The sequence below is a fragment of the Bartonella sp. AU55XJBT genome, from assembly GCF_028618525.1.
Map to the genome: position 1 here is coordinate 1 of NZ_JAQITC010000011.1, position 55212 is coordinate 55212.

General features: G+C 40.0%; 64 protein-coding genes and 1 tRNA gene. 26 read left to right on the forward strand and 39 right to left on the reverse strand.

What is annotated here, in order from left to right:
• From PVV70_RS06595 to PVV70_RS06685, 19 genes are all read right to left on the reverse strand, one after another.
• Positions 1–229: EexN family lipoprotein (locus PVV70_RS06595; protein ID WP_273758482.1), on the reverse strand; the 229-nt coding region annotated here is incomplete at its 3' end.
• 282 nt (positions 230–511) lie between these two features.
• Positions 512–892 (reverse strand): EexN family lipoprotein, encoded by a 381-nt coding sequence (locus PVV70_RS06600; protein ID WP_273758579.1) that lies wholly within the window; start codon positions 890–892, stop codon positions 512–514.
• A gap of 127 nt (positions 893–1019) precedes the next feature.
• The gene (virB11, locus tag PVV70_RS06605) at positions 1020–2072 is read right to left on the reverse strand and encodes a P-type DNA transfer ATPase VirB11 (RefSeq protein WP_273758483.1); all 1053 of its coding nucleotides are present in this window, start codon (positions 2070–2072) and stop codon (positions 1020–1022) included.
• Positions 2073–2089: 17 nt separating this feature from the next.
• Positions 2090–3262 (reverse strand): type IV secretion system protein VirB10, encoded by a 1173-nt coding sequence (gene virB10 / locus PVV70_RS06610; RefSeq protein WP_273758484.1) that lies wholly within the window; start codon positions 3260–3262, stop codon positions 2090–2092.
• Between the two features lie 44 nt (positions 3263–3306).
• Positions 3307–4158, reverse strand: coding sequence for a P-type conjugative transfer protein VirB9 (gene virB9, locus PVV70_RS06615; RefSeq protein WP_273717681.1), 852 nt, complete (start codon positions 4156–4158; stop codon positions 3307–3309).
• A gap of 2 nt (positions 4159–4160) precedes the next feature.
• Positions 4161–4832: a virB8 family protein gene (locus tag PVV70_RS06620; protein WP_273758485.1), complete on the reverse strand. Its 672-nt coding sequence runs from the start codon at positions 4830–4832 to the stop codon at positions 4161–4163.
• Positions 4829–5116: a type IV secretion protein VblB7 gene (locus PVV70_RS06625; protein WP_273758486.1), complete on the reverse strand. Its 288-nt coding sequence runs from the start codon at positions 5114–5116 to the stop codon at positions 4829–4831. Before PVV70_RS06625 ends, PVV70_RS06620 begins: the two co-directional genes overlap by 4 nt.
• Positions 5117–5123: 7 nt before the next feature.
• The gene (locus tag PVV70_RS06630) at positions 5124–6062 is read right to left on the reverse strand and encodes a type IV secretion system protein (protein WP_273758487.1); all 939 of its coding nucleotides are present in this window, start codon (positions 6060–6062) and stop codon (positions 5124–5126) included.
• A 46-nt stretch (positions 6063–6108) separates the two neighbouring features.
• A complete protein-coding gene (locus PVV70_RS06635) occupies positions 6109–6489 on the reverse strand; it encodes an EexN family lipoprotein (protein WP_273758488.1) in 381 nt (126 codons plus the stop codon).
• A 54-nt stretch (positions 6490–6543) separates the two neighbouring features.
• Positions 6544–6756 (reverse strand): hypothetical protein, encoded by a 213-nt coding sequence (locus PVV70_RS06640; protein WP_273758489.1) that lies wholly within the window; start codon positions 6754–6756, stop codon positions 6544–6546.
• A 36-nt stretch (positions 6757–6792) separates the two neighbouring features.
• The gene (locus PVV70_RS06645) at positions 6793–7209 is read right to left on the reverse strand and encodes an EexN family lipoprotein (RefSeq protein WP_273758490.1); all 417 of its coding nucleotides are present in this window, start codon (positions 7207–7209) and stop codon (positions 6793–6795) included.
• A gap of 49 nt (positions 7210–7258) precedes the next feature.
• Positions 7259–7465 carry a hypothetical protein gene (locus PVV70_RS06650; protein ID WP_273758491.1) on the reverse strand — a complete coding sequence of 69 codons (207 nt, stop codon included), beginning with the start codon at positions 7463–7465 and terminating at the stop codon, positions 7259–7261.
• A 26-nt stretch (positions 7466–7491) separates the two neighbouring features.
• Entirely contained in the window at positions 7492–7884 is a 393-nt protein-coding gene (locus PVV70_RS06655) for an EexN family lipoprotein (protein WP_273758492.1), read from the reverse strand.
• 2 nt (positions 7885–7886) lie between these two features.
• Complete coding sequence (locus PVV70_RS06660; RefSeq protein ID WP_273758493.1) at positions 7887–8192, reverse strand: EexN family lipoprotein; 306 nt, start codon at positions 8190–8192, stop codon at positions 7887–7889.
• Positions 8193–8194: 2 nt separating this feature from the next.
• Positions 8195–8461: an EexN family lipoprotein gene (locus PVV70_RS06665; protein ID WP_273758494.1), complete on the reverse strand. Its 267-nt coding sequence runs from the start codon at positions 8459–8461 to the stop codon at positions 8195–8197.
• A gap of 26 nt (positions 8462–8487) precedes the next feature.
• On the reverse strand, positions 8488–9258 hold the full coding sequence (locus tag PVV70_RS06670) for a type IV secretion system protein (protein WP_273758495.1): 771 nt from the start codon (positions 9256–9258) through the stop codon (positions 8488–8490).
• Entirely contained in the window at positions 9255–11615 is a 2361-nt protein-coding gene (locus PVV70_RS06675; protein WP_273758496.1) for a VirB4 family type IV secretion/conjugal transfer ATPase, read from the reverse strand. Before PVV70_RS06675 ends, PVV70_RS06670 begins: the two co-directional genes overlap by 4 nt.
• Positions 11612–11938, reverse strand: coding sequence for a type IV secretion system protein VirB3 (locus PVV70_RS06680; protein ID WP_254492441.1), 327 nt, complete (start codon positions 11936–11938; stop codon positions 11612–11614). The genes PVV70_RS06675 and PVV70_RS06680 overlap by 4 nt, the downstream gene beginning before the upstream one ends.
• 20 nt (positions 11939–11958) lie before the next feature.
• On the reverse strand, positions 11959–12306 hold the full coding sequence (locus PVV70_RS06685; RefSeq protein ID WP_273758497.1) for a TrbC/VirB2 family protein: 348 nt from the start codon (positions 12304–12306) through the stop codon (positions 11959–11961).
• Between the two features lie 146 nt (positions 12307–12452).
• On the opposite strand from PVV70_RS06685, the gene PVV70_RS06690 reads away from it, so the two are divergent.
• Complete coding sequence (locus PVV70_RS06690; RefSeq protein ID WP_273758498.1) at positions 12453–13184, forward strand: nuclease; 732 nt, start codon at positions 12453–12455, stop codon at positions 13182–13184.
• 414 nt (positions 13185–13598) lie between these two features.
• Here the strand turns inward: PVV70_RS06690 and PVV70_RS06695 are convergent, their stop codons facing one another.
• Positions 13599–14042, reverse strand: a complete 444-nt coding sequence (locus tag PVV70_RS06695; protein WP_273758499.1) for a hypothetical protein — start codon at positions 14040–14042, stop codon at positions 13599–13601.
• A gap of 3 nt (positions 14043–14045) precedes the next feature.
• Positions 14046–14384 carry a YqjD family protein gene (locus PVV70_RS06700; RefSeq protein ID WP_273758500.1) on the reverse strand — a complete coding sequence of 113 codons (339 nt, stop codon included), beginning with the start codon at positions 14382–14384 and terminating at the stop codon, positions 14046–14048.
• A gap of 702 nt (positions 14385–15086) precedes the next feature.
• Between PVV70_RS06700 and PVV70_RS06705 the strand changes: the two genes are divergently transcribed.
• Together PVV70_RS06705 and PVV70_RS06710 are read left to right on the forward strand one after the other, a co-directional pair.
• Positions 15087–15962: a MotA/TolQ/ExbB proton channel family protein gene (locus tag PVV70_RS06705; protein WP_273758501.1), complete on the forward strand. Its 876-nt coding sequence runs from the start codon at positions 15087–15089 to the stop codon at positions 15960–15962.
• On the forward strand, positions 15959–16558 hold the full coding sequence (locus PVV70_RS06710) for a biopolymer transporter ExbD (RefSeq protein WP_273758502.1): 600 nt from the start codon (positions 15959–15961) through the stop codon (positions 16556–16558). Before PVV70_RS06705 ends, PVV70_RS06710 begins: the two co-directional genes overlap by 4 nt.
• A gap of 817 nt (positions 16559–17375) precedes the next feature.
• On the opposite strand, the gene dut is transcribed toward PVV70_RS06710, so the two are convergent.
• Together dut and PVV70_RS06720 are read right to left on the reverse strand one after the other, a co-directional pair.
• Positions 17376–17915 carry a dUTP diphosphatase gene (dut, locus tag PVV70_RS06715; protein ID WP_273758503.1) on the reverse strand — a complete coding sequence of 180 codons (540 nt, stop codon included), beginning with the start codon at positions 17913–17915 and terminating at the stop codon, positions 17376–17378.
• 273 nt (positions 17916–18188) lie between these two features.
• Positions 18189–18998 (reverse strand): VIT1/CCC1 transporter family protein, encoded by an 810-nt coding sequence (locus PVV70_RS06720; RefSeq protein WP_273758504.1) that lies wholly within the window; start codon positions 18996–18998, stop codon positions 18189–18191.
• A gap of 1104 nt (positions 18999–20102) precedes the next feature.
• Here PVV70_RS06720 and PVV70_RS06725 point away from each other — a divergent pair.
• Complete coding sequence (locus PVV70_RS06725) at positions 20103–20768, forward strand: hypothetical protein (protein WP_273758505.1); 666 nt, start codon at positions 20103–20105, stop codon at positions 20766–20768.
• Positions 20769–21034: 266 nt separating this feature from the next.
• Entirely contained in the window at positions 21035–21250 is a 216-nt protein-coding gene (locus tag PVV70_RS06730) for a hypothetical protein (protein ID WP_273758506.1), read from the forward strand.
• Positions 21251–21938: 688 nt separating this feature from the next.
• Here the strand turns inward: PVV70_RS06730 and PVV70_RS06735 are convergent.
• The 3 genes from PVV70_RS06735 to PVV70_RS06745 all read right to left on the reverse strand — a co-directional run bounded on the left by PVV70_RS06735 (position 21939) and on the right by PVV70_RS06745 (position 24065).
• Positions 21939–22466 carry a type II toxin-antitoxin system PemK/MazF family toxin gene (locus tag PVV70_RS06735; RefSeq protein WP_273758507.1) on the reverse strand — a complete coding sequence of 176 codons (528 nt, stop codon included), beginning with the start codon at positions 22464–22466 and terminating at the stop codon, positions 21939–21941.
• A gap of 411 nt (positions 22467–22877) precedes the next feature.
• A complete protein-coding gene (locus tag PVV70_RS06740; protein WP_273758508.1) occupies positions 22878–23447 on the reverse strand; it encodes a disulfide bond formation protein B in 570 nt (189 codons plus the stop codon).
• A gap of 12 nt (positions 23448–23459) precedes the next feature.
• Complete coding sequence (locus PVV70_RS06745; protein ID WP_273758509.1) at positions 23460–24065, reverse strand: YqaA family protein; 606 nt, start codon at positions 24063–24065, stop codon at positions 23460–23462.
• Between the two features lie 221 nt (positions 24066–24286).
• Between PVV70_RS06745 and PVV70_RS06750 the strand changes: the two genes are divergently transcribed.
• A tRNA-Leu gene (locus tag PVV70_RS06750) sits at positions 24287–24371 on the forward strand.
• A gap of 816 nt (positions 24372–25187) precedes the next feature.
• On the opposite strand, the gene PVV70_RS06755 is transcribed toward PVV70_RS06750, so the two are convergent.
• Both PVV70_RS06755 and fumC read right to left on the reverse strand, forming a co-directional pair.
• Positions 25188–26078, reverse strand: coding sequence for an outer membrane protein (locus PVV70_RS06755; RefSeq protein ID WP_273758510.1), 891 nt, complete (start codon positions 26076–26078; stop codon positions 25188–25190).
• Positions 26079–27466: 1388 nt separating this feature from the next.
• Complete coding sequence (gene fumC / locus PVV70_RS06760) at positions 27467–28855, reverse strand: class II fumarate hydratase (RefSeq protein WP_273758511.1); 1389 nt, start codon at positions 28853–28855, stop codon at positions 27467–27469.
• Positions 28856–29083: 228 nt separating this feature from the next.
• Here fumC and groES point away from each other — a divergent pair, with 228 nt between their 5' ends.
• A complete protein-coding gene (groES, locus tag PVV70_RS06765) occupies positions 29084–29380 on the forward strand; it encodes a co-chaperone GroES (RefSeq protein WP_005774667.1) in 297 nt (98 codons plus the stop codon).
• A gap of 58 nt (positions 29381–29438) precedes the next feature.
• Positions 29439–31082 (forward strand): chaperonin GroEL, encoded by a 1644-nt coding sequence (groL, locus tag PVV70_RS06770; protein WP_273758512.1) that lies wholly within the window; start codon positions 29439–29441, stop codon positions 31080–31082.
• Between the two features lie 1198 nt (positions 31083–32280).
• Here the strand turns inward: groL and PVV70_RS06775 are convergent.
• The 6 genes from PVV70_RS06775 to PVV70_RS06805 form a co-directional block, all read right to left on the reverse strand.
• Positions 32281–32409, reverse strand: a complete 129-nt coding sequence (locus PVV70_RS06775; protein WP_273758513.1) for a hypothetical protein — start codon at positions 32407–32409, stop codon at positions 32281–32283.
• A 22-nt stretch (positions 32410–32431) separates the two neighbouring features.
• Positions 32432–32644, reverse strand: a complete 213-nt coding sequence (locus PVV70_RS06780; RefSeq protein ID WP_005774669.1) for a hypothetical protein — start codon at positions 32642–32644, stop codon at positions 32432–32434.
• A gap of 122 nt (positions 32645–32766) precedes the next feature.
• Complete coding sequence (locus PVV70_RS06790) at positions 32767–33003, reverse strand: hypothetical protein (RefSeq protein WP_273758580.1); 237 nt, start codon at positions 33001–33003, stop codon at positions 32767–32769.
• A complete protein-coding gene (locus tag PVV70_RS06795) occupies positions 33000–33662 on the reverse strand; it encodes a lysozyme (RefSeq protein ID WP_273758516.1) in 663 nt (220 codons plus the stop codon). Before PVV70_RS06795 ends, PVV70_RS06790 begins: the two co-directional genes overlap by 4 nt.
• 68 nt (positions 33663–33730) lie before the next feature.
• Positions 33731–33961 (reverse strand): hypothetical protein, encoded by a 231-nt coding sequence (locus tag PVV70_RS06800; protein WP_273758517.1) that lies wholly within the window; start codon positions 33959–33961, stop codon positions 33731–33733.
• Between the two features lie 332 nt (positions 33962–34293).
• On the reverse strand, positions 34294–35244 hold the full coding sequence (locus PVV70_RS06805) for a YopJ/AvrA family T3SS effector serine/threonine acetyltransferase (RefSeq protein WP_273758518.1): 951 nt from the start codon (positions 35242–35244) through the stop codon (positions 34294–34296).
• 697 nt (positions 35245–35941) lie between these two features.
• Here PVV70_RS06805 and PVV70_RS06810 point away from each other — a divergent pair.
• Complete coding sequence (locus tag PVV70_RS06810; RefSeq protein WP_273758519.1) at positions 35942–36160, forward strand: hypothetical protein; 219 nt, start codon at positions 35942–35944, stop codon at positions 36158–36160.
• A gap of 610 nt (positions 36161–36770) precedes the next feature.
• Here PVV70_RS06810 and PVV70_RS06815 read toward each other — a convergent pair.
• Entirely contained in the window at positions 36771–37352 is a 582-nt protein-coding gene (locus PVV70_RS06815; protein WP_273758520.1) for a hypothetical protein, read from the reverse strand.
• Between the two features lie 15 nt (positions 37353–37367).
• Here PVV70_RS06815 and PVV70_RS06820 point away from each other — a divergent pair, with 15 nt between their 5' ends.
• The 12 genes from PVV70_RS06820 (at position 37368) to PVV70_RS06875 (ending at position 44678) form a co-directional block, all read left to right on the forward strand.
• Positions 37368–37526, forward strand: coding sequence for a hypothetical protein (locus PVV70_RS06820; RefSeq protein ID WP_273758521.1), 159 nt, complete (start codon positions 37368–37370; stop codon positions 37524–37526).
• Positions 37527–38568: 1042 nt separating this feature from the next.
• The gene (locus tag PVV70_RS06825; RefSeq protein ID WP_273758522.1) at positions 38569–39060 is read left to right on the forward strand and encodes a hypothetical protein; all 492 of its coding nucleotides are present in this window, start codon (positions 38569–38571) and stop codon (positions 39058–39060) included.
• A gap of 9 nt (positions 39061–39069) precedes the next feature.
• Positions 39070–39615 carry a hypothetical protein gene (locus PVV70_RS06830; protein ID WP_273758523.1) on the forward strand — a complete coding sequence of 182 codons (546 nt, stop codon included), beginning with the start codon at positions 39070–39072 and terminating at the stop codon, positions 39613–39615.
• Between the two features lie 74 nt (positions 39616–39689).
• A complete protein-coding gene (locus tag PVV70_RS06835) occupies positions 39690–40256 on the forward strand; it encodes a hypothetical protein (RefSeq protein WP_273758524.1) in 567 nt (188 codons plus the stop codon).
• Positions 40253–40450: a hypothetical protein gene (locus tag PVV70_RS06840; protein ID WP_273758525.1), complete on the forward strand. Its 198-nt coding sequence runs from the start codon at positions 40253–40255 to the stop codon at positions 40448–40450. Before PVV70_RS06835 ends, PVV70_RS06840 begins: the two co-directional genes overlap by 4 nt.
• A gap of 12 nt (positions 40451–40462) precedes the next feature.
• Positions 40463–40807, forward strand: a complete 345-nt coding sequence (locus PVV70_RS06845) for a hypothetical protein (protein WP_273758526.1) — start codon at positions 40463–40465, stop codon at positions 40805–40807.
• 587 nt (positions 40808–41394) lie between these two features.
• Complete coding sequence (locus tag PVV70_RS06850; RefSeq protein WP_273758527.1) at positions 41395–41745, forward strand: hypothetical protein; 351 nt, start codon at positions 41395–41397, stop codon at positions 41743–41745.
• Between the two features lie 173 nt (positions 41746–41918).
• A complete protein-coding gene (locus PVV70_RS06855) occupies positions 41919–42299 on the forward strand; it encodes a hypothetical protein (RefSeq protein WP_273758529.1) in 381 nt (126 codons plus the stop codon).
• On the forward strand, positions 42296–43444 hold the full coding sequence (locus PVV70_RS06860; protein WP_273758530.1) for a DUF6990 domain-containing protein: 1149 nt from the start codon (positions 42296–42298) through the stop codon (positions 43442–43444). The genes PVV70_RS06855 and PVV70_RS06860 overlap by 4 nt, the downstream gene beginning before the upstream one ends.
• Positions 43445–43611: 167 nt before the next feature.
• Positions 43612–43887: a hypothetical protein gene (locus PVV70_RS06865; protein WP_273718936.1), complete on the forward strand. Its 276-nt coding sequence runs from the start codon at positions 43612–43614 to the stop codon at positions 43885–43887.
• Position 43888: 1 nt separating this feature from the next.
• On the forward strand, positions 43889–44500 hold the full coding sequence (locus PVV70_RS06870; RefSeq protein WP_273758531.1) for a hypothetical protein: 612 nt from the start codon (positions 43889–43891) through the stop codon (positions 44498–44500).
• Positions 44501–44513: 13 nt separating this feature from the next.
• Positions 44514–44678, forward strand: coding sequence for a hypothetical protein (locus PVV70_RS06875; protein WP_273758532.1), 165 nt, complete (start codon positions 44514–44516; stop codon positions 44676–44678).
• A 681-nt stretch (positions 44679–45359) separates the two neighbouring features.
• Here PVV70_RS06875 and PVV70_RS06880 read toward each other — a convergent pair.
• Entirely contained in the window at positions 45360–45875 is a 516-nt protein-coding gene (locus PVV70_RS06880) for a short-chain dehydrogenase (protein WP_273758533.1), read from the reverse strand.
• 773 nt (positions 45876–46648) lie between these two features.
• Between PVV70_RS06880 and PVV70_RS06885 the strand changes: the two genes are divergently transcribed.
• The 5 genes from PVV70_RS06885 to PVV70_RS06905 all read left to right on the forward strand — a co-directional run bounded on the left by PVV70_RS06885 (position 46649) and on the right by PVV70_RS06905 (position 50150).
• Positions 46649–47209 (forward strand): hypothetical protein, encoded by a 561-nt coding sequence (locus PVV70_RS06885; protein ID WP_273758534.1) that lies wholly within the window; start codon positions 46649–46651, stop codon positions 47207–47209.
• A gap of 196 nt (positions 47210–47405) precedes the next feature.
• Complete coding sequence (locus tag PVV70_RS06890; protein ID WP_273758536.1) at positions 47406–48020, forward strand: hypothetical protein; 615 nt, start codon at positions 47406–47408, stop codon at positions 48018–48020.
• Between the two features lie 28 nt (positions 48021–48048).
• Positions 48049–48237, forward strand: coding sequence for a hypothetical protein (locus PVV70_RS06895; protein WP_273758537.1), 189 nt, complete (start codon positions 48049–48051; stop codon positions 48235–48237).
• Positions 48238–48605: 368 nt separating this feature from the next.
• Positions 48606–48980 carry a hypothetical protein gene (locus PVV70_RS06900; protein ID WP_273758538.1) on the forward strand — a complete coding sequence of 125 codons (375 nt, stop codon included), beginning with the start codon at positions 48606–48608 and terminating at the stop codon, positions 48978–48980.
• A gap of 12 nt (positions 48981–48992) precedes the next feature.
• Complete coding sequence (locus PVV70_RS06905; RefSeq protein ID WP_273758539.1) at positions 48993–50150, forward strand: DUF6990 domain-containing protein; 1158 nt, start codon at positions 48993–48995, stop codon at positions 50148–50150.
• Positions 50151–51130: 980 nt separating this feature from the next.
• Here PVV70_RS06905 and PVV70_RS06910 read toward each other — a convergent pair.
• From PVV70_RS06910 to PVV70_RS06920, 3 genes are all read right to left on the reverse strand, one after another.
• Positions 51131–51454 (reverse strand): hypothetical protein, encoded by a 324-nt coding sequence (locus tag PVV70_RS06910; protein WP_273719234.1) that lies wholly within the window; start codon positions 51452–51454, stop codon positions 51131–51133.
• Between the two features lie 132 nt (positions 51455–51586).
• Positions 51587–51898 (reverse strand): hypothetical protein, encoded by a 312-nt coding sequence (locus tag PVV70_RS06915; RefSeq protein ID WP_273719233.1) that lies wholly within the window; start codon positions 51896–51898, stop codon positions 51587–51589.
• 2611 nt (positions 51899–54509) lie between these two features.
• Positions 54510–55076, reverse strand: a complete 567-nt coding sequence (locus PVV70_RS06920; RefSeq protein WP_273758540.1) for a hypothetical protein — start codon at positions 55074–55076, stop codon at positions 54510–54512.
• Positions 55077–55212 lie beyond the last annotated feature (136 nt).

The following is a 55212-nucleotide window of genomic DNA, read 5'->3' on the forward strand; positions in this document are numbered from 1 at the left end:
CTTTACGAATTCTTTCTTCAGCTTGTGCTTTATATTCTTTTTCAAGTTCTAAAAATGCTAACCGCATGTTTTCACAATTCTTTGAAGTCCCTGCAAATCCACATTTAGCATCCCACTCTAGGCGTAAGTTTTTATCTTTTTTAAATTCAGCGACGCTATAGGTTTTTTCACAGCCAGCAGCGATGAGTCCTGTGCCAAGTAGCAATGTTGTTATGAGAACTTTATTCATCAATATTTCCCCTTTTTCCTTTCAGTTTTACAAGGTTTGAGCACAATTTTTAAATGATGCTAGGTTATCGGTTTTTATAACCAGTGATGATCAATCTAGGTCAGCGACATAATGTTGCCATAAATGGAGTATAGAATACGTGTAAGTGTTTAGCTTGAGCAGCTAAAGCGCAATAGATGTTGTCCGTTATCTCGGTAAGGAGTTCCATCAACATATTGTCTATCTTAGTAAATACGCCTTTGGTTACTACTGTCATTTAGATGCTCCGCTATTTATCGTGTCTTAATTATTATTCTGTTGCTGTTGAGCACGCTCTTTTGCTCTTCGTTCCTCTGCGGCGCGCTCTTTTGCTTCTCGCTCAGCTCGTAATCTATTAGTATCAGCTTCAATTTTTTCAATCCAGGCTTTTCGTTTAGCTTTAAACTCTTCGTCTATTTTGCGATTATGTTCGTCAATTTTTGCCTGACGTTCTTTCTCAAGTTCAGCGCCTGCTACTCTTAGGTTTTCACAGTTTTTTGAAGTCCCTATCCCTCCACATCTTGTGACCCATTCATCAAATAATTTTTCATCTTTTTTAAATTCTGCGACGCTATAGGTTTTTTCACAGCCAGCAGCGATGAGTCCTGTGCAAAGTAGCAATGTTGTTATGATGATCTTGTTCATGATTAGTGACTTTCTTGTTGTTGTTCTTCTGCTGCGCGTTCTTTCGCTTCTTGTTCGGCTCTTCTTTTTTGAAGTTCCTGTAAATCCACATCTTGCTCCCCATTCTTCCATCAATTTTTGATCTTTTTTAAAAAGCGTCTCGACGTTTGAAGGGGTCGTAGTAAATTTCTGTTACACGGAATTTACCTTCAAGGCGTTTGCATTGGATGATGATGTCTATCATAGAAATTAATAACCCGCGGATATCTTCTCTTGCTAAATTACCGCCACCGTCACTTTCTTTGACTAAAAGGGTCATTTGCTCAAAGGCGGCAAGGGCTGTTGAGGCGTGGACGGTGGTAATAGAGCCTGGGTGACCAGAGTTGACATTCCGGATATAGTAAAAGGCTGTACCATCACGCAGCTCTTGTAGAAGGATTCTATCAGGGCGCATGCGTAAGCCTGATTCAAGGAGTTCTTTTGCGCCTGCTTTTGCTAAGCCTTGGTTATCTTTTGAATAAAAAAGTTGGACTTTGTTGGCGTGCGGAACGACAAGTTCTGGGGTGTCTTCAATGGTGAGAATTCGTTCATAGTCAGGGATTTTGGCAATTAAAGCTTTGGAGAGGGTGGTCTTTCCCGATCCGGTTTTGCCCGATATTAAGATATTTTGTTGTGTAATAACGGCGCGTTCTAAAAAGTTGCAAAAATCTTTAGCGATAAAGAGATCTGTTAGCTCTTTTTCTGTATCAGAGAGTTCGGATAGCCGTTCAGTCATTTGTTGCGTGGGTGTGAAACTGGTGTTTTGGGCGACAGAAAACAGATTGTTTTCATGTAAACTTTCAAGAGAAAAAGTGCGCGATGAAGGTTTACGAATTGTCATGCTGATGGTGTTGGCTGCAACAGCTGGAGGCATAACAATTTGTATGCGTTCGTTATTGGGGAGTGTTGCGGAGAGAACAGGGTTTTCTACACTGATTTTTTGTGTTGTGTAGGCAGCAACGACTTTTGCAATGCCTTCTAGCTCGCTGTAGGTTAGTTCTGGTAGAATGTGGGTTTGCCAACCATTGGGACCTTCGACGATTACTTCGCCGGGGCGATTGACGACAATTTCAAATAAATTCTCATTATTGAGGAAGTCATCTAAGATTTTTAATTTTGTTAAAACGATAGAGGCTCGTTCTGCATTTTTTGCTGATGGCATAATGTGACTTTATTGGCTTAATGAAAAAAGGAATAGCTAGGAGTAGAGCGGTTTCTTTTGCTTTTTACGACGAGTTTATAGACAGATGAAAAATCGAGATCTCTTGCTACAAAGATGTTGACGAGTTCGCCTTGAAATTTTTCTAGAGTAGGAGGGATGTTGATTTGATTTTCAAGGGCAATGGTGGCAGTATCTTTTCCAATGTTGTTTGCGCCTTCAAAACCACCACCCGCAGAGTTGTTTGCACCTGCTTTATTGGATTTTTTTTGCATTCTATTGGTGAGGTTTGTTGTGACACCATCAATAACGGTGAGTAAAAGGGAAGAGCCAAAGCGTTCCCACCAATGGGTGTTGATGTTGCCATCAAAACCAGCTCTGCCTAAAGTGTCGGTTGCTGGTGAGGCAAGGGGAATGATGACACCGGTTGGGGTTTTGGCTCTTGTCCAGAGCACAAAGAGGCGAGATTGACCTTGTTTTATCCCACCGCGGTATTCTCCAATGACTTGGGTTCCTTTATCAAGCAAAACAACGCGCCCATTGTCAGAGAGGATATCACGGTTGATTATGCAGCTTGCAAAGCCTGGTTGGTCGCTGTTTAATGCCGTTTCTAAGATACAGGGGATAGAGGTTCCCATGGCGATGATAAAGTTTCTATTGCCGATGAGTTTTGCTTTTGTTTCTTCTGTTGTGGTGGGTTTTAAAAGGGTTGCAAAATTTTGTGTGTTTTGAAGGGCAGGAGAATTTTGCGCATTCGCGAGATTTTCAAGGGCATGGAATTTGTCAAGGGGGTTTAGAGCAGTGTTGACGATGTCTTTTAATTCAGATTTAGAGCCTTTGGCAAAAGCGAGAACAGGGGCACGTCTTGCGGCATCAAGTAGTGGGTCATCTTTTTTGGGTTCTGGTGCGAGTGGTTGTGGGGGTGGTAAGGTTATTGGCGCTATGTTGGCACGCGGGTCAGAGGGGACGAGCTCTAAAGGCGCGAGGGTGTTGTGAAAGCTTTGTTCTTGTTTTTTATGAGCTTTTGCGGTGTTTTTTTGTTCTGTGGGGGTGGATAAGATGTTCCAGAGCACATAGCCGCAGATTCCTATACAGGCAATTGCGACAACTATTTTTTTGCCAAGGCTTTGTGAGATATTGTTGCGTTTATCCCCTATTGATCCTCGATCTTCTATGGTGGTTTTATCACTCATAAGTTGTCCCCTTCAATTCCCGCTTATTTAAAATTTAAAGATGTTTAAAGATCTGATGCAACTTTACGTTCAACAGATGGTGAGGTTGTTCCGGTATTTGGATTTGTGCCTTTTGGTTGATAGGCTTCGTTAAAGACGCAGAGGACGTTTTTTCCCTTTCTTAAGGTGAAGTGCGCGCTAATGGCATGGACAATAACCATGTTGCCTCTTGTGGTTTTGGGAACCAGCGATTCTGTACCGTCATTGTTGACGATGTAAATGGCAGGGATTTCTTGGTTGTCTGGAAATGTAAATGTTGTGGTTTTGCCATTGTCGTAAACGGAGGAGGGTTCGAGCGTAATAGAGCCTTGAGCGGTGTAAGCCCAATTGCGTGGTCCGTAGGTTTCATATGCGTTGAAGACATTATCAATACGCTGGGCTTGTTGTTTTTCTTGTCGCATAAGGGCGGCGAGTCTTCTTTGTTCTGCTTCTTCTTGTGGGTAGCGAAATTTCACAAGGAAATATGTTTCTTGTCCAGAGGAAATTTCCCCATCTTTGACCATGAGTTCAAATTGATAGGAGCGCTTTGAGCCATCAAGCTTTGTGGTGACGACTTGGAGATTGGTAATGGGTTGGACTTCTCGCGCTTTGAGGAAAAGAATATTGCCAGCGGGGGCGACTTCCCATGCAACGCTGTTGCCAATGGCGACATGGGCAATTTCTTCATTGGCAGAAAATTCTATTTGTACCGATGAGCGTATGGAGCCAATAATTTTTGTGACATTATAGGCATCATAGTTGATAAAGCGAATGCGGCTATCACTTGGCGCACGGGTGGGAAAAATACTGGCGTTGCTCCAAGGTGTAGGAGAAAGGGCGAGGAGGCTGAGAATAAGAAAAAGAATTTTTTTTGTCATGATCAGTTGACCACTTCCGGATCAGTTCTATATTCACTAACAATAAACCCTAGAGGATTTATCAGACGATTTTGGACAGAGATAGGGGCGTTGATGTATTCAAAGGTGAGAGTTGCAACCCAGTGGGTGATGAATTCTTTGTTGTTTTCATTGTCATGGATTGTTCTGTAGTAACGCACTTGGGCAACATCGTCATTGATAAAGGAGATTGATTTTATCGTGACGGTGACACTGGCGTGTTTATAAAGAATTTGAGGACTTTGGGGATTTCTTGCTCCATACCAGCTGGCAAATCTTTCCTGTTCTTCAGAAGAGGAGAGGAGAGAGACGGTTTCGAAGTTGTGTTGTGTTTCTTCTGTGGTGAAGCCTTCACGGGAGCGGACATATTTTGCAGCAAAATAGCGTGTGATTGCTTCGTCGACATTGGTGGGACCTTCTTTTAAGGCTTCCACAACTTCAGTGATGCCGGTTGAATTGTCCACACGGATGACAAAAGGTTCCACGGTTTTAAGGGGCGTGAGGGTGATGACCGCGAGAGAAGACATTATTGCAACCGCAACGGCTATGCCGGCAATGGCAAGCGAGACGCGGGCGGTGCGGCGTGAGGCGAGCATGCGATCTTGATCGAACGAGCGTGCTTCAGCAATGTATTGTTCTATGTCTTTTTCTTTCATGCTTTTTGCCCGCAATTTTTGTAAGATTTGATTTCTTCATCCGTTAATTTTTGTGCCAGAAGCATTTCCAGCTTACCTTCTTTTAGGGTTGAAGGGGTGTTGTTACTGATGATAATGGGCGTGGGCGTGGGTTTTTTCCCTTCCCAATTCCACATTGATCTGTTGAGTGGACGTTTAGAATATCCATCACACTTTGGGAGTGACTTCAGTGTGTTTGGTGAAGACATACAGCCACTGAGAAAAAGAAATGGCAAGATGACCCCAATTTTTTTAAATTTCCGCATTTTAAATTTAGAACCCCCGCAATAATGTTAATAATTTTTTTATAGCTTTTTTTATCGCTTTAGCTGTAGCTTTAACTCCTTGTTCAGCAATTTCTCCAGCGCGTTGTGTTCCCGTTATTGCACTTGTGAGAGAAGCGCCCCCAGAGGCTAAAGTTGATGCTATATCAGGTAATTGAGTGAAAAGATACATACCACAAAAGCCAACACCCATGAAGTTAAGTAAAGAAAACATAATATCTTCAGTGCTTCCTGAAAAGATCTTCGTTGCAAGATTGACATACAGACTACCAAGCAATACTGTCAACACCTGCAAAATGATGAAGTTTATTGTTTGATTTAACCATGATTCTGTAAATCGTCTTGTTGCTGAAAACATGTAGAGGCTTATAAAAACTGGTCCTATTGATAGGACAAGAAATAAGCCAAGTTTAGCAAATACTGAGACGATAAAACCTATTATAGAAACTAAACAGGCAATAAGTAAGCAGATAAAGCCAGCAATCCATGCGGCAAGAAACTTACCCGTGTCAGTCCATGCTGTGTACTTATCTGATTGGTCAAAAACGTGTGCACCCGCTTGTCTTAACATATTATCCCATACATTTTGATCCGAGTGTGCTGCACCTTGTGTGACATTTGCAATGGCATTTGGCAGATCGTTGAAAAATATATCTTTGACCCACTCGTTATAATGAGCAGCATGTGTTGTGAGTGCAACAATGATGCCGAGTTTGAAGGTTGTCGCTATAAACTCCCATAAGGGGATAGAATAACGCCCATAGATAATATTGTACCCCATAAATGCAATATAGATTGTACAAGACGCCTTTACCGGAGTAACTAAAGACGCTGCGAGATTGGAAATGATATCCTCCATTATTTCTGTAATGGAGTTAACTAAATGTGTATCTATAGTGGTAAAAATATGTAAATTTTCAAATGCCATTGCATGTCCGTTCTATCTAACTTTTCTAAGTATGAACGCTTGTGATTCAATCACTACCCTGTTTCTGTTCAGCTTTTTCTTTCGCTTCTTTTTCAGCTTTAGCTCGTTGTTTTGCTTCAAATTCAGCTCTCCATTTTACCCGCTCAGCGTGTTCTTTATCCCTAAGTTCCTTTAAACTTTTATCCAAGTCTTCTGCGGCTTTACGCTGTCTCTCTTCAGCTTTTGCTTCATATTCCTTTTGAAGTTCAAGCTGCGCTAATCTTAAGTTTTCACAATTTTTGGCAGTTCCTGCGAATCCACATTTAGCATTCCACTCTTCCATCAATTTTTTATCTTTTTTAAATTCTGCGACGCTATAGGTTTTTTCACAGCCAGCAGCGATAATTCCAGTGCAAAGTAGCAATGTTGTTATGAGAACTTTATTCATCAGTATTTCCCCTTTTTCCTTTCAGTTTTACAAGGTTTGAGCACAATTTGTAAATTATGCTATGTTCTGGTTTTTATAACCAGTGATGATAAATCTAGGGCACAGACATAATGTTGCCATAAATCTATTGTATAGCCTGTAAGGTTCTTTAAGTTGAGCAGCTAAAGCGCAATAGTTATGTGTAATGGCGTCATTCATTGCCTTTGTAATGGGATCCATTAACATATTGTCTATTTCAGTAAATATGCCGTTGCTTTCTACTGCCATTTAGATGCTCCAGTGTTCATTGTGTATTTTTATAATTTAATCATTATTTTGTTTTTGTTTAGCGCGCTCTTCTGCTTCTCTTTCGGCTTGTTCTTTTGCTTTTTCTTCAGCCTTTCTTTTTTCTATTTCAGCTTTTAGTTTTTTTATTTCAGCTTGCCTTGCTTGATGTTGAGCTTCCATTGCGGCTTCATATCTTTCCATCGCTTTACGATCTTCTTCTTTGCGTTCACGCGCTCTTTCTTCAGCTTTTGCTTCATATTCCTTTTCAAGTTCAAGTTGTGCTAATCTTAGGTTTTCACAATTTTTTGAAGTTCCTGCGAATCCACATTTAGCATTCCACTCTCCCATCAAATTTTTATCTTTTTTAAATTCAGCGACGCTATAGGTTTTTTCACAACCAGCAGCGATAATTCCAGTGCCAAGTAGCAATGTTGTTATGAGAACTTTATTCATAAATATTTCCCCTTTTTCCTTTCAGTTTTACAAGGTTTGAGCACAATTTTTAAATTATGCTTGTGTTCTGGTTTTTATAACCAGTGATGATAAATCTAGGGCTGTGACATAATGTTGCCATAAATGAAGTATAGAGTGTGTACAGCTCTTTAAGTTGAGCAGCTAAAGCGCAATAGATGTTATCCGTTGCCTCTGTACGGGTCTTTATTAGCATATCATCTCTATCAGTGAATATGCCTTTTGTTTCTACAGCCATTGAGATGCTCCGCTCTTTATTGTGTCTTAATTATTATCTTGTTTCCGCTCCGCTTCTCTTTTAGCGCGCTCTTCTGCTTCTCGTTCGGCTTTAGCTCGCTCTCTCGCTTCTCGTTCGGCTCTTCTTTTTTGAAGGTCAGCTTCCATTTCGGCTTTAAATTCTTCCGCCGCTTTGCGCATATTTTCGTTATGTCTTTTAATTCTCTCTTCAGCTTTTGCTTCATATTCTTTCTGAAGTTCTAAAGCTGCTAATCTTAGGTTTTCACAATTTTTTGAAGTTCCTAACCCTCCACATCTCACGACCCATTCATCAAATAATTTTTTATCTTTTTTAAATTCTGCGACGCTATAGGTTTTTTCACAGCCAGCGGTGATGAGCCCTGTGCAAAGGAGCAATGTTGTTATGAAAACTTTATTCATGATTAGTGATTGTCCTGTTGTTGTTCTGCTTTTTCTTTCGCTTTTTGTTCTTCCTCAGCATGCTCTTTTATCCCAAATGTAGCATTCCATATTTCTTTAGCTTTTGCCTGACGTTCCTTCTCAAGTTCTAAGAATGCTAACCGCATGTTTTCACAATTTTTTGAAGTCCCTGCAAATCCACATTTAGCATCCCACTCTAGGCGTAATTTTTCATCTTTTTTAAATTCAGCGACGCTATAGGTTTTTTCACATCCAGCAGCTATGAGCCCAGTGCAAAGTAGCAATGTTGTTATGGTGATCTTGTTCATGATTAGTGATTGTCCCCTTGTTTTTCAGATTTTTGCTGCTCATCATTTGTAGAGCCAAAACCTCCCCATTTTTTACGGGTTTCAAATTCAGCTTGCTCTGCGTTTTTACAATTTTTCGATTTAAGATCCCCTGATGTTAAACATTTCACGAGTACTTCTTCCATCAGTTTTTTGTCTTTTTTTAATTCTGCGACGCTATAGGTTTTTTCACAGCCAGCGGTGATGAGCCCTGTGCAAAGTAGCAATGTTGTGATGATGATCTTGTTCATGTTTTAGCCCCTCTCTTTTTTACCTTTTATTGACCACGGAGTTTTTTTGCAAAATCTTTATATCGTGCTTTAAACTCTTCATTTTCACGGGCTTTTGCAGCGTTTTCTTCTGCTTGTTGGATCATCGCGGCGGCTTGCATTTGAAGAACTTGTGTTTGCAGTTTTGCTTGTATTGCCGATAATTTGGCTTGAATGCCTTGAATTTTTCCAGCCTCATCAGTGTTTCCAAGTTCATCAAGAAGCTTGTTAACTTCTTTTTGTGTTTCACTGGCTTCTTCGTAGACGTCTTGGCCTTTTGCGGCTTGTCCTACTATGTGCTGTTCGGCTTTTTTGACTTCCTCTGCGTAAAAAGCATCCACCGCTTCTTTTGATCCTGCACCCCCTGAGGGCTCTTTATATTTAAGCTCTTCTTGCCATTTTTGTGCGTTTTTGCTGCTGCTTCCGCCGCCGCCGCCGCCGCCGCTGCCCATCGATTGTTGAAAGTGGTTAAAGTCAGAAGGTAGAGCGCCATTGCTCCCTTGCTTGTTAAACATTTCCTTCAATCCCGAAATGTCAGGCTTGGCATTTAAAGAGCTATAGAGTTGTTTCATTTGATCGAGTTGGCTCTTTAATTGGTCAAGCTGTTGTGTGCCGTTCCGAATTTGTTCTTGCAATTTGTTAATTTGTTGTGTGCCTTGCCGAATTTGTTCCGCCATGTTCGTCGCGGCTGTGGGATCAAATACCACGATGGCGAAGGCATTCGTTTTTAAGCCTAAAGAAATTGCACAGAAGGCTGTTGCCCATAAAAGTTTTTTCATTGTTTTGACCTTTCTTGGAAAATGGGAAGCCATTTTTCTGGAGAGGCACCCACTTCTTCCATAATCGTTTCGAGAAGTTCAATGTTTTTCGTGGTGCCGCTTAAAATGGCTATTTCATCATCAAAACCGCGTAAATTCAGTTCTGCTACAACAGAACTTTGCCCCTGCTTGATGAGAAAACGCCGTGACTCCCGGCTTAATTCTGCTTGTATTAGGTTAAACTCCCTGTCGGATAATTTAAAACCCTCTACATAATCCGCGTGGTTGCCCTTTTGATTGGGAAAATAAATCTGAGTGGGACATTGCTCTATAATGGTGTGAGCTATCGTCGAATTAATCGCATCTTTGGGTGATTGCGTGGCAAATAACATCAAACCATTTTGCTTCCGAATGGTCTTTAACCTGTCTTGCGCAAAGGCTTTAAAGGAATCATCCTCTAGCGCTTTCCAAAACTCATCAATGACAATGATAATACGACGCCCGTCAATCAGAGACAGAATCCTATGAAATAAATACATCATTAATGGTGGACGAATTTCGTCATTGTCTAAAAAATCCGTCATATCATAACCAATAAATTTTGCATCAATCCCTATGTCATCATCCGGATTGTCAAAAACCCATCCCAAGGCATTGCCTTTACACCATCGCTCTAAACGCCCCGATATCCCCTCCCTGTGCGTGGTGTCAAAAAACATTTGTAAGGCCGATATGGTCCGTTGTTCCTTAGGTAATAGAGCAAGTTGGTCAACCGCAGAAGCAATATCTTGCCTTTCCGATTCACTGATTTTTTGACCCTCAGCAGAAACAAGCTTGGTAATCCATTGGCGTAAAAAAACCCTGTCTGCTGGATTGCTATAATCTAAACCTTTTAAGGGTGCTATCCCCGTCGGCTTGCCATTTTTCAAAGGCATATATGTGCCGCCACCCGCTCTGACAAAAAGCTCTGCTCCACGATCCTTATCAAAAAAGACCATATTCGGATCATGCTTTTGAAGTTGCGCTAGTAAAAAATTAACAATAACCGTTTTACCAGAACCTGACGGACCACAGACAAAGGTATTGCCTAAATCACCAAAGTGAAAGTTAAAATAAAACGGTGAACCAGCAGATGTCTTCATCAAGGCTACCGCTGGTCCCCACACGTTGCCATCTATTTTGCCAACCGGAAAAGAATGAAAAGGTGAAAGCGCTGCATAATTGCGGCTGGTTATCGCGCCAGAGCGGGTGCGATAGGCATAATTGCCAGGCAATTGTGCCCACCAAGCCGCCGCTAACCCTAAATCCTCCCGCGCAATAACAGCACCACCATCGGTGAGACGAGAACGCGCTTTGGCAAGATTATCCGCTAACTCTTGGGGCTCATCAGCAAAAACCGCTAACGATAAATGATGCTCCCCTAAAACAAAACGATTCGATTCAAGATCATCAAGCGCATCATCTAGCTCCATGATTTGTGAGCCCGCACGATCTCCGGCATTGACCATCTGGTTTTGTTTGCGACCCATAATCTGCTTGGCAGCATTTTTGCTCTTGAAAATAAAAGATTGCGTAAAAATAAACTCAAAGGGAAGCGTTAAAAGACCATCCGCCATGCCTACTCTGGTTTTGGCTGGATACTCTTTCCAACCAAACATGCCAGCAAAACGCTGGCCCGCCTCGGTGCGTATTTCTATGACTTCTTTCCCAAAAATCAGACGGTCTGAATAAACAGTCGACGCTATCGTCCCCCATGTCAGCGGTATGCGTTCACGACGACCACCTACCAGTTGGTGAATAAACTCACTTTGCTGCGAATAAATAATGCCTTCATGTTCATAAAGACTTAATCTTCTTGCGCCATAACGCTCTAAATTTTGAATGACATCTGTCGTAATATCTTCAAGCTTGCGAATCGATTCTTCATCAACTTCCGTTTTTTCTTGCTTGGCTTTGCCTAACCGTTTGAAAAATTCTACTAATTTATCCGTCTTATCAACGTGTGGATTCCACAAAATTGAAAGATAAAGCTCATTGCGATAAAGATCCTGTGAAACCATCCGTTCACGGTATTTATCATCTAATTGCTTGGCAAATGCCGATCGAAAAGTGCCATCCGGATAAACCGTTTCTCGCTTTCTGATGATATGGCTATAAAGCGCAATCCGTTCATCAGCGATATTCTTAAACAGATTATTGAGCTGTTCGTGAAGCACGTTCAGATCAATAATATCTGCTGTCTCAAAGTTAATGCCCTCAAGTTTAACAACCATCATGAGCGCGCGTGAATCCAGTGCAATGACATGCTTGTTTACATGACGTACATAAGGAATAATCGCCTCTGGCTGCTTTTCACGCTTGCGCTCTGCTGTTTTCATTTCAATTCCTCATAATTACGAATTAATCGTAATGGAGAAATACTTCCTCCACCCCATAGACTAGAATTTCTGGCAAAAATAGTTGTCTTTTGCCATGTCAGAAGAATACGAAATTTGTTATGGTCATGCTTTAGGATTTCCTTGAATATGAAATGGATGGCAACACCAATGGTTAAAAGAAAAATATTGCCTGCCATAATAAACAATATCATCGATCCTATCCCATTTAATCCCATAGCTTCCACCGTCACGCCTGCAATCATTGCAGGGCGCGTGCAAGCAAGAAATAACGTATCCTCCGTTAGCTTCTCGTGCTCTTTCATGATTTTTGAAAGGCTAAAGATTAATGGGAAAGCATGGATACGATTTGCGATGCACCCATAACAATGCCAATGCCAACACAAACAAAAAATGCTTTACGCATTTCAACATAACCAGCAATCCATGCAAGTCCAACACCAGCAACCGCAATCGTCGCTATCGATGTGGCAATTTTTCCTGTTAAAACTTCAATTATTTTATCAAGAGCAGTTTCAATTTTTCCGAAGCCTTCTGCAAATGCTGGCTCACTGAGTGCAAGAAAAGCAATAAAAAGCATCAAGGCTGTGGTTAGCCATTTCTTTTGTGTGTTGGATAAAATTGATTTTTGTAAGGTGTGTTCACGATTGAACGAATTATTCATGTTTTTCATGAAAATTTCCCCGCATATTAAATTAAAAATTGCTTAATATTAATTAAATGTAATGTATAACGGAAATAAATTAAAAATGCTACTGTTTCATTTATAGTATTTTATTTTTTTAGATAAATTAAACAAAATTCTTTATAATATACAAAATGATATTTTTAAAAAAAACTTTTCGATCATCATTTAAATATCTGGTTTTTATATATATTATTCTTGCGGCTGTTTTTTATTTTCGTCAAAACTCTGAAGATGTTATGCAAAACCCTGTTGTGCAAAAAATAAAAAAGACCGTGGAAAAACAGTTTCAAGAACCAGATTTAAAAGTACGGGATCATGATCATACACAAGAAATGCCTTTATCTTTAGAATCTTTGTCATCACAATTTTATGAAGAAAATGTCCCTGTTTATTCCGGTGCTATAGAGGTCACAAGCGGTGTGACCTTTAAAATGATCACACCAACAGATGATGGATGGAGAAAAAGAATTGTGCGCAATATCCGCCTCTATGGTGTGGAAACCTGTGAAATGCGGCAATTCGCCTCACGACATGGTGTTAAATGGCCCTGTGGGGCTTTTGTCACGGCGTGGCTGGTCTCAAAAACAATCGATAAAAATGTTACTTGTCGGCAAACCCGTGTCATTCAACAAATTCATTATGCTCAATGTTTTGTGGATGGAGTGGATCTGGCACGCTTAGGGCTTGCAGAAGGGTTGATGGTTTTGACAAAAGATCAGCAGCATTTTCCCTCACCAGCAGACTATAAAAACTTACAATTGACCGCTCAAAAAGAAAAAAATGGCTTGTGGTCGAGCCAATTTCAACAACCAGAAGAGTGGAGAAGAGATCACGGGAGCTATAATCCCATTGACCATAATTGATAAAGAATTCTCTTCAGTGCTCTTTAAAATAAAGACAATATGCCACAACAAGCCTTAACAGCTTTAAAGTTGATCACAAGCGACATAGATCTGAGTGGATAACTCTCGCTACGGAAAATTAATGTGTTTGGAAAATTAATGTGTTTAAAGCTCGCTTACGCGTATAGGTTGGTATCTGCAAGTAGTGCTATATGAGAGCGCATTTCCTTCCCCTATAATGTCATTTCGCTTCGCTGTATATATGAGGAGAAATGGGAAAGAGGTTTAAGCGGGTTTATGGAACTTTGAGCCAAAATGAAGAAGGTTTCTTCTCAAGCGCTTGAAGAAGCTGAAAAAATTGATGAAAGAAAAAGGTGCTTTCTTTTATTGTAAAAGAAAGCACCGGGGGGATTAAGAGCGACAGCTTTGCATATTTTACTCTGAAAAGCGGTCTTTTTTATCTTTTTTCCACAGAAAATACGTTGCTAGTCCCAGAATGGGGACACACAATTTGGCAAAAGGAAGATGTTGACTGAGAACAGCAAGGCTGGAAACAGTCGCATCTGTCATCAGTTTGTGGCGTTGTTCTTCGGTCCTTTTTTGGTGATCATAGCGTTGATAAACCTTGAGAACCCGACTGATCATAAGCGCTAGTCCAGCAAGAAAAAGCCAAATTAAAAACATGATACTGGCGGCGGCAAGAGGTTTCATAACAGTACATAACCCAAGAAAACCAATCATACATAAAAAAAACAAAGCCATGAATAATGAAATGCCAATAAACCCACAGCAAAGGGCTTGAAGGCGTACTTGCTTGACAGTGCTTTTAAGCCCTCCACCGACAAGATGGTTTAAAAGAGGAGCGATAAACTTATGCATTGCTTAACGACGCAGTAATTGAGAAAGAATAAAACCAACCCCTGCTGCAAACAAAACGCTTTTGCCAGGATTTTTGCGAACACATTGATTCATGGTTTGTTCAAGATCGCTGATTTTGTCTTTTGCTTGAGACATGATGTCTTCACTACTTTCTTTCGCTGTATGATACAGTTTTTCCGCTTTATCTTTGGCCGCATTGAATTTTTTGGCACCAAGATCTGTCAGTGTGGAGGTCATCCCTGAAATTTCATGACGTAACGTTTCTAATTGTCCTTGGAGCTCGTTTTGTAGGTCTTTTTCTGCCGTGGTTTTATTGTTTTGTGTTGTTTTGTTCTTAGACATGATGTTCTTTCCCTCTCTTGTATCGTTGTGTTGGTGTGTTCATCGTAATCATTTGCATTGGAGCAAAAATTTTTACTGCTGGGGTAACGCTAAAAGTGTTTTTTGGTTCCTTGTCTTTTTGTGCAATTTAAAATTGTTTTATGCCTTTCAAGGTATGCAGTACCATTCTCTCGCTTTTGGGGGGCTGTTTTTTTAAAGGTTAAAGATCTTTTTCTTTAAGGGAAAAATCTTTGTTGTTTATCCCGTATAAATTATCCCTTGCAGGTATATGTTTTGTTCTCTTTATTCAAGAGCGGTTGAAATGAGAAAAGCTTGCATCTGAGGGGCTTATTCAACAGCAATGATGATCAATTATTCTTATAAGTCAATGTGTTGTAAGTAGAAAGATGATGCGTTATTTTTACATAGTGAGATATTATACGGGAGATTTCTTACAAGTCTATCATTTTGCCAAATTTACACAGTAAGGTGACTTAAGTAAGATAAACTTTTGAAGGGTTATAAAAAAATTTCTTGAATGATTTCTTTAGAAATAAGAGAGTGTTTAGGGAATAAAACTATACTTGATTTATCAAGTTTTCTTTCTTAAGAAGAATGCGGAAGTGACGTTGAAGAGAAGTGGCAGTGTGGAAAAGGGGTGCTCTGCGGGAATGATGATTCAGCGTATGATTGAAGATAAGACCACAAGAGTGTGAGATAGAAATGGAATCTGAAACAGTCCCTTTAGAGAAGAGTTCTGCTGTATTGGCAGTGCATGATTTTTCGCCTTTTTCTATGTTTATGGCTGCTGATTGGGTGGTAAAAGCTGTTATCATTCTTTTATTGCTTGCTTCTTTGATATCTTGGACAATTGCTTTTGTAAAAATTATTGAGATCACTTTGGCAAAACGACGCGTGCGTCATGAACTCCGATTGGTTCTGAACGCTCAGACTCTTACGCGTTTGGTTGCGAGCTTGAAAGAAAGCAAAGGGGCTGGGGTGTTTTTTCTCAAAGAAGTCCTTAAAGAGGTCTATCTTTCGACGCAAGAGGTCCATTTTGTTGCTCCTGAAGGAACAAGCGAAAGTTCGGGTGAGAGAACCAATCCAAGGAAAACTGCACAAACGCTTGAAGATATTCTCTTTTATGAGGAAAATAATCAATATGGAGATGTTTCTCGCGATGGTTATGTCCGCGATGTTCATGAAGGTTTAAAAGAAAGGGTTCATTCACTTTTGTCGCGCTGCTTGCTGGCGGCAACACGCCGTGTTGCCTGTGGAAGCGCTGTTCTTGCAACTATTGGCGCCATTGCACCCTTTGTGGGGCTTTTTGCAACAGTTTGGGGTATTATGAATTCTTTTATTGGAATTGCTCAGTCGCAAACAACGCGGCTTGATGTGGTGGCTCCTGGAATTGCTGAAGCCTTATTTGCGACGGCGATTGGGCTTTTTGTAGCGATCCCTGCCGTTGTTATGTATAATAGCCTTATGCGTGCTTTGAATGGGTATCGCAGTGATTTAGGTGATATCGCTGCTGCTCTTGAAAGGCTCTTGAGTCGTGAACTTGATCGACAAAGACAACAGAAAAGTCATAAAAAATGAAAGCAAGCTTTAATGATGATTTCGATCTCGATGAAAGTGGGTTGCACAGTGAAATCAATGTGACCCCTTTTATTGATGTTGTGTTGGTGTTGCTGATTGTTTTTATGGTTGCTGCACCGTTGGCAACATCTGTCATTCCTGTTCAGCTTCCTTCGATCACTCAAGCGCCTTCAGTGGTTCAACCTGATGAGCCCCTTTATGTTACTTTGCAAAAAGATCACTCTCTTTACATTGGCGATCATCTGATAGAACAAGCCGCGTTAAGGGAAACTTTGTTGAGAGAAACTAAGCAAAATTTAGAGACAAAAATTTTAATCAAAGCCGATAGTGAAATTGATTATGGCATTGTCATCGATTTATTAAACCAAATACGCATGGCTGGATATGGGAAAATCGGTCTTGTCGGATTGCAAAACTCTCCCACTCTTGCCGCAAGGGGTGGGGACAATCATAAAACAGCAGATGAAACAAATGGACCTGTTGTGACAGACGGTGCTATCGAGAAAGCGGGCGCTAACGTGCTGGGACATGTGGAGGCGGAAACAACCAGTACTGTGGAAAACGCTCATATTTCTGGAACAGCTTCTGCCCCATGATAAAAAATGTCTGATAAAAAAATAGCTTTGTTGAAGGAAGCAAAGAAACTTCATCAAAGATATAAAGTGAAATTGATTATGGCATTGTCATCGATTGATTTAACCAAAGATATATGCGCTGGATAGCGTCAAATCAGTCTGATCGGATTATAAAACGCTCTCAATTTTGCGGCTAACGGATAAGAGATATGGTCTGATGGCGGAAAAGACAAATTGGTCATGAGATAATCTTATGGCATTTGAATCGCTTATTTTACAAGACAATGCATTCTGCTTAAATCTAATCAAGAGGCGGTGTCTTTCGGATTATCCTAACCAATTTGTTTTAGGGGTTTGCGGGCATGTGAGGGGGGAGGGGTATGTGGAGGATTGTGCGTTTAAGTGAGAAGCGGGAAGGAGGATGCGTGTTTTAAAAGTCCTAAGTGATCAAGAAAAGACGTATTGGAATAAGGGTATATCTTAAGTGCAAAGGTTTTTGCTTCTTCAAGGATTGTATGTCAATCAAGACCAGTAGAACCCGCTGTTGCGTCGAAAGGGAAGTTTTATTGTTTCAAACGCAAGATTTTCTGAATTGATAACGTTACGGGGGGCGTGAATGGTGAGAAGGGACGTGAGAGGAGAAAGCATGCAGAGCTTGTGCTTTTGGTGAAAAGATGAGAGCCTTGTTGGGTGTAAGCAGACGCTGCTTTGCTTTAAAGGCTCAAGGAACCTCAAAAATCAAGAGAAAGGAGTTCAAAATCTAAGGGGCTCTAAACAATCAAGGGATTGAGAAGTGAAAGAGTCGTTAGATATGAGCCTTGTATTGCTTTGAGCTGCTTTAAGTATGCCCTGTGGAACCAAAACCTCCTGTTCCACGGCTCTCTGCATGACTTTGGCTGTCTGTTTGCTCTGGTTTAATGGCGCAGACAGTGACTTTTGTGACGGGAGCGATGACGGTTTGGGCAATGCGCATGCCTCGTTCAATCGAAAAGTCTTCCTGACCACAATTGATAAGCAAAACTTTGACTTCGCCACGGTAATCACTATCAATTGTCCCAGGGGTGTTAAGGCAGGTGATGCCGTGTTTTAAAGCGAGACCAGAGCGTGGACGTATTTGTGCTTCATAGCCTGGAGATAAATGAAAAATGAGACCCGTTGGAATAAGAGCACGCTGCCCTGGCGAAAGGATGAGCGTTTCTTCTTCTCCAAGGGCGGCGCGTAGATCAAGACCCGCAGAACCGGCTGTCGCGTAGTGAGGAAGTTCTAAGCCTTGTCCGTGTGCAAGAATCTCGACGGACAAAGTCACAGAGTGGGAAGATTTTGAAGAGACACAATTTTCTTGGTTGTTTAGCGGTGCGTTGGTTTCAGGGTGCGGCATGATCAAGGCATTTCCAAAATATGAGATCTAGAAAAAATGGTACTTTAACAAAAGATATCCATAAAACCAAGTTGATAAAGTTGTTTTGATGCAGGTTGTCCCCAAAGCTTGGTTATCATCTCTTGCTGATCCACAAGACTCCAAAGCATATATCCCAAAGCACCATAAGAGCATTTTGCGCATGGCTAATGATGATTGCGTGTTCCGTTAAAAGGGATACCCTATGAGAGAGCTCAATTATATTTGCGATCGAAAGGATAGGGGCGCGTGTTTTTAAATACTGCCGATAAGAATCCCTGTGGCAAAAACCAAAGCCCCCCCAATGATGACCTGTAAAGAGGCGCGCCAAAAAGGGGTCGACATGTATTTGTTCTGGATCCAGACAATGGCGCCTAGTTCGAAAAAAACAATGATACAGGCAATCACTGTTGCGAGGTAAAAAGAATTGATTAAATAGGGAAGCGTATGACCTAACCCGCCCAATGTTGTCATAATGCCGCTGGCAAGACCTCTTTTCAATGGTGAACCGCGCCCTGATAATTTGCCATCATCATGGGCTGCTTCTGTGAAACCCATTGAAAGTCCTGCTCCAATGGAAGCTGAGAGCCCGATCAAAAAAGTTTGATGCGTTTCTCCTGTGGCAAAAGCGGCAGCAAAAATGGGGGCAAGGGTGGAGACAGAGCCATCCATTAATCCGGCAAGACCTGGTTGAATCCATGTCAAAAGTGTTTGTTTTTGCGCTTTCGAGGGCTTTTTTATGGTGTGATTTGCTGCTGTTTTTTTAGGGGAGGGTTGGCTCCCCTTGCTTTTTACAAAAGAAGTTTGTTCACATAATCCATCCGCCGTGTGCGCACGATTATGGCAAGAAAGACACAAAAGTTGCTTATAATTTTCAAGCTCTTGAATCCCCATAGCGGCAAAAACCGCTGCTTCTTTAGAGGAATAAGGCTCTAGCGCTTTTGCATATTTTAAATAGAGTGCTGCTTGTTGCTCTTTGACTTTGAGTGCTTGAAGAAGCATTTTTTGTGCCGAACGAAAGAACAGAGCTTTACGCTGTACAAATGAAAAAAACGATTTCAACATTCTCTGTTCCTTTGCACTTTAGAATAATTCTAAAAGATGAAGAAAAATAAACCAAAAGTCAACCTAAAAGTTACAAACTGAAAAATTGCAAAAAGGTTGCAGTGAGAAAAAAAGAAAAAAATGTGGGAGCGCCATGAACGTAAAGCTGACCAATCAAATCAATAAAGGAGATTTATCTAGGGCTGTCGAGAGGGCCATCGTGAAGGATTGAGAGAAAATAGGCTTTATTTTGCTAAAGAAGCGTTGCAATAGAGCGTTCCAATTATTGTACGAGAGCCAATGGATTTAGGCCCGAGACTGTATGGAAAGAAATAAAGCCAGCGCCATCATTTAGTTGATGCGTCCAAAAGACGATAAAAAACTTTTTGAATTTGAGAACATTCTTTAAAAAAGACCTTGTCTCAAGGGACCCAAGTCCCTTTTTGCAAGGATATTCGTGAAGGATAGAGCAATAAGGCACTCATGAAATACTATACATTCCCCCTATGAAATACTATACATTCCCCCTATGAAATACTATACATTCCCCCTATGAAATACTATACATTCATTGAGTCTTCACATCTTGATGCTTCATAAACCGGTACCATGACATCTGCTTAGTCCCCAATGTTTGCGACAGTCTTTAGTACGGTATTCTCGGTATTTTTATTGGATCGTTTTACATCCCGCATCGCGTTTTAAGTGTAAGCCAGTCCCCTTATGATATTAGCATTGAGGTGGATTTATTGGCATCTAACAAATTATCTTTTGTGCTGTGATTGGGATTGGTTTGAAAGGTTGGAATGTATCAATGAGCGAGATATTATCATTTCAAATTGTTTGATCACGCATGAAAATTGATGCTTTATGAAGGATCATTTATTACCTTATATCTTGCATGAAAGCCCCAAATTCAGTAGGATTCTCTCACTTCAAAACTTCTTATATTGAATCAATCACAATCATTTCCTTGTGAATCACGAGAAGGGGGGAAGTTTTCATTTTGATGAATGAGGTGAGTTGCAATGGGAGAAGTGCATAGTCTTTAAACATCAAAGGACGAGTACTCTTGATGTTTAAAAAGAATGGTTAAATTTTGTAGATCATAAAGAGACGTAGTATATGGAAATTAATAAAGGGTTAGAATGGTTTTTGGATTTTCAAAAACTAACAATACCGCAGGCAGCGTTTTTAATAGCCGGATTAAATCCAGGAAAATGTACTCTTTTCAACAAAATAAAACCAGAAGAGAGTGGTATTTACGAAGGTCACCGTCTCGTCTCATTAGATAAAACTTCTAATTTTCGAGGAGCTTATCATGCTATCGTTCAAGCAGGAAAAGACTATCGGTTAAAGATAGAATGGTCGTATGATTTTTTTGGTAATATAGATGCAGATTCCTCACATGTTTTCGTTGAAGATTTAAAAGAATGGCTTTTATCATGTGGTTATCGCCCTGCATTTTTCTTTCCTAAGAATGATTCTGACAACATTAAAGATCACAAATATACGTTTCAAAATCCAAATCATCCACGTTATGCTCCAAAGCTTGCTGCAGCTGTGGCGGCATGGGAAGAGGTGAGCGAGGCTGCACCAAATAAAAGTGTTAAAGCAACGCTTGCAGAATGGGTGCAAGAGAATGCTGAAAAATATGTAAAGAAAAATGGTGAATTAACAAAGGATTTCATTGAGCAGGTTTCAAGTGTTGCTAATTGGGATCCTACCGGAGGGGCTCCAAAAACAAAAGCTAGCGTTTCTTTATCAGAAAAAAAGACACTAAAAAAGTGATAATTGCTCCTCTTGATGATTCAGAAATGCCTTTCTAGGGGGGAGGTTTAAGCTATCCTCCCATAGGTTATAAGTCATTGTTTTTACATAAGAAAATATTTTATCGTCTTTCAATGACTGTTCAGAGAGGGGGAAATAGACATTGTTGGGCAGTAAAACTTACCTTCTCGTTTTCATAACTTAACCATCTATTTTTATTGGATTTTTTTGGGCATTGTTCAATTCGAATCAAATGCAATGAAATTGAAAATGCTATGGAAATGACAATGCTAAAAAAAATTTTTTCTTTTTTCACAGTGCGCAAAAGTGCAAAAAATTCTCAAGGAAATATACCGATGAATGGATCAATATTGGAGCAGCCTGTGGCGGATGAGGTGGTGCGCAAATCATTTAGAGGGAGCGTGTTGTCGCGTTGGTTAAAGTTTGAATTTATCATTGTGATGGAAAAGGTCAAAATACGGCGTCCTGCGCGCTCTCCCTAAAGAAACCTTGCTCTCTATCGCTTTGTGAAGGATTTCTCTTGAAAAATTGGCGCCATAGTAAAACCCTCTCTATGGTATAATAAGAAAAGGATATCTTATGATTTATTATGATGAAAATGCGAAAAGAATAACGGCTGTATGGTGTGGTCACTCTGGAATGATATTCTGTTGTCCAGAGGATGATTGATATTTCAGTGCCTCTTTTGTCCATTTATTTCTGACCAATGGAAGTGATGAACAAGCTTTTGTTTTATGGTGATGGTGGTCAACGTTAAAGAATGACACTTGGAGAATATCAAGGGCTTTCAAGGGGGGGGCAAAGAAAAATATATTCCGCTATAGGGGGTGTTTCTTGGAAATAAAGTTGACCATTAAAATTGCTTGTTTAAAGGAAATAGGTAACCGTGTGAGGAGAATATAGCTTGAGGACTGTTTATTATAAAAAAGTTTTCTAAAGAGAGAATTATAATCCTTGCTATCGGGTAAGACTCTTTACTTTTAGTTTGTGATCGTTCTTTTGCGTGATGACGGTGATACTCTTATTGGATCGCTTAAAACAAAAAGCAAGCGCCTCAATGACGAAAGGAGTGGTTTCCCACTCCTTCGTTCCTATCTCCCCTTGCGGGGAAGCGGCCACCATTACTGATGCCGTATATGCCTTTCTATATACGCTTATTTTTTTTAAAAGTCAAGGGTTCAAACGGGGTAAATGTTTGAGCATAAGAGCAACAACTTTATGAAATTCTTCTTCTGATAATCTTGGGGCGCCACTATGTGAGCAACTAAGACGGCTTACTGAGACGGTTGTTACATAATTGCAGATAATCCATGCTTTTTTATGTTCTATCGGAGATTGTAAGGGATAAGCCGCAGGATTATTCGGTTGTGATTTTGTTGAAAATGGCAAAACCGTAACATTCCCGTAGAGTTTTGCATTCTTAGAAAGCACTAAAACAGGACGTTTTTTCCAGAATTCAGGGAGGATCGAATCATGAGGAAAATCGCACCAAAAAACTTGTCGAATGCGCGGTGCTGATTTGAGCCGAGGTTTTATATGAGGGGGTTTTGTGTAAGGGGCATTGAGATCCCCTAATTTCACATGTTCTCGCCATGCAGCATGATCATGTTCCATCACACTATGCGGTGCTTCAAGGTGACAGATTTCTACAGGTGTGAGCGGGGGAGGGGGAGGCGTTGTGTTTTTATCCTCAGGCATGGTTGACCATTCAATATTTATTGGTCCCCTCACTTAATTTTCTGATCGCTTCTCTGCTGCCAGCTTCTATCAAAATATTGCTGTTAAGTACAGAGAAGCAAAACAATAAGATATAGATATCCGTTGTTTTTTTGTTGTTCCGCCTCCCTTTGGGAAGGAAAACATTGATAACAACATTAAATCTGCAAAGGCATGAAAAAAACAGAAGGATATTTTACAACAAAAGGTTGTTTCATTCGTTTTAATGTTCAAGGAGAAATTTGATGATGAGATGATGTTTGTGGACGCGTGTTACAGGGGATAATTCTTGTGTTATGGATGCTTTGTGCTGGGTGTTCCTGTGGCTGTGGAGACCCATGCGCTATGTGGTGTTTTTAAGAGAAAGTATGCTGTTCTGTCTGTGGGGGGCGTTTATGTTTTGTGGCTTGAAAGAATGCCTTTTGAAGTGATATAGAGGCTCATAAGGGTGAAAAAGAGGCTTGCAACCACATTCCAACCGGCAAATGAAAGAAAAAGAAAATGGGTGGGGGCTTCTGAACAAGAAGGAGGGTGGATGTTGTTTAATTGGTTAAGCAGCTGGTTAACGTCTGAGGTCTTGCGCACAGCGTTTAGGCCACAACTGAGAGGAGCTTCCCAAAAGCCATATTCAACACCGGCATGATAAATGGCTAAAACAAGGCTGATGCTCATTAAGACAAAAACACATAAAAATAAAAGTTGTATCCAAGAAGACATGCGAAAAAACCACGCTCCAAAACCTGCTAAGAGCAGAAATGGGACGGCACCGTAATAGGGAAAACGCTCGATAAGACATAAATCGCAAGGAAGATACCCACCAAGATATTCAAAACAAAGGGCTAGACCTACCGTGGCGGACAAGCAAAAAGCCAGAAAAAAAGCCCATAAACTTTGTTCTTTTCTGCTGGGTTCTCGATGAAGATGCTTGTTTAAAAGGGAATGGGAAGACAAAATACATGCCATGGGGTCTGTTCCTTATAAAAGCTTCTTGTTTAAAAAAGCTATGAAAATCCCATAAATCAAAAGGAGACTAACACACCCTACGAGAATAATCCATTTGAAATGCTGTCTTAGGAAATTCATTGCTTTTTGTCCAAAATGTTTAATCAGCCACGCGAGAAGATAAAAACGAGCGCCTCGGGAAAAAATACAAATGAGAATGAAAAGTTCAAGACGGACACTCATCACACCGGCTAAAATTGTGACAATTTTGATGGGGGGAAGATGAAAAAAACCTGATGTTATCAGTAAAATAATCAGAAATTGTAGGGTGGCACTGTTTTTTAGAGATTCAAAACTTTCAACTTTACCGTAAAATTCTAAAATGGGTTTGGCAAGGGTGTCATAAGCAAAATGTCCGATAAACCAACCGGTAATGCCTCCTAAAACAGAACAAATTGTTGCAATGAAAGCATAGCGATAAACCTGCTTTTGACGGATAAGCAGCAGCGGGATATATAAAATATCTACGGGAATTGGAAAAAAAGAACTTTCAATAAAGGCAATGAAACCAAGCCAGTGTGGTGCTGTACGCCGATTTGCTAAAGAAATCGTCCAAAGCTTTAATTTGTTTAATATCATGAGATTTTTATAAATTTAAGAGGTAAAAACTTTACAAATGAAAGTGCTGTAAATCCGATAAAGAAATCCAATAAAGAAAATATTCCCTCAAACAGAGAAGAAAATGAGAGGAATTCTTAAAAAATCAGAAGTCTGCTGTTGACGAATCTATCCTTCTTCATATAGTGCAAAAGAATGATCGACAAGTCTGTCTTTTATAGCCCTGTCTTTTATAACAATGTGCGGGTGTGGTGGAACTGGTAGACGCGCCAGACTCAAAATCTGGTTCCGAAAGGAGTGTCGGTTCGAGTCCGACCACCCGCACCACTTTATAAAGTTTTCCCTTTATCCTGCTCTTGCAACTTTTGTATGCCAAATGGGTGCGAGGATATTATGTGTCTTTGTTTACGTAATCTCTACTCTTTAAAAGATATTGCTTTAGAGGCTTTTGAAAGTCGTAAAGTAAAAAACAAAAGGAAATGGTGAGGCTGGATCTGTTCTTGCGTTGATAACTTTATGTTCTCTCCAAATGGATATGCAATATCCTCTCTCCACTCTGGAATACAATAACTATAAAACACCGTCATTTGAGATGTTGTGATAGAGGGTATGTAAACTTCCTTGGGGAAACGTTATAGTATTTTTTTCAGTTGTGTGTTGGATCTTCTTAAGCTTGTTTGTTGCGCTTTAAGTTTAAGGTAATCCCATGGGTGAAAAAGTGAGAGGAGCCCGCTAAGAGTTATTGTGTTTTTACAAACCGATATGGGGTTTTGAAAATAGGGGTTAGAATCTTTATCCTTTGAGAGTGAGGAAGAGAGCAATATCATCCTATGAAATTGCAGTTAATGCCCAGTATCTGTATTTCTTTTCAAGAAATATCGGGGCTCTTATTTATTTTTATTTCACGATGATGTCCAATGGTGTGAGGGTAAAGCTCTTCTATTTCAAATGCATGACATGAAAGAGGGAGGCGATAGAGGCTTGCAAGAAGCTGGACGGTTTTGCGATTGTGTGTTGATCGTTGAGCGCTGGTCTTTAGAGTCTTCGTCTTTTTAAAAAGGGAGAGAGGCATGAAAAAAACCCCGCTTTTAACAGGGTTTTTTAAACATTTCATTATTTTCTATAAGCGATTAGAATTTAACATTAGAATTTATAAGCGATGCCAAGGCGAAAATTATGCGCTTGGGCACTCATTTTAAGTTCATCATTGGCCAATTTCTGTTTAAAAAAATCTGTATAACGATATTCTGTTCGCATGATAATGTCATCTGTCATGGCAAGATCAAAGCCACCCCCAACAGTATAACCAATCATTGTTTTTGTTTTATCGAACACATTGCCAGAAGCAAATACTGTCGAATCTTCTTGCGACTTTGTTAAAAGCGATAGGATATATTGCATTTGTGTGTAGGCAAAACCCCCTGCAATATAAGGCATCAGACGATGGGAAGCAAAACCAATGCGCGCACGCAGAGCGCCAGCCCATTTTTCTTTCAATGTTACACTGCTCACAACAAGATCACCATAGTTGGGTATCGTTTCATCCTGAGCTGCAGGTTTTATAATAGGAATCCCAGCTTCGTGAAAAACGGCATTAAGAGAGTCCAATTTATCGAGAATTTGCTTGCCATTATCCGTTTGGGTGTCTTTCCGCCCAGACCAGATCATATCCGTATCAAAACTGACAATAAGGTTATCTCCTAGATCAATGTTAGAACCTACATAAAAACCGCCGACAAATCCCGATGGTTTCGGTGAGAGATCTCTGTTGACCCAAGCCCATTTCCCATCATGGGATTCTGGTGCGTAATTTAAAGTGCTGTTACTGGAAACATGTCCAATTTGTCCACCAAAATAAAAACCAGTCCAAGAAAAAGGCGCGGAAACAGCCTTTGGTGCAATCCTTGGTGCTAAACCACTTGACGCTGTAACATTCGGTTTTGATGGTTGAAACATCACTGTATCAGCGGCTTGCACTGTTGAAGCAGTCATAAAAGTGAAAAGAGAGAGTGCAATTAAACATTTTGTATTCATAAAACGTCCCCAATTTATTTCAATTACATAATGTATTATGCATAAATTAGTTAAAAAAATCTATATATAATTTCATTATGAAAAAATAAAATATACTAAAAATCCATATTTTTTCAGTGTTAAGCGTTTTTTGAAAAACGTGTTTATCTTACTTTCATCGAGAATATCTTAATTTTAAAGGATTTTTTTGGCTGTATTCTTTCAGTGTTCTCTGTATTGTAGAAAACATTACGGTTTAATAAATAAAATTTTAGCTTGTTAAAAAATATTATTTTGTAGATATAAAAATACTTTTTATTGTTAATGTATAAATACATTATCCATAATGATTGTTATCTTTGTGCTTAATATAGGTTTGATATCAATGTCCTTCGGTTTAAAAAAGGGCGCAGGGAGCCCTCCCTATATCTTTGCCAGTTTTTAATCTTGAGACTCCTTTTGTGTGGCGATAGCCTTGAGGGTTTGAGAAAAAGAGCAATGTTCTGTTTTCAATTGTTTTTATCGCTATACTAAGCTTGCTTGTGATGATCCAAACGCTGCGTTTGGATTGATTGAATGGAATGTTAAAAAAAGGGGGATATGAACAATAACAAGGGGCGGTATGAAGCATAAAAAGAAGGGAGTGCTATTCGTCTATGTGGTTTTCTTTTATGGAAAAGGATAAATCATTCTCTCGTTCATTTCAGCTGGAACGAGGATCGTGACCTAAAGACCGATTAATATTGGCAATTTTTAAAGAGAGTAGCTTTTAAAGAGATCAGCGTATGGATTTAAGCTTGTGCGACAATGCGCAAGCGCGCCATGATGCGCAAGCGCTTCAAATTGAGTATGCGTTGTTTTAAAGGATATTCTTGAAAGGGCTTTAGATTGTTTTGAGCAAAGGGAAACAATTCAAGTCAAAAATCTTTCGCAGCATTGCGTTCTGTTCCAACCGCTGTTGCTTCATTGAGAAGCATTCCTATGGTTACGCTTCAGTAAAAAAAGAGCAAGCCGGTATTATCACACACTTAGGCCTGTTCTAAAATGTTGTGGACCAATCCGTAGCACTGCTCGGGGGGGAGGGGGAGTAGAGGCATTTTGAGTCCTTTTTTATAAAAATTTTATACCTCCCACACATTCCGCTTGTGATGTCAAGCCAAGTGATTTGATTGTTTCAACCAATATAAAGGAATTTAAAATGAGAGAATCTCATGGTATTTGAGATTCTTATTCGCGTTGAATAATGCTATATTATCGTTATACATCAATATATTATCTCTTTTTGACCAGAGCCAAAATAGAGATGAGAGCTTAAAATAAACACTGTAGACAGCTATCATCGGGGCGTAGGTGCCCCGATGGCTTTGAGGGATAAGGTTTAAGAAGTTTTTTTCTTCTTTGTTAGATTCTTATTGGGGAGCGATCATCTTTTTAGGATCAACCAGTCGGTCATAATCTTCTCCAGAAACGCCTGCTTTGAGGGCTTCAGTGCGCAAAGTGGTATCATTTTTATGCGCGGCTTTGGCAATTTCAGCGGCTTTTTCATAGCCAATTTCTGGGGCAAGAGCTGTGACTAACATGAGTGAACGCTCCATAAGGGCGTGAATATGAACCCGATTGGCGCGTAATCCTTGAATGCAATGCATATCAAAAGAACGCATGCAATCCCCAAGAAGGGTAATCGATTGTAAAACGTTATAGCCAATAACAGGTTTATAGACGTTGAGTTCAAAATGTCCCTGACTGGCGGCAAAGGTGACGGTGGTATGATTGCCAAAAACTTGGGCTGCAACCATGGTCATGGCTTCACACTGGGTGGGGTTAACTTTGCCGGGCATAATAGAGGAGCCTGGTTCATTTTCAGGCAAGTTGAGTTCGCCTAAGCCGGAACGGGGACCAGAACCTAAAAACCGAATGTCATTGGCAATTTTAAAGAGATCAGCGGCGAGAGCATTCAAGCTGCCATGGAAATGCGCAAGAGCACCATGATGAGCCAGCGCCTCAAATTTATTGTGCGCCGTCTTAAAGGATATGCCTGTGAGGGTGCTGATCGTTTCTGCAAAGGCAACGTCAAAGCCTTTCGGGGCGTTGAGCCCTGTTCCCACAGCTGTTCCGCCTTGAGCAAGCATTTGAACATCAACAAGGGCTGTTTCAATCCGATGAAGATTGGCTTCCAGGGCGACCCGATAACCTGAAAATTCTTGGGCAAGCGTTAAGGGGGTTGCATCTTGTGTATGGGTGCGTCCAATTTTGATAATGTCGGCAAATTCTTCTTCTTTTTTCTTGAAAGTGGTAATGAGCGCTTCAAGAATAGGAAAAAGATGTTGGCGTGTTTGCAGCGTGGTGGCAATGTGAAGCGCCGTGGGAAAGGAATCGTTGGAGGATTGACTCATATTGACATGATCATTGGGATGAACAGGCTTTTTGCTGCCCAGTTTGCCTCCCAAAAGCATGCTCGCATGGTTGGCGATCACCTCATTGACGTTCATATTGCTTTGTGTCCCGGAGCCTGTTTGCCAAACAGAAAGAGGAAAATGCGTATCAAAAGCGCCAGAGAGAACTTCATCAGCCGCTGTGACAATCGCTTTGCCAATCTTTTGAGAAAGTTTGCCTTTGTCCATATTGACAAGGGCGGCGGCTTTTTTGATAAGGCTTAAAGCATAAATGATGGTAAGAGGCTGCTTTTCACTGCCAATATTAAAATTATGCAGAGAACGTTCAGTTTGTGCTCCCCAATAACGATCTTGGCGTACCGAAATCGTTCCAAAGCTATCCGTTTCCTGACGTGTTTCAACCATGATAAGATCCTTTATTTGTTCACGGGTTCTTAAAAAGCTAAATAACGCGAAATGGCACGAAGAAGCAAGACGTGGAAACTTTTTATAGAGAAATTATTTTATCGCTATCCTTGACATTGAGAAAGGCCGATTTTATATCTTGGATAGTGTTAGCACTCACAGTGAGAGAGTGCTAGCAAGAACTTTCTAACATTAATGCAATTATGTTCAGTTTTAAGGATTTAAAACATGGCTAATATACAATTCCGCCCACTTCACGATCGTGTCGTTGTTCGTCGGGTTGAATCTGAAAATAAAACCGCTGGTGGGATTATCATTCCTGATACAGCAAAAGAAAAACCACAAGAAGGCGAAGTGATTGCTGTTGGCAATGGCGCTCTCGATGATAACGGAAAGCGTGTGCCTTTAGAAGTCAAAACAGGAGACCGTATCCTCTTTGGAAAATGGTCTGGAACTGAAGTCAAGATTAATGGGGAAGATCTCCTCATCATGAAAGAATCTGACATTATGGGAATTATGGGCTAATTGAAACCCTCAATTTTTCATTGTGTACTATTTTGAAAAAACTCCAAGGAGAAATTAAATGGCTGCTAAAGAAGTCAAATTTGGCCGTGAAGCGCGTGAGCGTTTGTTGCGCGGTGTCGACATCCTTGCTAACGCGGTTAAGGTGACACTCGGACCTAAAGGGCGCAATGTGGTGATTGATAAATCATTTGGTGCACCCCGCATCACAAAAGATGGTGTATCCGTTGCAAAGGAAATCGAACTGGAAGATAAGTTCGAAAATATGGGTGCACAAATGTTGCGCGAAGTTGCTTCTAAAACCAACGATATTGCTGGGGATGGAACAACAACGGCAACGGTGTTGGGACAGGCTATTGTGCAAGAAGGCGTTAAAGCTGTTGCTGCCGGCATGAACCCAATGGACCTTAAACGCGGGATTGATGCTGCGGTGGATGAAGTGGTGGCTAATCTTTTCAAAAAAGCCAAAAAAATTCAAACTTCAGCAGAAATTGCACAAGTAGGTACCATTTCCGCAAACGGTGCTGAAGAAATTGGTAAAATGATTGCAAATGCCATGGAAAAAGTGGGCAATGAAGGCGTCATTACCGTGGAAGAAGCTAAAACCGCTGAAACGGAATTGGAAGTCGTGGAAGGAATGCAGTTTGATCGTGGCTATCTTTCCCCTTATTTTGTCACAAATGCTGAGAAAATGGTTGCTGATCTTGATGATCCTTACATTCTCATTCACGAAAAGAAACTATCTAATTTGCAATCCTTGCTCCCAGTTTTGGAAGCGGTTGTGCAATCTGGAAAACCCCTTCTTATTATCGCTGAAGATGTGGAAGGTGAAGCTTTGGCAACGCTCGTGGTGAACAAATTGCGCGGTGGTTTGAAAATTGCTGCTGTAAAAGCACCTGGATTTGGTGATCGCCGTAAAGCTATGTTAGAGGATATCGCTATCTTGACATCGGGTCAGGTGATTTCTGAAGATGTCGGCATTAAGCTTGAAAATGTCACTTTGGATATGCTTGGTCGTGCTAAGAAAGTGAATATTTCTAAAGAAAACACCACCATTATTGATGGTGCTGGGCAAAAGGCTGAAATTACTGCACGCGTTAATCAGATTAAAGCGCAGATTGAAGAAACAACTTCTGATTATGACCGTGAGAAATTGCAAGAAAGATTGGCTAAACTCGCTGGTGGTGTTGCTGTTATCCGTGTGGGTGGGGCAACAGAAGTTGAAGTGAAAGAAAAGAAAGACCGTGTGGATGATGCTTTGAATGCAACACGCGCTGCTGTGGAAGAAGGTATTGTTGCTGGTGGTGGTACCGCATTGTTGCGTGCAGCAAGTGCGTTGAGCGTTAAGGGAAGTAATCCTGACCAAGAAGCGGGTATCAATATCGTTCGTCGTGCTCTCCAAGCACCAGCACGTCAAATTGCTACCAATGCCGGTGAAGAAGCGGCTATTATTGTTGGCAAGGTGTTGGAAAATAATGCTGACAATTATGGTTACAACACCGCAACCGGTGAATTTGGTGATTTGATTGCTTTGGGAATTGTTGACCCTGTGAAGGTGGTCCGTTCTGCGCTTCAGAATGCAGCTTCCATTGCAAGCCTTCTGATTACAACAGAAGCAATGGTTGCTGAAATGCCAAAGAAAGATGCTCCAATGCCTCCAATGCCAGCTGGTGGAATGGGTGGAATGGGTGGAATGGATTTCTAAGCTCTTTTCCCTAAAAATAATAAAGAAACGGGTCTTTTCGACCCGTTTTTTTTGTCTATTTCTTTTGTTTCTCACAGTCTTAAAAAGGTTTTCCTTTACGTGAAAAAGAAGACTCCAAAGGTCTATCTCTAAAGGTCTATCTTATGGTCCCCAATATTATATCTATATCACAGTCCTAATGGCTCTATGAGCAGCATGCCATCTTTCATTCCTTTCATTTGTGCCTTTTTCCCGATCTTCTTTCCCACAGCCGTCATTTTTCTTACAAAACAGATATTCTTACTGTTTTTTACAGTTATACGTTTTTACGATTTTGCAAATTTACAGAAAACAGTAGAGAAGAGACTTTGCACTTTCAAGCTCATTTCGTGATAGAGCTGGTGCGTGGTGCGAGGGTTGGTTGTCGTGGCTGTGTGGGTGAGTTGGGGGGGATGGGGGAGGTGGAAAGGGGGATTAAATCAATAGTCTTAAAATGTTTATCAGCTCTCTACTGTGTTCTGTGAATAAGCAAAATCGTAAAAACGTGGAACTGTAAAGGCAAAGGGTGTGTGCTTGCTTTGTCAAGAGCATGAGGGTTTGAGAATAATTGGATGAAGCGTGGGGCGAATAGAGGTGTAGAGGCAAATGGAGAAGGTGGAAGAGCACAGGGGTAAAAGGTTGAATTAGCACCCAACTCCGCACCACACACCAATCCCATACTACAAACCCTTATCTTACAGTTTCACGTTTTTACGATTTTGCTTATTCACAGAAAACAGTAGAGAAGAGACTTTGCGCTTTCAAGCTCATTTCGCGATGGAGCTGCTGCGTAGTACGGGTGCTGGTGTGTGGTGCAGGGGTTGGGGTGCCGTGGTATAATGCTGCTATGAAGTGTATGAAACTTATAAGGGCTGACCTTTAGGCTTCATAAAAGATGGAGAGGGTATCCTTTTAGCATAATACGATTTCTGTTGCTCACCGATGCTTTTATTGAAAAGAACACTTTTTGAATGCTTTTAAAAGCTTCCCGTTGGCATGTTCGTTTCCCAAGAATATTTTCTTCTGTCAGCTTAAGTTTCTTCCTCATGGGCTTTTTTAAAAAAATCTTTTTTCATGCCGCTTAATGCCGCTTAATGCCGCTTAATGCCGCTTAATGCCGCTTAATGCCGCTTAATGCCGCTTAATGCCGCTTAATGCCGCTTAATGCCGCTTAATGCCGCTATAATGCCCAAAAATTCATTGCATAATAGCGTTTGTGAAGCGTGTAACTTCGCATGAGACGTGAAAAATCAGCCATAAAATCTTTCCGTGGTTTCAAAATAACGGATGTTTTTTTAAGATTGAGCACGTCTCATGTTTCATTGTTTATTTTAGAGCTGAATATTCGATTTTTGTGTAAAAATACTTGCCAAAGCATCCATGATCCGTGAAAAATCAAGCACTAATAGGAAAATGATGAATATAATCCACTTCGTATAGCGTGACATCACTTTTATACTTTTATAAGTCATGATGATTTCTTGGAGAATTTCTTTTTCCTTTTCTGTAAGCTCTGTTTGTTTTTCTGTTTTTTTTCTAGCCATGTTTCCACCCACACAAGCCTTCCCCTTGTTTGTTATGTTTTAAAATTTCTCTGGCGAGATGTGAACTGATGTTCGTGAGATCTTTTTGCTCTAAATAAATGGGCATCCAACCCATGCAAGGCTCATTGATTGTTTTTATCGCGCAACCAGTGAATAAGAGCAGCGCGCACATCAGCATCACTTTTTTGATTAATTTCATTTTCCACCTCTAGCCGTGTTGTTGATGACTTTAGCATTCTTTCTGTTTGCTTTTGCTGTTCAAGCTTTTTGCCAAGCCTAAAAGCTTTTGCTAAAGCGATAAAAAAAACAGTCAGGGCTGCTCCCGTGATCATTAAATTTTTTTTCATCCATTCCATTATAAGCGCTGCTCCCGAAAGCGTTTTGTTACAAAGAAAATGCCAAAACAGGCGGCTAAAACCATGATGGTTGCTAAAGCCCATTGGATGGGACCATTGCCTGCCAATAAACCTCCAAGCCCAGAAAAAGAACCAATAATGGGGGTGAGTGCTTCTGCTTTGAGAAAACCCATGGGTTCTTTTGTTTCAACCGTTTGATAATTGGGAGAAACATAAGCCCCTTTTGCCCATAATCCCGCTTCTGCTGCACGACGGTGCACAAGACCGTGAAGACGTTTCCCGCCCGCTTTGGTCCACTTTTGTAATTCAGAAGGAACAGCTTCATATTCGCTGTTATTAAGTTTTTTAAGCAGAGTCGACTTGCAAAAAGCCGCTATTCCTACATTATAGCAAAATGACACAAGCGCGGCGAATTGTTCATCTGTTAAGGAAACCGTCACATTTTTTTCAACGGTATTCTCAAATTGTCTTAAATCTTGAGAAAGAACTTCTTCGGCTTGTTTTTCTGTGATGATCATGCCCTTGTGAACAAATGGTTTGCCAGCCGTGTTGGTATGACCATAGCCAATTGTCCACACCCCGATGGCATCTTTATAGGCTTCTAAACGCAATCCTTCCCATTGTTTAATGAGTGAAAGCCCTGCTGCTGATATTTTTCTCATTTGCTTCTCCATAAAATAAAGCCTCACAGGTCATGTGAGGCTGGTCGACAGATTAAAAATGAATTTTTTCACGCTTCAAGAATAGAAGAGACGTAAAACTTAAATGAAATCAAAAGGTTGGTTATGGTATCCTCCTTGGGGATACCAAGGGGAATGTGGTGGGCTTTGCCTTTGGCTGATGATAGGGGAGTGATATTTCCTTCGTGTGCTGGTTTTTGAGAGAGTCTTGTTGGTGGGGGCTGGCTATTGGTTGAGGTATGATAAGCATACTCCATTGCAGTTGTTTGAGCCGATGGCATGAAGGCGCTTGAGATAAAGTGATACTCTCAGAAAAATAAGCGTGGGTATAGGCTTTGATTGAAAAAGAAAGCATTCAATATTTTACTCGTTCAGCGTTTTGTCTATCTACATAAGAATTATTGCGAAAAAGAGCTTTGGAATTTTGATACAGTTTTAAAAGGGGCTGGTTTTGAGAGAAAAACAGCCTTTTGTTCTTAACAGACAAGTTGCTTGCTATTTTTGTTTTACGAACGCAAAAACTGCTTTGCTTATCGCAATCTTAGCTATAAATTAGCTATAAAGAAGGAGCGCTTTGTGCTTAATGAAGAGGGAATAGAGAAAAAGACTTAAATTACATCATCAAAGATTTGTATTCCGTAATCCTTTTTTTGTGGGGGGAAACAGACACGGTTTTTGCCCCTTTTTCTGTTAAGTTTTTTTCAAACCTTTCGACAAGCGTTTCTTGCTTTTTGTTGACTTTTTCATGCGCTGTTTCCGGATTGGCTTTGAGATAGTGTTCGAGACGTTTTCGCCCTTGCGCATGTTTGTATAAACTGACGGGAAGATAAGGATCTAACTTTTCAGGAGATAGAGGTGTTTTGGGTTCACATAATAGCCCCTTAATATTATCCTTGTGCAGTCTTTCTAATTTATCAGATTCAAGATGAAGCTTTTTGGCAAGGCTTAAGCTAAACATCCCACATTCAGAAGAACTTCGCTGAATATCCATTTCAGCCATGGTAAAAGAATAAGGAGGAAGTTGAAGACATTCAAGGGTTTGATTGATTTTTATCCCTAGTCTCCCAGCACTAATATTATTGAATGTTGTCGGTTCAAACATGATCAAAGAAATTTTGTCATCAACAATTTTATAATCTATTGCCGCAAAATGGATTCTGCTCCCCATATTGACGACAAATCGAGAAGAAGTTGCGCCACTTTCTATTGTTTCTTTGAGTGCGTGGGTAAGATCTTCAGCTGTAAGAGCCAATTTGAGATTCATCCCTGGGTATTTGCTGTTGGCTTTTTTGACGAGAGCCGGCAACAGTCTAATATCGGTATCTTCATAATCAGCAAAAATCCAACGGCCGGTGATAAGATCATCTTCTAAGCCTGCAATAATAGCTTGTAATTCTTCAGAATTTGGGGTGACATGTTCTTCTTTTGTTTGGAGGGAGTTTTGCTTTAAACGGGCAATAAGCTCTTCTAAGGATTCATTCGCGCTGACTTCTTCTTGTGCACTTGCTTCTTCTTGTGTTGGTGATGAACGAGAGGAAATGTCTTTTGAATCTTGTGGCTTCATACTATTAGCCTCCATATTGATGGTCGATCCGCAATATTATTTTCTTACATTTTGACTAAACAATGTTTTGAAAGAAAGCTGTTGTTTCTTGAAAATTAAGAAAAAAGTCATCTTTGCGATTTTTTTATAAGATGACTTTTAAAACCAGAAACTTTCTTCATTTTCAAAAAATCCGCGTGTTTTTTACAGATCTTAACGCTATAAAAATTGGAGAAAATTGGCGGGTGGAATGTGCAATGTTATCTTTATATTTTAAGTTCTTTCTATCACATGGCTTATTTCAGTGAAGAGAGGACAGTCTTTTTTTCAACAGTTCTCCGTGTGAAAAAATGATATTATCCGCAAGAGCCGTTTAACCAATATTGCCTATTTTATTTAAACATTCTTTTGGATTTTTTCCCAAAAAAGTCCCCAAAAGCCCTAAAAAGATTGTCTTCATTTTCTGTGATCAAATGATCCCTGCTAGGCTCTAAAACACTTCTCCTTTGAGGGCGTGTGTTTCTTTGATAAGATTGATGTGTTTTTAGGGCGCGGGAGCTATGAGGCTTGTTTATGGCGCTTTATGGAAAAATTTTAAGGGGAATTGTTTGTGAATCCCAAGTGCTCCTTGGCTTAAAAGGTGTCGTTGTTTTATAAAGCAACGGGAGTGATCTTTACCCTTTGTGGTGTGGGGCTTTGCAGTGTGGGGCGGCTCAAAATGTACTGTGCATCAATAGAGATCGGCTGTGTTCAGCTTATTACTCAGCGTTGCTGTGATCGCTTGCATTGGGGTTTTAAGGGGGATAGTGTTTTGTTGCGGGTGCTTTATGAGAAGGGGGGACGTGAAGCCAAATTTTTTGAATATCTTAAAAAGACTGCTTTTGGTGAGGCAAAAGAAAGACAATTAAAAAAGATGAAAGGTACTCCCAAACAGTAAGCTTTTAAACCCTTCAAATAGTCAATGCTCACCCCCTAAACAGTAAAATTTTATACAACCTCATACGTTGCAACAAAACACACTGTTTTATAACAGTTCATAATAACGCAAACATTGAATGATGAAATTAAGACGCAAATACCCTTCTACCGCATCTGTCATTAAATACGATTTTTCATCTTCTGTCAATAGAAAAACAATGATTTGTCCTTTTTTATCGTGGAAATAAAGCTATATGAAAAAGCGCATTTATGGGGAAATTTTTTTTGATGGGGCAAAGAACATTCCTTTGAGAAAGAAAGGGCTAGGTGTATGAAGGGAGCAGCTTTTTACAGCAGAGGAGTGTCTGAAGAGAGGGTTATTTTGTCTATTCCGTAAAATATTGTCCTTTGAGGGAGTTTGTTGCTTTGACAGATTGGTGTGTTTTTAGGGCGTGTGGGCGCTTTTGAGGCTTGTTTATTGCAGGCGGGTTTTAAGGTCGCAACTCCGATGAAAAGGTAAGCGCGCTCTGTGGATCTTAAGTGGCTCTTTTCTGAGAGGCGGATTTTACAAACCAGGCGTGGGGTTTTAGACGCTTTAGCCTTGGTGAGGGAGATGATATTGATGTCTTTTAGTGAATGCTCTTTGGGCTGGAACAGTCAAAATGTTTATCAAGGGCATCAAGAATAAGGCGCAGTGAGCCAACAAGCGTTGGCAACGGTTGATCTTCACTAACAAGATATTGTAATGCTGCTTGAAAGTTGTGTTGACGATGCAGATTTTGTGCTTCTTTAATCGCTTCTTGCATCGCTTCATAGCGTTGTGTTGCTCTTTCAACCCATTGCTTTTTTGTTTTCTCATCGGATGCGCTATGCTTAAAGCCGTCATAATAGCCGTTTGGTAAACCTTTGGCACATAAATAGTCGTTTCTGATTTGCAAGTATTGTTGCGCCGTGTCATATTGCTCTTGACTGATGCCTGATGAATCCCCTTTATAGCCCAGCAAACAAAGACGCCCAATATAGCTCCCCACAAGCGGATTTTTTGCTTCTTCAAGGCTTAAACCAAAGTGTTTTGCACGCATTTCAATGGCTGCTTGGAGCGCTGATTGAGATGCCAATTTGCTGGGGCCTTTGGCACGTGAAATACGGCCATTGGGCTCTCTCTGTTTGCCGGTTATTCTCGGTCTACCGCGTTTTTTACCTATTTTCATGAATTTACCATTTGAATGAAAAAGAAACTGTCTGTTGCGGGGGACAGGAATTGTAAAAAGCACTTTAAAAAAATATTAGGGGGAGAAAATACAAAAGAGAAAAAATACGAAGGAGGGAAGAAAATACTGGGGGATATGAGCCGTTGCAAAGCCAAAAAAGAACGAAGCCTTTAAGTATAAAGAACAGCAAGGTTGTAGGGCAAAAAAATCATCTTTAAGATATTTCCTACCGTTTTTACGCCATCCCCATCATGCTTATCCTTATCCTTATCTTTTTAGCATTGATCGTGGATGATTTGTTTTCTATAAATTTCTCAACTTCTCTGGAAAAAATGAAAAGAAATTTTTGTCACATGTGAATGTTTGTTACATGTGAATGAAAAAATAAAGATCCATGTAGCTCCTTCCTTATTTTTATAGAGTCCTTTACAGATACACCCCTCTTAAATTAAAGATAATCCTTTATAGAGGAGCTTTGCCTGATGTGAGGGGGAAGAGAATGCTATAAAACAACCTTATTCATATTCGTCATTATAACATAAGATGTCCTATATTTTCAAATAAAATAATCATTTAACGGCTCAAAATAAATGATCAACGATCAAGTAATTCGGTTTAGCGAGTTTCTTTTATGTATCCTTTATAGAAGCTAAAAGTTCCTTTTGCTGTTTTTGGGCTGAGCATGAGAAGGGGGCTGTCGTTTAAAGGGTGCGATGCCCTATCCAAAGAAGCTGTATAAGAAAATCCTTAGGGAAAAGGGGTCTTTAAGATAAAAGAGGCGTTTATAAAGCTGGGGGGCTTGTGAGAGACGAAACCTTTCTTGTTAATGTTAAAAGAGGATCTTTTTAATTTAAGAAATTTTAAAATGAGAATGTAAAAAATTTTAAGGATGCTGTCGGGGCATTTTAGTTCATCGGTTGTTTTTTCGCCAGTGGGGTATTATAGAAGTAGGGTGTTCTAAGGGGGTGTTCTCGAAACAGTGTCCTTTAGGGAAAGCTCTCTGGGCTTGTGTGATCGATCAAGAGGGGGAAAAGGGGGCGGAGCTTGTAAGCGTTGAGAGAGTATCTGGTGTCAGGTGTTCAAGGAATTTAAAAAAACTTAAAAAAAACTATTCATGCTTGCTTCATGATGAGAAGAGTGCTAAGCAGTTCCCTCACGCTGATTGCGTGTTATCAAATATTGAGGCGTGAACATTTTAGACGTGGGGGGTATCCGTATGATCAAAGATCAATCACAACAGTCATCTGCCTGTGAGGAGAAGGTTTTTGGTTCGCAATCCGTGTTGGGCCAATCGGCCGCTTTTAAAAAGTGGATGGTTCTCTCCACAAAAGATTATGTCATCATTTGTTGCTTGGCTATCCTCTTATTGGTGCTTTTTGCCACTTCTCTCTCTACGAAGTCTTGGGAAATTTTTGACATTCCTAAAGAACAGCTTCAAGCAATGAAGCACCAAAATTTTCAAGAAATGATTCAAAACTCTTTTAAAAATCCTATCATTGAACATCTGCGTGATGCGGGGTGGAAGGGTGTTTGGGCTTTTTTATGTTTTATACCGTCAATAATTTTGAGTTCTCTTGTTATTTTTTTTCCACTCTTTTTTATTTTCCTCGCCATTTTTAAACGGGACGTGAAGGAAATGATGCAGCTGTGGGAAACAGTGTCAGAGCAGCAACCTTTAGACAACCAATCTCTCAACACAAGATTATAGGGGGAATATGTGAACGCTTCTTTCATCATTGGATGGTTGATTGGCGCAGGGACAACAATCTTTATTTGTGGTGCATGTTGCTCGGTACTCTTTTCTACCGCGAAGATTGTTTTGACACTTTATTATTCTTTGATAAAACGGACAGTTTTGTTATTGGAAATGCGACGGAAATTAAACAACAGTCCAGCGCAGAATTTGAGGCGTGATCAAATAGAGGGTAGGGGACAGACAGCCCTTGCGACACAATTGAGTGCTCTTTCTTTTAAAGAATCTTTGGAACTTTCAAGAGGAGAGTCTCGAATGCTTTTTTTGATCACTTTCGTTATGTTGGTGCTTTTCGTTGGTTTTATCGTTTTTGCAGCTTTTCTTCCAAAATCTGCGATTTTTTTGCACAATCATACGCCTCTATTGCTTTACGTTATTGACTTTGTCATGGGGCTGCTGTTGTGGGTCTGGTCGTGTATTGTGGTGGCTTTGCCTATCATTTTAATTCTCTATAGTCTCCTTCAGTGTGGCGTGGAAAAAACAGTCAAAAAATTAGAAATATTTGCTTGAGCAGAGAATGGAAATAATGAATTTCATCTCAAGGTGGTAGAGAAAAAAGGCGATAGAGAAAAAAGGGGAACGTTATGATAAAATATTTGGCTCTTTTAGGGGTCCTCATTATTGTCATTTTAATGTTTATGGTCCTTGTTAGGTTTCCTTACCTGTTGATCAAGAACATGAGGGTGTCCTTTAAACTTGCTCGAGAGTTGAAAAAGAATACGACGCAACAAAAGCAAGCCATACAACAGTTGCGTAATGACTGGGAAGAAATGAAAAGACAAAATCTCACGCATAAGACCCTTGAGGCAAAAATGCGTTTGCTTAATTTCAAAGAATCTCTGCCTCTTTATGCAAAAGAATGTAAAATAATCTTTTCTATTCTTATTCTTATTTTTCTTCTAGAAATTACTTTCTCTACCACGAATTTTGTATGGTGGAAGAGTGATAGCGTTTCCTTTATCATGCTGATCTGGACCTCTATATGGATAGGAACTCTGCTCGTTGTTCCGATCATTGGGGTCATGGGTATAAAATTAACCAGAAAATTAAGAGAAACGCTTCTAAAACTGGACGAAGCCATAGAACAGCGCGATCAGGCAATTCGTGTGCAGAATGCGCAAAGTGAAAAAGAGCAAGGGGAAACAAAATGACCAGTAGTCTTATAACATTAGCAGCCTGTTCTATTCTGTTATTTACGCTCTTCAATGCTTTAATATGGGTGCCCATTGTGGTCATTTATTATCTGTTTATCAAGCGTGCGCGGCTCTATTGTCGTGTGAAAAAAGAGCTGAAATGTGTGCTCAATGAACGTGATAGCGCTTTACAACAGATCGCTCAAAAGTGAAAAAATGAAAAAATGAAAAACAGCAGCCTGTTTGATCAAAAAAAGCTTTCGCTTGTTTGGGCCGACTATAAAAAAATATTCACTCTTTCGACCGTCATGGTGACACTTCCGACAATTATAATGATTATCGTGAAGCTATGGAGAAGGAAGGACTTTTTTTCTATGACTGTCTTAGAGCCATTGGCATGGGTACTTGCCGGGGCTTTTTTATTCTTACCCATTGTTTTTATAATGCTTTTTATTTTAAATCATCAGTTGAAGAAAATGATGCGACAACTGGAAGAAGAGGTTGAGCAGAAAAAAACACTGATGATCCTTTCTCATGAACTCTCTCATGAAGAGGAGGGAGAAAAGTGAAGAAAAAGAAGAAAATAAAGCATTCTATGCTGTGCATATCTTGAGGGGCTTTCGCGCTTTGAGGGGCGGTGGTGAGACCCTTTGAGCACAAAAGCTTTAGGGACGGTGAGAGACTGGGCTTTGAGACACACATAAAATCCATCTCCACCATGCTTTGAGGATGGTTTAAGAGAAGGTGCGTGGCTAGGCTTTGGTGATGGCTTGATAACTTAAGCTGTTTTCAAGACAAAGCAACGCGCGGATGATTTTCTTGAACCGCTTTGCTTCTTTTTTTGAAAGGTACTTCTCTTGGGAAAAAAACACCACTCAGAATTTTAGAGCCAGACATTTCAATTTATGCCATAGAAAGATCTCTTTTATAAAAAATGTCTCGAGGAGACAAAATAGGTATCTAAGACAATAGGGATACACTGTGAGGGATGAAAACATGATGGTTGAAATCAATGGGAAAAAAGTAGACTCTCATGCACTTCTGATATTGTTTTTATAAAAGATGGGGGATAAAAGCGATTGATATAAAAATTGTGGAGGACAAAAGCGTCGATTCATGAAAATAGCTTAAAATTTTAGACAAATGAGAGATAAAAATGAGGCATCAGGGGGGACATTCAATATCGGATGAAGAACAACGGTCTTTTTCTTTGGAAAAAGCGTTTCTAACACGCAAAAATTATAAAATTATCTTTTGCTTTGCCTTTATTCTTGAGGCTTTTAAAGTGGCACTTTTTATGTTGTTTGAGTGGGATTTAACAGGGTGGTGGAATTATAGCCTCTTCATTCTCATATTCATATTGATTGTTCTATCCGTGCTTCTTTTTATATTGATCCCTGTTGCTTTTGTGGTTCGTGTTACTTTTACGCGTTTGTTGAAAAAAAAGATTGCTCAGTTGGAGCAAGCAATTGGCCAAGCGGAGAAAAATTCCTTCTTAACAAAATAAGAGCGTAAAGAAGAGGGCAAAATGAATATACGGATTTTTTTATGCTTTGTCGGAGCGCTTTTATGGGTGTGATGTTTGATCAAGGGAAAAAATGTGCGGTTGATCTAAAAGCGATTGATCGTGGTAAATTGAATTCATTGTAAGGACGCTTTTTAGATCAATGAGGGGTAAAAATGAGTCACCATGAAAAAAATGCACCATGGGATGGGAAAATACGCGCTTTTTCTTTGGAAGAGGCGTTTCTAACACGCAAAAATTATAAAGTCATCTTTTGCATGACTTTCATTCTTTCAGCTTTGAGAACAGCGCTCTTCTTACCAGCATTGCTTGGGGTGAAGTTGACAGAGTGGGAAGCCAGTGTCGCGGCTTTTCTCTTGCTTATCATGCTGTTTATATTAGATTTAATTTTTATATTGATCCCTGTTGCTTTTGGGGTTCGTGTTACTTTTACGCATTTGTTGAAAAAAAAGATTGCTCAGTTGGAGCAAGCAATTGGCCAAGCGGATAGCGGCTACTTATCGGCAAACGAGCACGTGAAGGGGAGGGGAAAATGATAGATATAGTTGTTTTATTCTCGTGGGGTGTCGGCATTCTTTTCTTCACGCTGCTTTCTGCTGTGTGCATGATGTTTATTTGGGCATTGTATTACTCTGCTTTCAAGCGGGTGAGATTGTATTGCCAAGTGACAAAAGAATTAAGACGCGTGGCTTATAAACAACCGGTTGCTTTTGAGCCGTCCAGTGGGGAAACACCGATGATGAAGCCATCATTTGAGGAAAAAGAGTTCAAAGCGTTTTCTCTTGCTGATGAGGAAATTCTCACGATGGAAAGTGCAACAGCACTTTTAAAGAGTTTGGGGGGGAGGGTAGAAATTGAAGGAAAAGGGGATCATTTGGCAACCTTCTTTTTACCAGATCGTGAAGTACAGTTTCTTTATAATGCTGAGAAGGGGTATCTGCAATTTGATTGTGCCATTGCGGTGGTTTCTGGTATCCATGCGGCGGCTTGCCAAACGATTGATCCTTATAATTCTGGAAGATTGATTGCTCTCGAATTGAGTTTTGATCTGAAGGGATTGGAAATTTTTGAAGAAAAGGTCAGTGCGGGGTGTTTACGCCATGCGCTTGAGAAAGCTTTCGAAAAGGCTATGGGCGAGGTTGATCTTGGCAACATGCTTCGTTCTCAATATCACATTCTTCCGTGGGAACACAAAGTTGTGGACCCTAAGTTTTCATCTTATTCGCTGCGTTATCTTGCGGCTCTCGCTTTGGTCGGTGATGTTGAAACTTTAGACTCCTATCACAAAAGCTTTATGAATGGTGAGAGGTTGGGCTTTGAGACAAGCATTACAGAAGAGCATCTGGAACGCGCGATAGCGATTGCTAAGGCGGTAGAAGAGACAAAACAGCCCAGTTATGATCTGCTTCAACAGACGGCAAAGAGTTTTTCTATGGAGGTGGAGAGTTATGACTATTTTAGAATCACAGATCCAAATTTGTGCAATAGAAGACGCTCTGGTTACGAAAATTTGCTCGAAGAAAAAAGAGAAGAATTAAGGCAACAGGGATATACGGTTTACGAAAAGGACACGATTTGTGAGGTTGATGGGAAAAAGGCTCGTCCCCATATTCTTTACATGAAGGATGGGAAAGTAGAATATATGGATGTAAAAATTGGGATTGATACAGAAAATTATTGAGAAAAATAAAGAATTTAGGTAAATTAAATAAAACTTAAAATGGCGCATGCAAAATGCAGAGGGGATCAATGCAGGAGAAAAACGCAATATTTGAAGAGTCTTTCTTTTCATTCAAAAAATTTATGCTCTCTTTAGTGGAAAGCTGTAAGGGGGTGGAAAGGGATCAAATGATCGGGCGCTCCTTTTATACAATGTTTTATACGGGCCTTATCATGATGGCTTTAGAAGTTCCTGCCGGTGCAGAGTCTTTGGGACAGCCGTTGCAGTGGACAAGATGGGAGGGGATTGGTTCTCTTATTTTTCTCTTACCGATGTTGATTTGGTTTTGTCTTTTCACACCGTTTCCGATCCTTTGGGGAGTTCGTCGTTTTAAAGAGCGTAAATTGGAAAAAACAAAGCAAAAACTGGAAGCAGAAACACAGCCGTTAAAGATCAATCGGTGAGATGATCGCCATGAGAAATGAGGATGTTGCCCTTTTTATTTTTTTTCTACCGTTTGGCTGTTTTTTTCTCGAGGTTGTGACGGTTTTTGCTCTTTTTGTCATGATGATGATTGTGGCGCCTTATTATTCTTTATTCAAGCGTTTGAGGTTCTATTTCAGAGTAAAAGAACAAAGACGTCTGATGAAAGAACAGCCGCAGCGTTTTTGTTTCTCTAAAAAAAGCTGCAAAGAGATCGTGCAGCAAAACTTAGCACTGAACACAGAAATAAGTTCCCATGCGTTTAAAAAATGGCTCTCTTTTTCCAATAAAGATTATGTCATCCACGCATGCCTCTCTTTCATCATTATGGTGTTCAAAGTTTATGTCTATGTGACTTTCTATACAAAGATGAATTTTTCGATCGATGAGAAGAGATTTATCTCTATGTACATTTTCTTTTTTTACTTTGTTGTTTTCTCGGCATGTCTTTTGGCAACGGTTCCTGTTATGGTGGTCCTTCGTGAAATTTTAACCTCTCGGCTAAAAAAGAAGATTCAGCAATTGGAAGAAGTGACTAAAACCCCTCAATTAATTTATAAAGGGGAGAGGCAATTTATAAAAGAAAGAGGGTAAAATGCATTACGAGATGGCGGCAGCTGCCACGGTGGTTTTGATGGCTCTGTTGGGGGGGCTTTTGGATTTGTTCTTAACGGTACCCATTGTGGCGCTGTATATTTCTTTTATCAAACGTTTGATATCCTATTATAAGGTTACACGGCAATTAAATGCAGCACTGAAAAAGCGCATGTAGCCCCCCTTATATCGTGAAGGAATCCTTTTAGATCATGTCATTGCTTCCATGGTCTTGAAGGGGCATGGAGGGGCTATGGTGCACGCTGTTGTTTCTTTCATTTTACATTTGCTTTTTCCTTTTCCTTTGTTTGAAGGGGATTAAATCAATAGCCTTGGGATGGTATTAGCTTTCTACGGTTTTCTGTAAATAATTAAAATCGTAAAAACGTGAAACTGTAATTCCAAGGGTGTGTGCGTTGTTCAAGAGTATGACGGTTGTGGGAAGGATAGTCGGCTGAAGAGGGCATGAATGGTGCGGTAAAGGTGAATGGAGACAGGCTATTTGGGAGAAGGAGCTATAGGGCTGCAGGTGAAACGATAGAGAGCGTCTAGGGAAGAGCTGTAAATAAGCTGGAATGGCATTAGTGATGGGAAAGCTGTTGTGGGGAGCGTGAGGTTTGAGGAAGATGTGAGGAAGGCATGGGGGAAGAGAGTGGAAGTGTGGGGAGGTGTCTTGTACCAATTTACTGAAAGATTTGGCTTTTAAAAGGATTGTCTTTATTGTTTTCTCATGACTGCCATGGAGGCGTGTTTATTTTCAATGCCCATGATTTGAGAGAGTGTTGTTTAAGAGAAAGTTGGGAGCACAGAGTTTGAAGGGCGCTTGCTTGGTCAAGAAAAAGCAAAAAGAGAGACTGAATTACAAGTTTTGTTTCTTCATATGATTTTTTATGGCATCGAGGATCTGTTGACTTATTTCCTGATGGGTTAGCCAGCGTGAACCTTTTGACGTTGTCTTTTGTCCTATTTGAATGGGAATGAAGTCAACCTTGTTTTTGCGTGCGCACTCAGTGATCATTTGATCATGAACGTTGGAACAAAAAATGTGAAGAATGCACGGTGGTTTAGGCAAAAGAGCTAACTGTTCAATTAATGCGCAAGAAAAGGCAAAGGCGGATGAATGAATCCATAATATGCAATATTTTAAATTATGCCATTGGCTCACGGCTTCTAAAAATTGTGTCTGTAATGCTGCACAATCATAATCCAACGGGATGCACAGATGCTGTTTTTGGAATGCTTCAAACTGGACTTTGTGGGAAAGAAAGCGTGCGGCGATAATGGCTTCTTTTGGCTTGAGGGATTGACAAAAAGGAGAAAGCATCCCTGTGCCCCCTACGATTAAATAACGATAATGCGCATCCTTTTTTTGCATGTCCCCACCCCTTTTCTTTAAATGCGTTGCTTTAAAAATGTGCACATTTCATCAGAAAGCCGTTCACAATGTGTTTGTATCTCTTTCCTTATAACTTTCCAAGGAAAACCTTTATCATCTAAAGAAAAATCCTTGTTGGAAGAGGTTATTTGACATCATGCGTAACTCATAAAGCGTATACACCACCGGCAATCAATGCGCAGATGGTGGTGCGCATTTTGTGTGGTCCTGCCATGAAAGATAAGCCCAACTGGTTGATTTCAAAAGGCATTATAAGCGCATTTTTTTAAACACACGACTATGAGCCTTGAAAAATGGAATTTGCGAGAAGAGACCCCTCGGCTGCTGCGATGGTTTTTACAAATTGTGGCGGTGGGATATGGCGGTTGGGGGGGCTGGTTGAGACATTATGATGGTGTGCGATGAGACTGTTAAAGCCATGGGGGTGATGGAATGAGGTGCTGAATTTTTATAAATTTATCAGAGCGTTATCGCTATACCATTCATGAGGACCTATGAAATGCGGGTGATACGCGTTGGTTTGGAAGTGTTGAGCGCGTGCTTCTTTAAAACAAGACCGCGAAGGGGTGGTATTTAAGATTGACACCATAAAGATTGAGAATATCCGTGTCTTTGGGCAATATTGGGAATATCCCGTGTATTTTAGAGCATTCTCTGTAAGGACTTCTATTGGGTGACAATGCGTTTTACTTAAGAGATGATTTGTGTCAAGAAAGAAAAAGAATACGTATTTTGTAAACAAGGAAGAGCAAATGAAGGGGGAAAATTCAGCCTCAAATCAAAAACCGCGCTCTTTTGCTCTGGAAGGGCCCTTTCTTTCTTATAAAGAGCATAGCATCATTTGTCTTCTTTCTATCCTTATAGCGATAAGTCATAGAATTCTTGTGATCCCCTTAGACTTCAAGTGGTCGTTGACCGTATCGCAGGATAGCACTCTTTTAGCATTCTTTGTGCTGCGTGAAGTCATTATGGTCTGTGTGTTTGCCTCTATACCTGTTCTCTTGGGGCTTTATCTCATCTTAACACATTTGTTGAGAAAAAACATTCAGCAGTTGAATGAAATTCTTCAGCAACGGGGTCAAAAAACCAGTCAACAAAATCATCCCGCAAAAAACGATAGAGAAAAAATAAACCGTGTTTTTATCGTATTCCTTTGCTTTATCGTTTTGTTTGAAGTCTCTTTTACCACTGTGGTTGTCATGCTTATTCTGGAATTTTATTCTTTTTTCTTTAAGCGCGTGAGAATCTATTGCCAAGTGAAAAAGGAATTGAAACGCGTGAAAGAAAAGCCTAACAGAGCGCTTGCGCAGTGATCATGAGGGAGAAGAGGCAAGGTTTACGCATTCTCGTGACACAAGAAGAGGGGGGAGAAGAATCATCAGGCAAAGAGGGGCAAGAAGTCTGAGGGGAAAGAAGCCCATTGTCGTTTGTGATGATGATGAGGCTCTTATCATTTGGAAAGTAAGAGCGTTTTTTTAATCTGGGGGGGATTTACCAGAAAACAAGGGAATGGCATATATCGCACTTTTCGTCGTGCTTAAAAGAGTGGGCGTGAGAAAAGAAATATGTTTGTCTAAAAAGGGAAGAGAAATGAAGGGGAAAAATTCAACATTTTATAACGGACTGCACGATTTTTTTGAGCAAGAGTTTTCTTCTATGCAAGAATGTGTTGTTCTTTGTTTCCTCTCACTCAGCATTGAGCTGGGGAACAGGATTTTCTTTTTTCCAGCTTTGGAACAAGAAAAATTGACAGGGTGGCAAGATACACCCCTTTTTCACTCTTTCTGCCTACTTTGGGAAGTGAGTGTCGTGTGTGTTGTTGCCTTGATTCCAATTATGTTGATTGTCTGCATAATATTGTGGCGTTTGTTGAAAAAAAATACTCGAAAATTGAAAGAAATACACCGGCAACGGGGGGAAATAATCCGTCACCAAAAGCATCGGTATAAAAAGGGTGATAGGGTAAAAATAGATGATATTCTTGTCATGGTATTTGGTCTCGTACTTATGCTCGTGACACTTTGGATTGCGTGTTTTCCCATAACGATTTTGGAACTTTATTATGGTGTCTTTAAGCAGGCGAGAAAATATTACTGTTTAAAACAACAACTGAAAAGCGTGTGAAAGAACAGGAGATAGCGTTTGAGGAATCATGAGCGGGCAAAAAATGGTTGAAGAAATGATGAGAAATTTGAGATTGATGGTTATTGCTCTCTATCACATTTTGCCTCTTAAGATGTTTTGGGGTTCTTTATGGTTTTGTCCTAAAACTTTGCTGAGCAGCGTTGAGGGTGGACTTTTGGGGCAGAAAAAGCTTGAATTGTCGACCGCCCTTGATTAAAGGACTTGAATTGTCGACTGTCATTGTTTAAAGGCAATACGGGTATTAAAGGCAGTGTGGGCTGAGAGGTATGAGGTTCTAAAGCCTAGAGTGACAAATTGGGATTTCCTTTATCGTTTGAGTGGAGAGGGTGGTCAAGGGGCTAAGGCGCCACGAATATTATGATTTCTTTATAATTTTTATCATGACACAAGTCATAACGGCTTGTGCACTTTTCTTAATTCCGGATTCCAGTGATATTGGGGTTTTGCATGCATCATCATGCGTAAATTGAAAAAAAAGATCCAGAAACGAGAAAAAAACAATCTTTGTGCGAGAGCAAATAAGCTCTCTACCGTATGGGTTTTTTCAAAGAGTGAGAGGGAAAAATGCAGGAGCAAAATTGGGTATCAGAGCAAGAAGCGCATAAAAGAGCGCATTCTTTTTCGTTTCAGCAAGCGTTGCTTTCAGCAAAGGATTATAAAATTATCTTCGCTATTGCGGTTATTATTATCATCTGGATAATGATGCTAAGAATACCAAATGTCTTAAATTGGCAGCTGATAGGGTGGCAACATGTTGTGCATGCCGTTATCCTGAAAACAACGGACTTCATAATCGGTTGTGCCCTTTTATTGATTCCGGTGATGTTACGGCTTCGTAAAAAAGTGACGTGTGAATTGCAGGAAAATATTCAAAAACTAGACCAAGCGCTCTCTGAGCGAGAGCAAATAAGTTCTCTGTCGCACGGGCTTTGTAAATAATGAGGGGAAAAAATGAACATTGATCCTATCGTCGTACGTTTCTTAGATCCCCAGTTCTGGGTGATGATTGCTGTTTTCATGGTCATTATCATGCTTGTTTTGGCTCTTTATATCTCTGTCTTTAAACGGATGAAAATGAATTTCCAAGTGAAAGGCGCGTTGGAAGAAGTGCTGAAAGAAAATGATCTGGCAATGCAACAGTTTTGGAAAGATGAAGCTGTGGTGCAGAAGAGGCGTTTGAAACTAAAGGAAAAGGAAAAAGAACCCTTTGTCGATTATGATGATCATGAAATTCTCACGATAGAAAGTGCAACAGTGCTTTTAAAAAGCTTGGGGTGGTCCGTGGACATTGAGGGAAAAGGAGATTATTTGGCAACGCTCTTTTTACCTGATCGTGAAGTGCAGTTTCTCTATAACGAAGAACAAGTGGAAGACTTTTCACCCTTTGATCGCGGGCTTCTCATTATGAGTGGTATTTTTGCGGCCGCTTGTCAGACCATTAATCCTCATAATTCTGGGGTTTTGCCAACGATGTTTATCAATTTTGTGCCCAATGGATTGGAAATTTTTGAAGAAAAAGTAAGCGTTGCACGTTTTAAAAAAGCCCTTGATAAAACTTTAAAATGGACAATGGAAGATGATTGTTTGCATGAAATGCTTTGCTCTCAATATCGTATTCCACCTTGGGAAAAAGACTCTTTAACATGGTCAACGGCTGAAGCAGAGTTGGCTCCTTATGCTTTGCTGCATCTTGGTGCTCTTGCCTTGCTGGGGGATGTGGAGACTTTAGGTTCTTATGACGAACGTTTTGCGGCAGGCGAGACACTTGGCTTTGATGAAACCATTGAAAAAGTTCATCTGGAACGCGCGATGGTAATGGCGCAAGAGGTGAAAAAGGCTGGAAAATTCAGTTACGGTCTGCTGGAACAGGTTGCTCTGATGTTCTCTATAGACGTGGAGGGCTATCAGATTTTTAGAGTGAGAGACCCTAATTTGTGCAATAAAAAACGCACTTTGCATAAAAATTTAGTCGAGGAGAAAAAACAAGAATTAAGGGAACAAGGATACACTGTGAGTGATAAACCATGTGTCTTTGAAAAAGGGGGCGTAAAATATTCCCCGGATATTACTTATATCAAAGATGGTGAACCTGCATTTATGGATATATAAAAATTGATTAGTTTATGCACTTGTTGAAGTCCCCCCTGATTTGAAGAAAAGCATTCTTGTTGAAAGGGGGAAGCGCCACCATTGAGATGCTTTGATACCAAAGCAAAATAAAAGGGCTCGAAAGAATCAAGAAGTACATCATGTTTTAAAAAAATAATCTGAAAATAATTTGATTCTTAAAAATAGGGGCGGACAAATGATGGAAAATTTGTCTCTTTCTTGTTTTTTTGAAGTCTATTCCTTTTTTTTTAGAAGACGCGCTTTATGCTTTCATTATGTGAAAAAAAGCACGCTAGAGATAAGAGAATATTCTGCTGAATAAAGTAGAATACATCATGATTGACTGCGTAAAATGCTATGGTTTTAAGTAGGGTGATCTTTTACACATTCTGTTGTTTTTTGTAAAAGTGTATGATGAATATTTGAGGGCTAGATTTTCCCATAGAGCTTATGAAAACACTGTTGTTTCCGGCGTGGGGGGTGAAGTATGCAAGAGGCGAAAACGATTCAAGAAAAACTGGATTTTCTACCAATTGATATAGCCAATTGATATAGATTGAGAAATTTCGTTCTTTATAGGGGAGAGAGCGTGATAAAAACGTTCTTTGACGGCGTGGCGATACTCCTTTCAGGTGTGGATATTGGTATGAAAACTTGTGGTGTTTTCGTGTAAGTGCCTTGTTCATCGAGGCTTGGACATGAATCCTATGGTGTGGAGGGTACCAAGGCTATTTTCTTGAAAACAGAGAATTTACTGGAAGAACTGAGATTGTGGCCATCATTAATGAAAGAGGTGTGAGGGGAGAGCCTGGGATCTAAAGTTTTTGTCTTTTGAAATGTGGGAAAGTAAAAAATGTTGTCTTTTAGGAGAGTAACATTGGATCAATAAAAACAAAGGCCCCGTTTTAAAAGGGCCTTTTTATTTAATTTTGCTCTGTATACAAAATGTATACAATTTTACTCTAAGAACTTTTAGTGTCTTATGCTTTAGTAAAAATCAGCTGTATGAAATATATAATAAGGGAGCCTAAAAAGCTAGCGAAGGCATTTAATAAATTTATTCCTTTTCCATATATATTATCTATTAATGCTTGTTCTGATGCAGTTCTATTATTTATTTTCAGTATATTCAATGTATCCGATGGGCTCCCTACGGGTTTAAAAAACTGTAAATGCGTTTTCTCACCAGTATAAGGAGCAACAATAGGAGAGGGCTGTTTATTGACTATACGATCAGACTTTTGAATCGCAAGAGCTAAACCACTTGTAATCGCCCCCGCTATAAAAAAATATCTGATATTCATAGTTTTTTTCTCCTATATTTACTTCTATAAATAAATATCGATAAACAAAGGTCCTCTTTTAAAAGGGCCTTTTTGTTTAATTTTCAATGTATACAAAATGTATATAATTTTATTTTAAGCGCTGTTTGTATTTTATATTTTAACAGCAATTATTTTTATAAAATATACAATAATCAATCCTAAAAAACTAACTATTGCATTCAATAAACTTTTTGCTTTTTCATATATATTGTTTATTGATTCTTGTCTGTTATTTATTCTCAGTATATTCAATGTATCCGAAGGGCTCCCTACGGGGTTTAAAAACTGTAAATGCGTTTTCTCACCAGTATAAGGAGCAACAATAGGAGAGGGCTGTTTATTGACTATACGATCAGACTTTTGAATCGCAAGAGCTAAACCATTTGTGATTGCCCCTGCTACGAAAAAATATCTGATATTCATAGTTTTCTCCTATATTTATTTCTATAAATAAATATCGATACGGATCATATATAGATTCACTTTAAATGACTATAGTAAAAATACAACAGTCATAAAAAAGAATAAACTTTGTCTATATTTTGACAAAATTTACTCTTAATTGCCTAAATCAATTCTTTCTGATTCCATTTTTGGATATTTTAAAAAAGCTTGAAAGCTCTGTCCGGAAGTGGAATCCCGTAAGATGGGTGACAAAAGAACTGCTAACAAAATTCTTTTTGTGCCATTGACTAAAGATTTATAAAAATGAGGGTTCATTAAAATTAAAATGAGATGTGATGAAAATTGAGTCAAACCCGTAAAGGGAAGGATGCACTCTTTTGAAGACTAGGGTGCACCCTCTATGAGATTGGGTACGTGCCATGAGGGTTAGGCATGTATCCCTTGAGGGGAAGGGTGCACTCTTTATGAGGGCTAGAGTGCACCCTCTATGAGATTGGGATACGTGCCATGAGGGTTAGGCATGTGTCCCTTGAGGGGAAGGATGCACTCTTTTGAGGGCTAGAGTGCATCCTTTATGAGATTGGGATACGTGCCATGAGGGTTAGGCATGTGTCCCTTGAGGGGAAGGATGCACTCTTTTGAGGGCTAGAGTGCATCCTTTATGAGATTGGGATACGTGCCATGAGGGTTAGGCATGTGTCCCTTGAGGGGAAGGATGCACTCTTTTGAGGGCTAGAGTGCATCCTTTATGAGATTGGGATACGTGCCATGAGGGTTAGGCATGTGTCCCTTGAGGGGAAGGATGCACTCTTTTGAGGGCTAGAGTGCATCCTTTATGAGATTGGGATACGTGCCATGAGGGTTAGGCATGTGTCCCTTGAGGGGAAGGATGCACTCTTTTGAAGGCTAGAGTGCATCCTTTATGAGATTGGGATCCATGCCGCATGAGGGTGAGGCATGTATCCCTTGAGGGGAAGGATGCACTCTTTTGAAGGCGGAGTGCATCCATAGGGGAAGGCATATCTCATAAAAATAGAGAAAGCCCAAGAGATTTATTTTTTATTTTATCTCTATCGGTTTGTGTATTTTATAGATATTTGCTTTGTCTCCTCAATATTTGAGAGGGTTATAGAGTAAGACTCACTGATGAAGGTCAGCTAATGAATATTGAGATCTCTATGAGAATTAAGATATTTTTGTGCTTTTTTTTTGTCTTTTTCTTGATTTTATTAGCTCACATGAAATTTATGAGGCATTTGTCTCCAATTTGGCTTTTGATGACACCAATGGATTTGGTATAATATTTCAATGATTTCAATGGCTTTATTAAGGGCTTTATTAAGACGCCCCTTAAGGAAGGGTGCTTTATCATAGAACAGAATAAATTGAGTCAATTTTTGTAATTCTTTATCTTGGACGTGTTTTATTTTACACGGGCTCTTTTGCTTGTAATGAGTCGATGGTTTGATGAATTTTAAGAGAAGCCTCCGTTAAAATAACAGAAGCCCGTTACAAAGAGGAAAAGTCTGAGAGAGTTGGCTCTTTTAGGCTAAAATTTCTAAGATGAAAAGCAGAAGACTATAATTCATCAATCCATTGCTAGAATAAAATACCTTATTGCTGTTTTGACGATAAAGAAAAATATTAGTGATTCTGTTGTGTTATAAAATAGCGTATGCCGTAAAACAGCTTCTCTCGTAAATCCTTCGGCCTTTGAGGGGGAATTTTTAAGGTAATTTGAAAGAAGAATGATGATCTCTTTTAGAATGGTCTATTTGGCAGGAGATCTTATGGAAGAAGAGTACAAAGTTTAAGAGGGTTTTAAGACAATACAGTCATAAAAAAAGCCCTCTGCTTCAAACAGAAGGCGATAATAAGAAGATTCTCAATATTGGGTTGTAAAAATATATTGGGTTGTAAAAATGTCAAAAAAGAATGAATTTAAAAAACTTACTCTTCCGTAACTAGCAGAAAATTAAAAAGAGAGCAATATAAAAATACTTTTTACAAAAAAGAAAACTTTGCTTTTTATGCTTTAAAACGTCATGAATACTTCTTTTTCATTGCATGTTTATTTTGCAATTCACTGTCAATTTAAGTCTTTAAAGATGTTATGACGTATGCAACCATATTTATGCTTCAATAAAAAAACAACAAAGAGAGCACCACATGATGCGATAGACTGGTGCGATAGACTGGTGCGATAGACTGGTGCGATAGACTGGTGCGATAGACTGGTGCGATAGACTGGTGCGATAGACTGGTGCGATAGACCCGCGTGGGATAAAAGGCTTTGTTTTTTAAGGGTGTGCGTGTTGCGTGTAAGGGGGTCGTGAAGCGCGTGTTTTTTTAAGATGGGGTGGAGACGATGGAGGGGGGAGCTGTTGGCGTGTGGCGCGGTGTGGGGGCGTGTAGATACAGAGTTCAGATGCTGGGTGCAGGCTTCTGTTGGGGTCTTGAAAGGAGGGGGGTGGCGTTAGCTGTTTTCCTTGGGTGACTTGAGGGGACAATGAAGTATTTTCGTGTGATGTGGGGGTGTTAGGGGTTCTCATGTTTTGGGAGCGGTGTTTCAGATAACGCAGGGGATTGTTGAAAAAATGTTGCCTGCTCTATAGATAAAGAGAGGGGATTATTCCGAATGTTTATGGTTTGCATAGCCCCAATGAAAGGCTAACAAGTCTAAACAATCTCGTAAATGATCGGCAAGGGAGTTTTGTTTGCGTTTTGAAGGACTTAATTCTTTGATCGCTTGTCCATAACCAATAACCTGCTCAAGCAGTGAATAGCCAAGAATACCAAGGTGCCCTTTGATGGTTTTTAAATGATTGGAGGCTGCTATTTGCCGTTCAATGGGGTGGGTATAGCTTTGGCTACAAGCAACTTTTTCACGGGTGTAGTCAAGGCTCATGTGCAGGTCTGCCTGACTGTGACGCCAGTAAAAATAAAACCGTTCTGCGGCTTTATATTGTGCCTGACTGATATGTCCTTTTGCATATAAAAGCGCAATGGGACGGCTTTGTGCATTGACAAGAACTTTAATGGTGCGCCGGTTGCTGGAACTTTCTGGATGATGCGGTTGAAAATAAGGATTGCGCGTTTCAAGGGCGACTTCTTGCGTCTTTAAATGACCCATGTGCTTTCCTTTCTCGTGAAGCTCAAGAGGGCGCGTGTTTTTTTTCTTATCTGGATGGTTCATCTCATCTCCTTAAAAATGTTGCTTGCTCTCGAAAAAAGAGGGGGGATGGTAAAAGGCATGTGTTGGCGTGTGTGCGTGAGGGTGCGGTCTTGGGGGATAGCTTGGATTGTGGCGCTTATGGGGGAGTCCCATGGAT

What these genes read in the sequence shown, in the direction of transcription:
- PVV70_RS06725 (WP_273758505.1), top strand. Translation starts at nt 20,103, where the DNA reads ATGGAAATTAATAAAGGGTTAGAATGGTTTTTGGATTTTCAAAAACTA.
- PVV70_RS06635 (WP_273758488.1), bottom strand. Translation starts at nt 6,489, where the DNA reads ATGAATAAAGTTCTCATAACAACATTGCTACTTTGCACTGGAATTATC.
- PVV70_RS06915 (WP_273719233.1), bottom strand. Translation starts at nt 51,898, where the DNA reads ATGAATATCAGATATTTTTTCGTAGCAGGGGCAATCACAAATGGTTTA.
- PVV70_RS06850 (WP_273758527.1), top strand. Translation starts at nt 41,395, where the DNA reads ATGAGGCATCAGGGGGGACATTCAATATCGGATGAAGAACAACGGTCT.
- PVV70_RS06640 (WP_273758489.1), bottom strand. Translation starts at nt 6,756, where the DNA reads ATGGCAGTAGAAAGCAACGGCATATTTACTGAAATAGACAATATGTTA.
- PVV70_RS06745 (WP_273758509.1), bottom strand. Translation starts at nt 24,065, where the DNA reads ATGATATTAAACAAATTAAAGCTTTGGACGATTTCTTTAGCAAATCGG.
- PVV70_RS06665 (WP_273758494.1), bottom strand. Translation starts at nt 8,461, where the DNA reads ATGAACAAGATCATCATCACAACATTGCTACTTTGCACAGGGCTCATC.
- PVV70_RS06695 (WP_273758499.1), bottom strand. Translation starts at nt 14,042, where the DNA reads ATGCATAAGTTTATCGCTCCTCTTTTAAACCATCTTGTCGGTGGAGGG.
- PVV70_RS06920 (WP_273758540.1), bottom strand. Translation starts at nt 55,076, where the DNA reads ATGAACCATCCAGATAAGAAAAAAAACACGCGCCCTCTTGAGCTTCAC.
- PVV70_RS06705 (WP_273758501.1), top strand. Translation starts at nt 15,087, where the DNA reads ATGGAATCTGAAACAGTCCCTTTAGAGAAGAGTTCTGCTGTATTGGCA.
- PVV70_RS06845 (WP_273758526.1), top strand. Translation starts at nt 40,463, where the DNA reads ATGAAAAACAGCAGCCTGTTTGATCAAAAAAAGCTTTCGCTTGTTTGG.
- PVV70_RS06600 (WP_273758579.1), bottom strand. Translation starts at nt 892, where the DNA reads ATGAACAAGATCATCATAACAACATTGCTACTTTGCACAGGACTCATC.
- PVV70_RS06780 (WP_005774669.1), bottom strand. Translation starts at nt 32,644, where the DNA reads ATGGCTAGAAAAAAAACAGAAAAACAAACAGAGCTTACAGAAAAGGAA.
- PVV70_RS06870 (WP_273758531.1), top strand. Translation starts at nt 43,889, where the DNA reads ATGATCGCCATGAGAAATGAGGATGTTGCCCTTTTTATTTTTTTTCTA.
- PVV70_RS06905 (WP_273758539.1), top strand. Translation starts at nt 48,993, where the DNA reads ATGAACATTGATCCTATCGTCGTACGTTTCTTAGATCCCCAGTTCTGG.
- PVV70_RS06630 (WP_273758487.1), bottom strand. Translation starts at nt 6,062, where the DNA reads ATGGCATTTGAAAATTTACATATTTTTACCACTATAGATACACATTTA.
- PVV70_RS06840 (WP_273758525.1), top strand. Translation starts at nt 40,253, where the DNA reads ATGACCAGTAGTCTTATAACATTAGCAGCCTGTTCTATTCTGTTATTT.
- virB11 (WP_273758483.1), bottom strand. Translation starts at nt 2,072, where the DNA reads ATGCCATCAGCAAAAAATGCAGAACGAGCCTCTATCGTTTTAACAAAA.
- PVV70_RS06645 (WP_273758490.1), bottom strand. Translation starts at nt 7,209, where the DNA reads ATGAATAAAGTTCTCATAACAACATTGCTACTTGGCACTGGAATTATC.
- PVV70_RS06815 (WP_273758520.1), bottom strand. Translation starts at nt 37,352, where the DNA reads ATGAAAATAGGTAAAAAACGCGGTAGACCGAGAATAACCGGCAAACAG.
- PVV70_RS06820 (WP_273758521.1), top strand. Translation starts at nt 37,368, where the DNA reads ATGAAAAAGAAACTGTCTGTTGCGGGGGACAGGAATTGTAAAAAGCAC.
- PVV70_RS06795 (WP_273758516.1), bottom strand. Translation starts at nt 33,662, where the DNA reads ATGAGAAAAATATCAGCAGCAGGGCTTTCACTCATTAAACAATGGGAA.
- PVV70_RS06680 (WP_254492441.1), bottom strand. Translation starts at nt 11,938, where the DNA reads ATGAAAGAGCACGAGAAGCTAACGGAGGATACGTTATTTCTTGCTTGC.
- PVV70_RS06885 (WP_273758534.1), top strand. Translation starts at nt 46,649, where the DNA reads ATGAAGGGGGAAAATTCAGCCTCAAATCAAAAACCGCGCTCTTTTGCT.
- PVV70_RS06655 (WP_273758492.1), bottom strand. Translation starts at nt 7,884, where the DNA reads ATGAATAAAGTTTTCATAACAACATTGCTCCTTTGCACAGGGCTCATC.
- PVV70_RS06860 (WP_273758530.1), top strand. Translation starts at nt 42,296, where the DNA reads ATGATAGATATAGTTGTTTTATTCTCGTGGGGTGTCGGCATTCTTTTC.
- PVV70_RS06720 (WP_273758504.1), bottom strand. Translation starts at nt 18,998, where the DNA reads ATGTTGAAATCGTTTTTTTCATTTGTACAGCGTAAAGCTCTGTTCTTT.
- PVV70_RS06895 (WP_273758537.1), top strand. Translation starts at nt 48,049, where the DNA reads ATGAGCGGGCAAAAAATGGTTGAAGAAATGATGAGAAATTTGAGATTG.
- PVV70_RS06650 (WP_273758491.1), bottom strand. Translation starts at nt 7,465, where the DNA reads ATGGCTGTAGAAACAAAAGGCATATTCACTGATAGAGATGATATGCTA.
- PVV70_RS06835 (WP_273758524.1), top strand. Translation starts at nt 39,690, where the DNA reads ATGATAAAATATTTGGCTCTTTTAGGGGTCCTCATTATTGTCATTTTA.
- PVV70_RS06900 (WP_273758538.1), top strand. Translation starts at nt 48,606, where the DNA reads ATGCAGGAGCAAAATTGGGTATCAGAGCAAGAAGCGCATAAAAGAGCG.
- PVV70_RS06755 (WP_273758510.1), bottom strand. Translation starts at nt 26,078, where the DNA reads ATGAATACAAAATGTTTAATTGCACTCTCTCTTTTCACTTTTATGACT.
- groES (WP_005774667.1), top strand. Translation starts at nt 29,084, where the DNA reads ATGGCTAATATACAATTCCGCCCACTTCACGATCGTGTCGTTGTTCGT.
- PVV70_RS06825 (WP_273758522.1), top strand. Translation starts at nt 38,569, where the DNA reads ATGATCAAAGATCAATCACAACAGTCATCTGCCTGTGAGGAGAAGGTT.
- dut (WP_273758503.1), bottom strand. Translation starts at nt 17,915, where the DNA reads ATGCCGCACCCTGAAACCAACGCACCGCTAAACAACCAAGAAAATTGT.
- virB9 (WP_273717681.1), bottom strand. Translation starts at nt 4,158, where the DNA reads ATGACAAAAAAAATTCTTTTTCTTATTCTCAGCCTCCTCGCCCTTTCT.
- PVV70_RS06735 (WP_273758507.1), bottom strand. Translation starts at nt 22,466, where the DNA reads ATGCCTGAGGATAAAAACACAACGCCTCCCCCTCCCCCGCTCACACCT.
- PVV70_RS06690 (WP_273758498.1), top strand. Translation starts at nt 12,453, where the DNA reads ATGATATTTTTAAAAAAAACTTTTCGATCATCATTTAAATATCTGGTT.
- PVV70_RS06890 (WP_273758536.1), top strand. Translation starts at nt 47,406, where the DNA reads ATGGCATATATCGCACTTTTCGTCGTGCTTAAAAGAGTGGGCGTGAGA.
- PVV70_RS06700 (WP_273758500.1), bottom strand. Translation starts at nt 14,384, where the DNA reads ATGTCTAAGAACAAAACAACACAAAACAATAAAACCACGGCAGAAAAA.
- PVV70_RS06865 (WP_273718936.1), top strand. Translation starts at nt 43,612, where the DNA reads ATGATCGGGCGCTCCTTTTATACAATGTTTTATACGGGCCTTATCATG.
- fumC (WP_273758511.1), bottom strand. Translation starts at nt 28,855, where the DNA reads ATGGTTGAAACACGTCAGGAAACGGATAGCTTTGGAACGATTTCGGTA.
- PVV70_RS06910 (WP_273719234.1), bottom strand. Translation starts at nt 51,454, where the DNA reads ATGAATATCAGATATTTTTTTATAGCGGGGGCGATTACAAGTGGTTTA.
- PVV70_RS06805 (WP_273758518.1), bottom strand. Translation starts at nt 35,244, where the DNA reads ATGAAGCCACAAGATTCAAAAGACATTTCCTCTCGTTCATCACCAACA.
- PVV70_RS06810 (WP_273758519.1), top strand. Translation starts at nt 35,942, where the DNA reads ATGTACTGTGCATCAATAGAGATCGGCTGTGTTCAGCTTATTACTCAG.
- PVV70_RS06730 (WP_273758506.1), top strand. Translation starts at nt 21,035, where the DNA reads ATGCTAAAAAAAATTTTTTCTTTTTTCACAGTGCGCAAAAGTGCAAAA.
- PVV70_RS06875 (WP_273758532.1), top strand. Translation starts at nt 44,514, where the DNA reads ATGGCGGCAGCTGCCACGGTGGTTTTGATGGCTCTGTTGGGGGGGCTT.
- PVV70_RS06620 (WP_273758485.1), bottom strand. Translation starts at nt 4,832, where the DNA reads ATGAAAGAAAAAGACATAGAACAATACATTGCTGAAGCACGCTCGTTC.
- groL (WP_273758512.1), top strand. Translation starts at nt 29,439, where the DNA reads ATGGCTGCTAAAGAAGTCAAATTTGGCCGTGAAGCGCGTGAGCGTTTG.
- PVV70_RS06660 (WP_273758493.1), bottom strand. Translation starts at nt 8,192, where the DNA reads ATGAACAAGATCACCATAACAACATTGCTACTTTGCACTGGGCTCATA.
- PVV70_RS06710 (WP_273758502.1), top strand. Translation starts at nt 15,959, where the DNA reads ATGAAAGCAAGCTTTAATGATGATTTCGATCTCGATGAAAGTGGGTTG.
- PVV70_RS06800 (WP_273758517.1), bottom strand. Translation starts at nt 33,961, where the DNA reads ATGCCATCGGCTCAAACAACTGCAATGGAGTATGCTTATCATACCTCA.
- virB10 (WP_273758484.1), bottom strand. Translation starts at nt 3,262, where the DNA reads ATGAGTGATAAAACCACCATAGAAGATCGAGGATCAATAGGGGATAAA.
- PVV70_RS06855 (WP_273758529.1), top strand. Translation starts at nt 41,919, where the DNA reads ATGAGTCACCATGAAAAAAATGCACCATGGGATGGGAAAATACGCGCT.
- PVV70_RS06740 (WP_273758508.1), bottom strand. Translation starts at nt 23,447, where the DNA reads ATGGCATGTATTTTGTCTTCCCATTCCCTTTTAAACAAGCATCTTCAT.
- PVV70_RS06625 (WP_273758486.1), bottom strand. Translation starts at nt 5,116, where the DNA reads ATGCGGAAATTTAAAAAAATTGGGGTCATCTTGCCATTTCTTTTTCTC.
- PVV70_RS06685 (WP_273758497.1), bottom strand. Translation starts at nt 12,306, where the DNA reads ATGAAAAACATGAATAATTCGTTCAATCGTGAACACACCTTACAAAAA.
- PVV70_RS06675 (WP_273758496.1), bottom strand. Translation starts at nt 11,615, where the DNA reads ATGAAAACAGCAGAGCGCAAGCGTGAAAAGCAGCCAGAGGCGATTATT.
- PVV70_RS06670 (WP_273758495.1), bottom strand. Translation starts at nt 9,258, where the DNA reads ATGAAAAAACTTTTATGGGCAACAGCCTTCTGTGCAATTTCTTTAGGC.
- PVV70_RS06880 (WP_273758533.1), bottom strand. Translation starts at nt 45,875, where the DNA reads ATGCAAAAAAAGGATGCGCATTATCGTTATTTAATCGTAGGGGGCACA.